The sequence below is a fragment of the Streptomyces sp. NRRL F-4489 genome (assembly GCF_001509485.1).
Taxonomy (GTDB): Bacteria; Actinomycetota; Actinomycetes; order Streptomycetales; family Streptomycetaceae; genus Streptomyces.
This window is the reverse complement of sequence record NZ_LLZI01000001.1, coordinates 227,925-284,750: the sequence shown is the minus strand read 5'-3', so window position 1 is coordinate 284,750 and position 56,826 is coordinate 227,925. Positions and strand designations below refer to the sequence as shown.

50 protein-coding genes and 1 pseudogene (2 of these 51 running past the window's edge) are annotated in these 56,826 nt (G+C 72.4%); 31 read left to right on the top strand and 20 right to left on the bottom strand.

Going from position 1 to position 56,826, the window contains the following annotated elements; all coding sequences use genetic code 11:
- Together ADL22_RS01225 and ADL22_RS01220 are read right to left on the bottom strand one after the other, a co-directional pair.
- Positions 1–1,073, bottom strand: partial view of a Dyp-type peroxidase gene (locus ADL22_RS01225; protein WP_066972792.1) — the 5' portion only. Its footprint begins 280 nt before the window's first position; only the first 1,073 of its 1,353 coding nucleotides appear in the window; it begins with the start codon at positions 1,071–1,073; its stop codon lies off the left edge, out of view.
- Positions 1,074–1,227: 154 nt separating this feature from the next.
- Positions 1,228–1,818 carry a hypothetical protein gene (locus ADL22_RS01220; RefSeq protein ID WP_234430493.1) on the bottom strand — a complete coding sequence of 197 codons (591 nt, stop codon included), beginning with the start codon at positions 1,816–1,818 and terminating at the stop codon, positions 1,228–1,230.
- 493 nt (positions 1,819–2,311) lie between these two features.
- On the opposite strand from ADL22_RS01220, the gene ADL22_RS01215 reads away from it, so the two are divergent.
- Positions 2,312–2,989: a GAP family protein gene (locus ADL22_RS01215; protein ID WP_066972789.1), complete on the top strand. Its 678-nt coding sequence runs from the start codon at positions 2,312–2,314 to the stop codon at positions 2,987–2,989.
- A gap of 245 nt (positions 2,990–3,234) precedes the next feature.
- Here the strand turns inward: ADL22_RS01215 and ADL22_RS01210 are convergent, their stop codons facing one another.
- On the bottom strand, positions 3,235–3,852 hold the full coding sequence (locus ADL22_RS01210; protein ID WP_066972787.1) for a TetR/AcrR family transcriptional regulator: 618 nt from the start codon (positions 3,850–3,852) through the stop codon (positions 3,235–3,237).
- A gap of 72 nt (positions 3,853–3,924) precedes the next feature.
- On the opposite strand from ADL22_RS01210, the gene ADL22_RS01205 reads away from it, so the two are divergent.
- Complete coding sequence (locus ADL22_RS01205; protein ID WP_066972785.1) at positions 3,925–4,404, top strand: DUF1453 domain-containing protein; 480 nt, start codon at positions 3,925–3,927, stop codon at positions 4,402–4,404.
- Between the two features lie 267 nt (positions 4,405–4,671).
- Positions 4,672–5,094, top strand: a complete 423-nt coding sequence (locus ADL22_RS01200) for a hypothetical protein (protein ID WP_066972783.1) — start codon at positions 4,672–4,674, stop codon at positions 5,092–5,094.
- Between the two features lie 126 nt (positions 5,095–5,220).
- Here the strand turns inward: ADL22_RS01200 and ADL22_RS01195 are convergent, their stop codons facing one another.
- Positions 5,221–7,593 carry a collagenase gene (locus ADL22_RS01195; RefSeq protein WP_066972781.1) on the bottom strand — a complete coding sequence of 791 codons (2,373 nt, stop codon included), beginning with the start codon at positions 7,591–7,593 and terminating at the stop codon, positions 5,221–5,223.
- A gap of 375 nt (positions 7,594–7,968) precedes the next feature.
- On the opposite strand from ADL22_RS01195, the gene ADL22_RS01190 reads away from it, so the two are divergent.
- The 8 genes from ADL22_RS01190 (at position 7,969) to ADL22_RS01155 (ending at position 16,683) form a co-directional block, all read left to right on the top strand.
- The gene (locus ADL22_RS01190; RefSeq protein ID WP_066972780.1) at positions 7,969–9,339 is read left to right on the top strand and encodes an aminopeptidase P family protein; all 1,371 of its coding nucleotides are present in this window, start codon (positions 7,969–7,971) and stop codon (positions 9,337–9,339) included.
- A gap of 116 nt (positions 9,340–9,455) precedes the next feature.
- Complete coding sequence (locus ADL22_RS01185) at positions 9,456–10,616, top strand: NAD(P)/FAD-dependent oxidoreductase (RefSeq protein WP_066972779.1); 1,161 nt, start codon at positions 9,456–9,458, stop codon at positions 10,614–10,616.
- A gap of 41 nt (positions 10,617–10,657) precedes the next feature.
- Positions 10,658–10,981, top strand: a complete 324-nt coding sequence (locus ADL22_RS01180; RefSeq protein ID WP_066972778.1) for a (2Fe-2S)-binding protein — start codon at positions 10,658–10,660, stop codon at positions 10,979–10,981.
- Positions 10,959–12,518, top strand: a complete 1,560-nt coding sequence (locus ADL22_RS01175) for an NAD(P)/FAD-dependent oxidoreductase (protein ID WP_066972776.1) — start codon at positions 10,959–10,961, stop codon at positions 12,516–12,518. Before ADL22_RS01180 ends, ADL22_RS01175 begins: the two co-directional genes overlap by 23 nt.
- Before the next feature lie 41 nt (positions 12,519–12,559).
- Positions 12,560–13,489, top strand: coding sequence for a dihydrodipicolinate synthase family protein (locus ADL22_RS01170; RefSeq protein WP_066972775.1), 930 nt, complete (start codon positions 12,560–12,562; stop codon positions 13,487–13,489).
- Between the two features lie 13 nt (positions 13,490–13,502).
- On the top strand, positions 13,503–14,507 hold the full coding sequence (locus ADL22_RS01165) for a proline racemase family protein (protein WP_066972774.1): 1,005 nt from the start codon (positions 13,503–13,505) through the stop codon (positions 14,505–14,507).
- Positions 14,504–15,886, top strand: coding sequence for an aldehyde dehydrogenase family protein (locus tag ADL22_RS01160; RefSeq protein ID WP_066972773.1), 1,383 nt, complete (start codon positions 14,504–14,506; stop codon positions 15,884–15,886). Before ADL22_RS01165 ends, ADL22_RS01160 begins: the two co-directional genes overlap by 4 nt.
- An 80-nt stretch (positions 15,887–15,966) precedes the next feature.
- Positions 15,967–16,683, top strand: a complete 717-nt coding sequence (locus ADL22_RS01155) for a GntR family transcriptional regulator (protein WP_066972772.1) — start codon at positions 15,967–15,969, stop codon at positions 16,681–16,683.
- Positions 16,684–16,792: 109 nt separating this feature from the next.
- Here the strand turns inward: ADL22_RS01155 and ADL22_RS01150 are convergent, their stop codons facing one another.
- Positions 16,793–17,713 (bottom strand): NADP-dependent oxidoreductase, encoded by a 921-nt coding sequence (locus ADL22_RS01150; protein WP_066972770.1) that lies wholly within the window; start codon positions 17,711–17,713, stop codon positions 16,793–16,795.
- Positions 17,714–17,794: 81 nt separating this feature from the next.
- Here ADL22_RS01150 and ADL22_RS01145 point away from each other — a divergent pair, with 81 nt between their 5' ends.
- The gene (locus tag ADL22_RS01145; RefSeq protein ID WP_066972769.1) at positions 17,795–18,364 is read left to right on the top strand and encodes a TetR/AcrR family transcriptional regulator; all 570 of its coding nucleotides are present in this window, start codon (positions 17,795–17,797) and stop codon (positions 18,362–18,364) included.
- A gap of 53 nt (positions 18,365–18,417) precedes the next feature.
- Here the strand turns inward: ADL22_RS01145 and ADL22_RS01140 are convergent, their stop codons facing one another.
- Positions 18,418–19,281, bottom strand: a complete 864-nt coding sequence (locus ADL22_RS01140; protein WP_066972768.1) for a TauD/TfdA family dioxygenase — start codon at positions 19,279–19,281, stop codon at positions 18,418–18,420.
- Positions 19,278–20,819 (bottom strand): IucA/IucC family protein, encoded by a 1,542-nt coding sequence (locus ADL22_RS01135; protein ID WP_066972767.1) that lies wholly within the window; start codon positions 20,817–20,819, stop codon positions 19,278–19,280. Before ADL22_RS01135 ends, ADL22_RS01140 begins: the two co-directional genes overlap by 4 nt.
- 42 nt (positions 20,820–20,861) lie before the next feature.
- Between ADL22_RS01135 and ADL22_RS01130 the strand changes: the two genes are divergently transcribed.
- Positions 20,862–22,400 carry an IucA/IucC family protein gene (locus ADL22_RS01130; protein WP_066972766.1) on the top strand — a complete coding sequence of 513 codons (1,539 nt, stop codon included), beginning with the start codon at positions 20,862–20,864 and terminating at the stop codon, positions 22,398–22,400.
- Between the two features lie 103 nt (positions 22,401–22,503).
- Positions 22,504–23,580: a hypothetical protein gene (locus ADL22_RS01125; protein ID WP_066972763.1), complete on the top strand. Its 1,077-nt coding sequence runs from the start codon at positions 22,504–22,506 to the stop codon at positions 23,578–23,580.
- Positions 23,581–23,843: 263 nt separating this feature from the next.
- Here the strand turns inward: ADL22_RS01125 and ADL22_RS01120 are convergent, their stop codons facing one another.
- The gene (locus ADL22_RS01120; RefSeq protein WP_066972761.1) at positions 23,844–25,001 is read right to left on the bottom strand and encodes a cytochrome P450; all 1,158 of its coding nucleotides are present in this window, start codon (positions 24,999–25,001) and stop codon (positions 23,844–23,846) included.
- Positions 25,002–25,428: 427 nt separating this feature from the next.
- On the opposite strand from ADL22_RS01120, the gene ADL22_RS01115 reads away from it, so the two are divergent.
- A complete protein-coding gene (locus ADL22_RS01115; protein WP_066972758.1) occupies positions 25,429–26,286 on the top strand; it encodes a tetratricopeptide repeat protein in 858 nt (285 codons plus the stop codon).
- Positions 26,287–26,438: 152 nt separating this feature from the next.
- Here ADL22_RS01115 and ADL22_RS01110 read toward each other — a convergent pair whose 3' ends face one another.
- Together ADL22_RS01110 and ADL22_RS01105 are read right to left on the bottom strand one after the other, a co-directional pair.
- On the bottom strand, positions 26,439–27,077 hold the full coding sequence (locus ADL22_RS01110; protein ID WP_066972745.1) for a hypothetical protein: 639 nt from the start codon (positions 27,075–27,077) through the stop codon (positions 26,439–26,441).
- Positions 27,074–28,345: a hypothetical protein gene (locus ADL22_RS01105; protein ID WP_066972737.1), complete on the bottom strand. Its 1,272-nt coding sequence runs from the start codon at positions 28,343–28,345 to the stop codon at positions 27,074–27,076. The genes ADL22_RS01110 and ADL22_RS01105 overlap by 4 nt, the downstream gene beginning before the upstream one ends.
- Positions 28,346–28,679: 334 nt before the next feature.
- Here ADL22_RS01105 and ADL22_RS01100 point away from each other — a divergent pair, with 334 nt between their 5' ends.
- From ADL22_RS01100 to ADL22_RS01085, 4 genes are all read left to right on the top strand, one after another.
- Positions 28,680–28,892: a hypothetical protein gene (locus ADL22_RS01100; protein WP_066972729.1), complete on the top strand. Its 213-nt coding sequence runs from the start codon at positions 28,680–28,682 to the stop codon at positions 28,890–28,892.
- Positions 28,889–29,062: a VOC family protein gene (locus tag ADL22_RS01095; RefSeq protein WP_234430492.1), complete on the top strand. Its 174-nt coding sequence runs from the start codon at positions 28,889–28,891 to the stop codon at positions 29,060–29,062. The genes ADL22_RS01100 and ADL22_RS01095 overlap by 4 nt, the downstream gene beginning before the upstream one ends.
- Positions 29,063–30,192: 1,130 nt before the next feature.
- Positions 30,193–30,459, top strand: coding sequence for a hypothetical protein (locus ADL22_RS35135; protein WP_159048566.1), 267 nt, complete (start codon positions 30,193–30,195; stop codon positions 30,457–30,459).
- Positions 30,460–30,559: 100 nt separating this feature from the next.
- On the top strand, positions 30,560–30,739 hold the full coding sequence (locus ADL22_RS01085; protein ID WP_066972722.1) for a hypothetical protein: 180 nt from the start codon (positions 30,560–30,562) through the stop codon (positions 30,737–30,739).
- 204 nt (positions 30,740–30,943) lie between these two features.
- On the opposite strand, the gene ADL22_RS01080 is transcribed toward ADL22_RS01085, so the two are convergent.
- The 3 genes from ADL22_RS01080 to ADL22_RS01075 all read right to left on the bottom strand — a co-directional run bounded on the left by ADL22_RS01080 (position 30,944) and on the right by ADL22_RS01075 (position 33,470).
- The gene (locus ADL22_RS01080) at positions 30,944–31,480 is read right to left on the bottom strand and encodes a hypothetical protein (RefSeq protein WP_159048565.1); all 537 of its coding nucleotides are present in this window, start codon (positions 31,478–31,480) and stop codon (positions 30,944–30,946) included.
- A complete protein-coding gene (locus ADL22_RS35130; protein WP_159048564.1) occupies positions 31,477–31,986 on the bottom strand; it encodes a hypothetical protein in 510 nt (169 codons plus the stop codon). The genes ADL22_RS01080 and ADL22_RS35130 overlap by 4 nt, the downstream gene beginning before the upstream one ends.
- A 200-nt stretch (positions 31,987–32,186) precedes the next feature.
- The gene (locus ADL22_RS01075; RefSeq protein WP_324615491.1) at positions 32,187–33,470 is read right to left on the bottom strand and encodes an MFS transporter; all 1,284 of its coding nucleotides are present in this window, start codon (positions 33,468–33,470) and stop codon (positions 32,187–32,189) included.
- A gap of 304 nt (positions 33,471–33,774) precedes the next feature.
- Here ADL22_RS01075 and ADL22_RS01070 point away from each other — a divergent pair, with 304 nt between their 5' ends.
- A complete protein-coding gene (locus tag ADL22_RS01070; protein ID WP_066972717.1) occupies positions 33,775–34,692 on the top strand; it encodes a LysR family transcriptional regulator in 918 nt (305 codons plus the stop codon).
- Positions 34,693–34,856: 164 nt separating this feature from the next.
- Here the strand turns inward: ADL22_RS01070 and ADL22_RS01065 are convergent, their stop codons facing one another.
- Positions 34,857–35,786, bottom strand: a complete 930-nt coding sequence (locus tag ADL22_RS01065) for a LysR family transcriptional regulator (protein ID WP_066972715.1) — start codon at positions 35,784–35,786, stop codon at positions 34,857–34,859.
- A 71-nt stretch (positions 35,787–35,857) separates the two neighbouring features.
- Between ADL22_RS01065 and ADL22_RS01060 the strand changes: the two genes are divergently transcribed.
- The 3 genes from ADL22_RS01060 (at position 35,858) to ADL22_RS01050 (ending at position 38,219) form a co-directional block, all read left to right on the top strand.
- The gene (locus tag ADL22_RS01060; RefSeq protein WP_066972712.1) at positions 35,858–36,520 is read left to right on the top strand and encodes a maleylpyruvate isomerase family mycothiol-dependent enzyme; all 663 of its coding nucleotides are present in this window, start codon (positions 35,858–35,860) and stop codon (positions 36,518–36,520) included.
- Positions 36,517–37,005 (top strand): DUF1772 domain-containing protein, encoded by a 489-nt coding sequence (locus tag ADL22_RS01055; protein WP_066972710.1) that lies wholly within the window; start codon positions 36,517–36,519, stop codon positions 37,003–37,005. Before ADL22_RS01060 ends, ADL22_RS01055 begins: the two co-directional genes overlap by 4 nt.
- 203 nt (positions 37,006–37,208) lie before the next feature.
- The gene (locus ADL22_RS01050) at positions 37,209–38,219 is read left to right on the top strand and encodes an aldo/keto reductase (protein WP_066972707.1); all 1,011 of its coding nucleotides are present in this window, start codon (positions 37,209–37,211) and stop codon (positions 38,217–38,219) included.
- Between the two features lie 84 nt (positions 38,220–38,303).
- Here ADL22_RS01050 and ADL22_RS01045 read toward each other — a convergent pair whose 3' ends face one another.
- Positions 38,304–38,999, bottom strand: a complete 696-nt coding sequence (locus tag ADL22_RS01045) for a TetR/AcrR family transcriptional regulator (RefSeq protein ID WP_066972705.1) — start codon at positions 38,997–38,999, stop codon at positions 38,304–38,306.
- 184 nt (positions 39,000–39,183) lie between these two features.
- Here ADL22_RS01045 and ADL22_RS01040 point away from each other — a divergent pair, with 184 nt between their 5' ends.
- Positions 39,184–39,990, top strand: a complete 807-nt coding sequence (locus ADL22_RS01040) for a phytanoyl-CoA dioxygenase family protein (RefSeq protein ID WP_066972702.1) — start codon at positions 39,184–39,186, stop codon at positions 39,988–39,990.
- 29 nt (positions 39,991–40,019) lie between these two features.
- The gene (locus ADL22_RS01035; protein WP_066972698.1) at positions 40,020–40,421 is read left to right on the top strand and encodes a RidA family protein; all 402 of its coding nucleotides are present in this window, start codon (positions 40,020–40,022) and stop codon (positions 40,419–40,421) included.
- 111 nt (positions 40,422–40,532) lie between these two features.
- Here the strand turns inward: ADL22_RS01035 and ADL22_RS01030 are convergent, their stop codons facing one another.
- The 4 genes and pseudogenes from ADL22_RS01030 to ADL22_RS01015 all read right to left on the bottom strand — a co-directional run bounded on the left by ADL22_RS01030 (position 40,533) and on the right by ADL22_RS01015 (position 44,039).
- The gene (locus ADL22_RS01030; protein WP_066972696.1) at positions 40,533–41,867 is read right to left on the bottom strand and encodes an NAD(P)/FAD-dependent oxidoreductase; all 1,335 of its coding nucleotides are present in this window, start codon (positions 41,865–41,867) and stop codon (positions 40,533–40,535) included.
- Between the two features lie 147 nt (positions 41,868–42,014).
- Positions 42,015–42,437: pseudogene (locus ADL22_RS01025) on the bottom strand (RNHCP domain-containing protein); the annotation flags it as partial.
- Between the two features lie 26 nt (positions 42,438–42,463).
- Positions 42,464–42,820, bottom strand: a complete 357-nt coding sequence (locus ADL22_RS01020; protein WP_066972695.1) for an RNHCP domain-containing protein — start codon at positions 42,818–42,820, stop codon at positions 42,464–42,466.
- Positions 42,821–43,157: 337 nt separating this feature from the next.
- A complete protein-coding gene (locus ADL22_RS01015; protein ID WP_066972691.1) occupies positions 43,158–44,039 on the bottom strand; it encodes an MBL fold metallo-hydrolase in 882 nt (293 codons plus the stop codon).
- Positions 44,040–44,630: 591 nt separating this feature from the next.
- Between ADL22_RS01015 and ADL22_RS01010 the strand changes: the two genes are divergently transcribed.
- Entirely contained in the window at positions 44,631–47,924 is a 3,294-nt protein-coding gene (locus ADL22_RS01010; protein WP_324615490.1) for an AfsR/SARP family transcriptional regulator, read from the top strand.
- A gap of 27 nt (positions 47,925–47,951) precedes the next feature.
- Here ADL22_RS01010 and ADL22_RS34415 read toward each other — a convergent pair whose 3' ends face one another.
- A complete protein-coding gene (locus tag ADL22_RS34415) occupies positions 47,952–48,170 on the bottom strand; it encodes a hypothetical protein (protein ID WP_066972687.1) in 219 nt (72 codons plus the stop codon).
- A gap of 210 nt (positions 48,171–48,380) precedes the next feature.
- Between ADL22_RS34415 and ADL22_RS01000 the strand changes: the two genes are divergently transcribed.
- The 5 genes in view from ADL22_RS01000 to ADL22_RS00980 are tightly spaced (at most 58 nt apart) and all read left to right on the top strand, a layout consistent with a single transcriptional unit that may run on beyond the window.
- A complete protein-coding gene (locus tag ADL22_RS01000) occupies positions 48,381–50,114 on the top strand; it encodes a non-ribosomal peptide synthetase (protein WP_066972684.1) in 1,734 nt (577 codons plus the stop codon).
- Positions 50,111–51,352, top strand: a complete 1,242-nt coding sequence (locus ADL22_RS00995; RefSeq protein ID WP_066972682.1) for a cytochrome P450 — start codon at positions 50,111–50,113, stop codon at positions 51,350–51,352. The genes ADL22_RS01000 and ADL22_RS00995 overlap by 4 nt, the downstream gene beginning before the upstream one ends.
- Before the next feature lie 58 nt (positions 51,353–51,410).
- Entirely contained in the window at positions 51,411–52,169 is a 759-nt protein-coding gene (locus ADL22_RS00990; RefSeq protein WP_066972681.1) for a thioesterase II family protein, read from the top strand.
- Positions 52,166–53,407, top strand: coding sequence for an MFS transporter (locus tag ADL22_RS00985; protein WP_066972678.1), 1,242 nt, complete (start codon positions 52,166–52,168; stop codon positions 53,405–53,407). Before ADL22_RS00990 ends, ADL22_RS00985 begins: the two co-directional genes overlap by 4 nt.
- 16 nt (positions 53,408–53,423) lie before the next feature.
- On the top strand, positions 53,424–56,826 hold the 5' portion of the coding sequence (locus ADL22_RS00980; RefSeq protein ID WP_066972675.1) for a condensation domain-containing protein. 1,958 nt of this gene lie beyond the right edge of the window; 3,403 of the gene's 5,361 nt are visible here — the first part of the coding sequence; its start codon is at positions 53,424–53,426; its stop codon lies off the right edge, out of view.

Below are 56,826 nucleotides of genomic sequence, written 5' to 3'. Positions count from 1 at the left end.
GCGCCGTCGTCCTCCAGTACGCCCTCGGGCAGCGGCGGGCCGTAGGTGGTGCCGCGGCGGATGAGCCGGTGCATCCGCGCGTCGCCGATGATGGTGGCGTCGCGGGGGTTGGTGCGGCGGATGTGGGCGCCGGCGGGGCACCGCAGGCCGCGGTCGTCGTTCTCCCGGTACATGAAGTTGTTGACGCGCCGCGGATCCGCCGCCAGCTCCGGGTCGTCGTGCTCCGGCGCCAGGGCCAGCGGCGCCCCGCTCGGCCAGCGCCCGACCATTTTCGCCGCCAGGCGTGCTTCCTCCTCGGCGTCGGAGCTGTTGGCGCGCAGGTAGCGGCGCCAGGCCGCCACGTTGGTGTGGATCTTGCGCACGGCGACGTAGGTGCCGTTGCGTCCCAGCACATCCGGACTGGGCATGGGCGGCAGATTGCCGGTCTCGTCGGGGTAACCGAGGATGAACTCGCCTGCCTTGAGAGGGACTTCCTGCGGGTTGGAGCCGGGCAGTCCCACCCCCTCGATGTTCGGGTGGCTGATGCCGTCCCGGAAGCCGAAGGTGGTGCGGCCGGTCGGAAGCTGCTGGACGTCCTGCTGCCAGATCACCCGGACACCGGGCGTGTCCTGGTAGGCGACCCGGGCTCGCTCCAACTCCTGGTGCAGTTGCTCCGCGTTCGAGGAGAGGGCGCTCAGCGCGATATGGACATCGCCCGTCCCGAACGGTGCCTCCCAGTGGGCCGGGGCGTTCTCGCCCACATCGCCGATCAGCGCCGCCCGCGCGGCCATGCCCTCACGGAACGCCCGCGGGAAGCTGTCCAGTGACTCCTGAGGAACCCCCAGGGCTTTCAGCCCCTGGTGGGTGAACGCCACCGACACCCAGGCATCCCTGCTCCGGTCCGCGCTCGGCAGACCGCCCGAGGTCACCGGGAGCAGCCGCCGCAGCAGGGCCCGTCCGGCGTGGCGGTCGTCCACGCGCAGGAAGAGGAACTTTCCCTCGTACGGGACGGGCCGCGGGCGCAGCGCCCCGCTCTGGATGTCCTCGATCTCGACGCGCACACCGGCCGCGCTGCCGTTGCCTGCCGTACTCATGATCGTTCGGTGCCCTCCACATCGGTCCCTGTCCATCGGTTCTGCCGAGGCAGCGTTCATCGGTCCTGTCGGGGCAGCCCCGCGGCGAGGTGCGCGTCCGCCGACGCGATGCACCGACGTGGGGTCGGCTCTGTGGGGCGGCTCGGGTCGGTTTCTAGGCCGAGGCTTCTTCCAGCAGTTTCTGGAAGGCCGGGGTGGACACCAACTCCGCGTTGGCCGGATTCTCCAGCGCCGCCCGGAACTCAGGGGTGTCCAGCACCTCTTCGAACGCTTCCTCCACGCGATGGTCCTTGTAGATCTGCTGGACGGTCAGCTCGGGATAGGCGCTGACGAAGACCCCCGCGGGCGCCTGGTGGGCGATGAACCAGTCCTTCACCCCCGGATCGGTGATGCCGGGAAATCCCTCGCTGTGCGAGAAGACTTTGTCGAAGCGGGACCCGACCACCGTCTTGGCGAAATCGTCGATATAGGCGTCCCAGGAGCCGTCGAAGACGCTGGCGAACATGAACCGGGTGTCGTTATCGAAGATCACATGCCGCGCGTCGTGCAGGGTTCCGATCTGGCGTACCGCCGCGTGGACTTTCTCGTCATCCGCCGCGTCGGCGAGCGTGGCGAGATCCTCACGCAACGCATCCGCCTCGCCCGGCTTGATCTTGGTGAAAACGGTGAACTCGCTGCAGACTCCGTCCGACCTGCCCGGGCGCTCGGGGTGAGCTGATGGAGTTGCTTGTGCCGATGAAGTCATCGTGGGATTCCCCTGCCACGGATAGGTGTGAGGGGCACCAAGCGCCCGAACGCAGGGCGCCTTCGCCCTCACGAGTCAATCCTCACCACGGGAGCGCGGCGCCGCATCTTGTCCCCTGCGCTACCTGATCACCCGACTGGATGCACGCACGGGATTCACGAGAAACTTCGTCCGTCACCGCCCGCCCACCCGCCTACTCCGCAATTGCCTCATTAGGCGCGATTACGTTCCGTGTGGGGGAGGGACACCCCCCGATACTCCGATACTCCCGAGGACAGACCGGGCCAGGCGCAGGAAGATGGCCGGGGCGGTGCGTGCTGAGGCGGCCCGGTCCCCTTCTCGGCCGGCCATTTCCGTATCGCCGGGAAACAGCCGTGCCACCGATCGCACTCGCACAAGAACCGTCGCGCCGTCCGGGCGGCGGCGGAGCACCCGCCTCCACCGGACCTCTGCTCAACCGGATCGCACCACCCCGAACCCAACGGAGGCAATCATGGGCGCAGTCCTCGGTGACGTACTGGGTCTTGCGGCCGGCGTCGCGGTCAGCCCGCTTCCGATCCTCGCCGTCATCCTCATCCTCGCCACGCCCCGGGGACGTCTCAACGGAATCCTTTTCACCGTCGGCTGGATTCTCGGACTCTCGGCACTGGGCGCGGTGATACTGGCGATCGCCTCCCCCGCAGGAGCCTCCGTCCACAAGCGCCCGGCCATCTGGGTGGGGGCTCTCAAGCTCGCCCTCGGTGTGCTCCTCCTCCTTCTCGGTACCCGACGGTGGCGGCGGCGCCCAAAGGATCCCTCGCAGGCGAAACTGCCGAAGTGGATGGGTGCGATTGACCGTCTGACGCCGGTGAAGATCTTGGGACTCGGAACGGCCCTGGCCGCGCTCAATGCGAAGAACGCCCCGCTGACCATCGCCGCCGGCGCCGCCATCGGCTCAGCCGGACTGCCGGTCGGGCAGCAGATCGGATCACTGGCGATTTTCGTCGTGATCGCCACCCTCGGTCTGCTGGCCCCGCTGGGAGTTTTCCTCTTCGGGGGAGAACGGGCCAGGACCACGCTCGGCGTCTGGAAGGATTGGGCAGCTCAGCACAATGCCGCCGTGATGGCCGTCCTGTCCTTCGTCCTCGGTCTGAAACTGCTCGGAGACGGTATATCCGTCCTCACCTCCTGAAGGAATTCCGTGCGGGGGAGGGCGGTCAGTGTCGGCGGCGTGAGGCGGTGAGTTGTGAAGTGTGGGAGGTCTGCGTTGGAGCCGGTGGCCGGCCCGCGCGCGCCGCGTCGAAGTGGGTGCTGCGCATACGCGCGGCATTCACGCGAAGGGCGGCCGACCCAGTTGGCGCAGGGAGTGACGAGACCACGTCGCGGTGTGGTGTCCGGGTAGGGAGTCGGAGGCGCGAAGCGGTTTGGGTGAGGATGTCAGTCGCCGGACCTGAGTGCGTCCAGGTGCCGGCGTAGCACTTGCCGGATCGCCTCTGGCGGGAAGCGGTCGGGAAGTAGCGCTGACTGGAGTGTGAGCCCGTCGAGGAGGGCGGTCAGGCGCTTGCTCTCCAGGTCGGTGTCCAAGTCGTCCGGCAACGCGCCGGAGCGCTGTGCCTCGTGCAGCACGCGCCGTACCAGCGCGTTCATGCCCTGGTGCATCTCATCCGCGCAGGGCCGCAGTTCGGGGCGGGTGTGCGCTGCGGCGGCGAAGGCGAGCCAGATCGCGGCCTCCTCCCGGCGGGTGGCGTCGAGGGGGAGGAATTCGGTCAGAAGCTGCTCGGTGGTGGCGCGGCGGTCGGTGCCGTTGCCTGGGGAGAGCAGCCGCTCGATATGCGCGCGGACACGCTCGTCGATGCGATGGCTCAGCTCTCGCATCGTGAAGAGCATCAACTCGTCGTGGTCGGCGAAGTAGTGGCGGACCGAGCCGATGGCGAGTCCGGCTTCGTCGGCAACGTTGCGCAGCGACGCGTGCGCCAGTCCGTGTCGGCCGACGACGGACAGGACTGCCTGGGCAACGGCCCTGCGGCGGGCCACTGGATCGACGATCTTCGGCATGTTGCCGTTATAGCACGGTCGGGCTAACATCGTTTTGGCATGGCCGTGCTATAAAGATTGGGTGGTAAGTGAGTGAACCCCTGGCTGCTCGCGGTGATCATCGCGATACTTGTGATCGCCGTCGTGATCAAGCGGCTGATCGGTGAACCGGTCAATGTGCGGGACCTGTTCGCAGCGCCGGTGATCCTCACCGGTATCGGCGTCCTGTCCCTCGTCAAGGCGAAGGACAGCACCGGAACCGACCTCGCCTGGGTCATCGCGGGCACCGTCCTCGGCATCGCTCTCGGTACGCTCCGCGGCGCCACCATCCAACTCTCCGACAGACACGGCGTCTTGTGGCAGCGCTACACCGGCCGCACCTTCCTCGCCATGCTCGGCACCTTGGCGGTCATGGCGGGCTTCAGCGTCCTCGCGGTGAAGATGGGTATGCGCGAGAACGCGCGCCCCATCCAGCTCTCCATCGGCGTCAGCTTCCTCGGCGAGTCCCTTCTGGTCGGCCGCCGCGGCAAAGCCTCCGGCATCCCCTTCGCGCCGGACCGCGGAAACCGCTGACTCGGCGTCATGCGTCCAGACGCGCTTCGTGGGCAGCCCGCCGGCCCATCCCTCATCAATCGCTCCGGCCTGCTGACCGTCCGCCGCGCACATCAGACCGGCCCACCCTGATCGCAGGGCGAGGATGGCGCGTTTGTCGTGGATTTGTAACGGGCGGGGGCGCGGGGCAACGAGCAGGGAGGACCGCCCGTCTGGATGATCAGCAAGGCGCGCAGGGCGCTTTGGTGAACGGGTGGGTCTCGGGGAGATCCACGGGAGGGGAAGTCCATGACCAGGACGAAGAAGACCTCGATGACCGCGCGCGGGGGCCGGGCGGCTGTGGTCGGTGCGCTGGGGCTGGCCGCCGTGACGCTGGCCGCCGGGCCGGCGTTCGCCAAGGGCGCTGTGGACATCGCGGCGCCGCGCACGGCGCACGTCGGCGAAGCCATTGCGGTCAGCGCGCACGGCGGCGATGACAGCGCCGGTTTCCTCCACCAGCTGTGCCTGGAAGAGAACGGCTTCGGGGAAGGCTGGCACCAGGAGAGCTGCAGCGTCGCCGTCAAGGGCGATGCGCGGGTGTCCGTACAGGGTACGGCCGCGCGCCGCGGCAATCTGCAGTTCCGTGCGGTGCTGTACGGCCTGACCAGCGCGCATGACCAGCACCCGGTGCGTTTGCACGCCTCTGAGGTGGTGACGGTGGCCGTCCGCTGAGTCGGCGGCGCGGCCGTGGACGGGGAACGACCCCGCCCGCGGCCGCGCGGTTCACCGGGACACGGCGTCCCGCCGTCACCCGCGCCTCACGGCGCATACGTCAGCCGGTTCCGCTGATCAGCTGGTTCAGCTGCGCAGGGGGCCCTCGCAGGTGAAGTGGGACGTTCCCGCGCGGTGGTTGGTCCAGATGTCGACTTCGCCGAAGGAGCAGTTCATATCGGCGAGGTTGTTGTCGCCGTGAGTGGCTCGGTCCAGCAGGAAGTAGTCGACGGTCTCGGACATGTCCTTGAAGACCTGGTCGGCGTTGCCGGCGTCGGTGAGGTTGGCGGTGATGCGGCCCTTGCAGGTGAACCGCGGGCGGTCCGGCGAGCCGGAGGCGGAGCACTCGTCGGGGGTGGTGGAGGTGCTCTTGGCGAAGGACGCGCGGATCTGGTCGGGGGTGCTGTCGGCCAGGTCGGCGAGCGGGACATGCTTGGTGTCGGGGACGAAGAGGTCGTCGACGTGGGCGATGTTGGTGTCGAGGAAGGCGTCGTACTCCCGCTGGAGGGCCTGATCGCTGCCGAGGCGGGTGCGCCAGGCATCGAAGGCGGCCGGGTCGTCGGCCCGCAGGTCGCGGTACATCTCCTTGAGCAGGGTGGGGTGTTCGGCCCACAGGAACTCGAAGAACGTGCCCGCGTAGTTGTAGAAGCGGAAGCCGTCCCCGTCGTACGTGGCGTGCAGGAGCTGGTTGACGGTCATGCGCGGGCCGCCGTTCGCGGTGTCGGCGATGATGCCTTTCACCAGTGACTTGCGGACCTTGATGCCGTCGTCGCGGGTGCCGCCGTCGAAGAACTCGGCGGTGCCCTCGTCCATCGCCGTGGTCCGGTCGCCCTGGTACCACGGGCCTTCACCGAAGGTCCCGGGGACCGCCCAGCGGCCGTTGAGGTAGTGCGTGTACTCGTGCCGGAAGAGCTCCTCGAGGGTGAGGGTGGAGTCCTGCGGCACGCGGCGCTGGTAGGTGTAGAAGGTCGCGCCCTGCTCGATGTACATGCCGCCGTTGCTGGTGCTCAGGCCGGTCAGCAGGGGCTGGAAGTTCTCGTAGTCGGCGCGGGAGGCGTACAGGACGATGTGCAGGGTCGAGTTGGTGTCGCCCGCCAGCGGCTCCTCGGTGCCGATCACCCGGTGGAACTGCGTCTTGACCTGCTTGCTCGCGTAGTAGAGCTGGTCGACGGTGCCGCGGTCGAGGGCGGTGCGGACGGTGATGCCGTCGGTGCCGTCCTTGCCGTACGTGTAGGTCCGGGGGAAGAGGTGCTTCTCGATGTCCGCACGGCAGACCTGGTACGGCGCGCAGGCGTCGTATTCGTTCAGCCAGGTGGCGATCTTGACCCACGGGGCGCTGTAGGCGCCGAAGTTGCGGGCGGTGGTGTTCAGGAGCGGGCCGAGGCCGGCGACGATTTCGTCGTGCAGCCGGTCGATCTGCCCGGTGCGGCCGTATTCGCCGACCGCGTCGCGTACCACCCAGGCGTTGGCCGTGTCCTTGAGGTGGGTGTAGTCGGCGAATGCCTTGAAGACGGCGCGGTAGGACGGGTCGGCCACGACCGCGTCGCGGAAGGCGGTGTCCTGGTTGCCCGGGTAGACGCCGAGGTACTGCACGGAGAGGGCGGCGAGGGCGGCGCCGCCCCAGGAGGGATCCTTGGCGGTGTCCGGGTGGTCCGGGCCCATGGTGGCCAGGACCCGCTTGATCAACGGGAGTTGGTACTGCCGCAGGCCCTGGGCGCTGGCCGCGTTGAGGGCCTCGCGGAGCGTCTCGGCGTTGCTGCGGGTCACGTCGAAGCTGCGGGCGGCCGAGCCGAAGGCGTCGACGGCCCGGCGCATGGCGTCCAGGGTCGCCGGGTCGGTGATATCGACCTCGTGGTGGGAGAAGCCCAGGTAGGCGACCGCGTGGAGATAGGTGAACATCTCCAGCAGGTGGGTGCCGTTGCGGCCGTCGTGGGCGGCGGCGAGTTGGCCGATGCGGTGCGCGACGGCCTGGATGTGGGCCTTCGACATGACCGGAGCCAGGCGCTGGTCCCAGTTCCAGAGCAGGGTGCCCAGACAGCCGTCGGCGGTGACCTCGGGGGCGGCGAGGAACTCGGTGAGCTGCTGGGGGGAGAGGCCGGTGATGCCGTCGAGGGTGCACGGGACGGCGGCCTTGCCGAGGGTGGCGTGCGGTGTGGGGTGCGCACCGGCCTTGGCCTTGGGCGTGTGGGGGCCGGGGACGCGGCTGCTGCCGAGCCCGCCCGGGCCCGGTATGCGCAGGGCCGGCGACGTGGGTGCCTTGGCCAGGCGGTCGACCCTGTCGTGCGGGGTGGGCGTGGCGGCTGCCGGGCCGGCGAAGGCGGCGGGGCGCGGGGTCGCTGCGGCCTCACGCGAGGTGGGGGTGGGGCTTGCCGGGTATTCGGTGCCGGCTGCGGTCACGCAGAGCGTGACCGCTGTCGCGGCCGTGAGCAGGGATCTGCGAAGGGTTCTCGAAGGGAACACGAAGCTCTCCTGTGTGGGGGCGGTGAAGCGTGCGCGGCGGGTCCGCGGTGTCCGGGGCCCTGGCTGCCGTACACGTGCCGACTGACGGGCAGGTGCACGCCATGTGATGCGTAACGTAATAATGTGAAATTGCACTGGCAAGCCCTTTGTCAGGGTACGTTTCAGCGAAATCCCTTGCGCTGCCCGTTGGTTCAGGTCAGGGGCCCGCCGCCGGACAGGTGCGAACGCTCTCGATCGGCTGCCGCCCCTCCGCCTCGCGGGCCGGGCACGCAAGCCGTTCCGTGAGCCGCACCGCGAGGGCGCCCCACCGCCCACCGCATGGGCGCCGCGACCCGCACCGCAACCGAGCAGAAGAACCCATGGAGGAGAGAACCCATGACGGAAGCTGTTCCCGCCGCCCCGCGCACCGTCAGCCACGATCTGCCCATGTCCCCGGAGTTGGAGCGGTTCCTGGGGAGCGGCTGGGCGGCGACGCCGCTGCCGGACGCCCTCCGGCTGCCGGCCGCCGATGTCACCCCCGCCCGCCGGCAGCGCCTGTCCGCCCGCTTCCCCGGCGAACGGCTGATCGTCCCCGCCGGTGAACTCACCGTCCGCTCCAACGACTGCGACCACCGCTTCCGGCCGCACAGCGCCTACGCCTGGCTGACCGGCCTCACCGGCGAGGACCAGGCGGGGCACGTCCTGGTCCTGGAACCGGACGGGCCGCACCGGCACGAAGCGGTGCTGTACGTCCGCCCCCGCTCGCCGCGCACCGACACAGGCTTCTGCCGGGACCGGCGGTACGGCGAGTTCTGGGTCGGCCGCCGCCCCGACCTCGCCGAGGCCGAGCGCATGACCGGTATCCGCTGCGTCCACCTCGGCGGCCTGGAGGCCCTGCCCCCGGGCCGCAACGCCGCCGTCGACGCTGAACTCGCGTCCGTTCTCAGCGAGTTGCGGCTGATCAAGGACGCCTGGGAGGTCGAGCAGTTGCAGCTGGCCGTCGATCACACGACCGCCGGGTTCGAGGATGTCGTCCGCGCGCTTCCGCGCGCTCTCGCCCATCCGCGCGGTGAGCGCTGGGTCGAGGGCGTCTTCGGGCTGCGGGCCCGTGCCGAGGGCAATGGTACGGGCTACGAGACCATCGCGGCCGCCGGCGCCCACGCCTGCGTCCTGCACTGGATACGCAACGACGGCCCGCTGCCCGCCGGCCAGTTGCTCCTGCTGGACGCCGGTGTGGAGACCGACACCCTTTACACCGCCGACATCACCCGCACCCTCCCGCTGTCCGGACGTTTCTCCCCGGTGCAGCGGCAGGTGTACGAGCTGGTGCTGGCGGCCCAGGATGCGGGCATCGCCGCGCTGAGGCCGGGTGCGCGGTTCCGCGACTTCCACCGCGCGGCGATGCGGGTGATCGCGGAGGGGCTCACCGCATGGGGTGTCCTGAAGAGCCCGGAAGGGGACCTCCACCGCCGCTACACCCTCTGCAGCAGCGGGCACATGCTCGGGCTCGACGTGCACGACTGCGCCCAGGCGCGGGCCGACGCCTATCTGGACGGGGTGCTGGCGGAAGGCCAGGTGCTGACGGTCGAGCCGGGGCTCTACCTCCAGCCGGACGACACGACGCTCCCGCCGGACCTGCGGGGCATCGGCGTACGGATCGAGGACGACCTGGTGATCACGGCGGACGGGGCGCGGCTGCTGTCGGGCGCCCTGCCGCGGACGCCGGAGGCGGTGGAGGCGTGGATGGGTGCGTTGATGGAGGGGTGAGTTGATGGAGGGGTGAGCCTGCCCGTCCGCCTGGGCGTTCGCGGGCCGCCGGCAAGGGAGTTGACGTCCGGTCGGGAGGTCTTGGCAACGCGGGTGCAATGTGAAATATTACTGACGTGCCCACGAGAAACTCTCCGGATCTCCTCGTCATCGGCGCGGGCGTGGTCGGCGCCGCCTGCGCTTACTACGCGGCCCGGCGCGGCCTGCGGGTCACCGTGCTCGACCGCGGCTCCGTAGCCGGCGGTACCACCGGCGCCGGCGAAGGCAACCTCCTGGTCTCCGACAAGGAACCCGGCCCCGAGCTCCAACTGGCCCGCTATTCCACGCAGTTGTGGCGCGAACTGGCCGAGGTGCTGCCGTCGCGGATCGAGTACGAGGCCAAGGGCGGCCTCGTCGTCGCCTCCGATGACACGAGCCTGGCCGCGCTGCGGGAATTCGCCGCACGGCAGTCGGAGGCCGGGGTCGCTTGCGAAGCGGTGCCGGGCGGGCGGCTGGGTGACCTGGAGCCGCGGCTCGCCCCCGGCCTGGCCGGCGGGGTCCACTACCCGCAGGACGCCCAGGTGCAGCCCGCCCTGGCCGCCGCCCACCTGCTGCGTGCGGCCGGCGACCGGGTGACCCTGCGGCTCGGCCAGGAGGTCACCGGGATCCTCACCGGCGCCCACGGCGAGGTGCGGGGCGTGCGGACGCCCTCCGGTGACCTCCATGCCCCCTACGTCGTCAACGCGGCGGGGACCTGGGGCGGTGAGCTGGCCCGACTGGCCGGCGTGGAGCTGCCGGTGCTGCCCCGGCGCGGCTTCGTGCTGGTCACCGAGCCGCTGCCGCGCCTGGTGCGGCACAAGGTGTACGCCGCGGACTACGTCGCCGACGTCGCCAGCGACTCGGCGGCCCTGCAGACCTCCGCCGTCGTCGAGGGCACCCCGGCGGGCCCGGTGCTGATCGGCGCGAGCCGGGAGCGGGTCGGATTCGACCGCTCGCCGTCCGTGGAGGTGCTGCGCCGCCTCGCCGGGCAGGCGGTACGGCTCTTCCCGGCCCTCGCCGCGGTGCGGGCCGTGCGGACGTATACGGGCTTCCGCCCGTATCTGCCCGACCACCTGCCCGCGATCGGGCCCGACCCGCGACGGCCGGGGCTGCTGCACGCCTGCGGCCATGAAGGGGCGGGCATCGGCCTCGCCCCGGCCACCGGACGGATCATCGCCCAGGCCCTGACGGGCGGCGAACTCCCGCTGGACATCACGCCGTTCAGACCCGACCGGTTCGGCGGGGGAGAGGCGGGATGACCGCCTGGGCCCCGCACCGACCCCCGCGAAAGGAGCCGTGCATGGCGCGCGACCGCAACCCCGCCGACCTCGTCGGCGCGGTGCCCGACGCCGCGTTCGAGATCACCTTCGACGGCCGCACGATCACCGCGCTGCCGGGCCAGACACTGGCCGCCGCGCTGTGGGCCGCGGGCATCCTCGCCTGGCGCACCACCCGCGCCGGCGGCCGGCCGCGCGGCGCGTTCTGCGGTATCGGGCACTGCTTCGACTGCCTCGCCACCGTCAACGGGAAACCCAACCGCCGGGCCTGCCTGGTCCCCGCGCGGCCCGGCGACGCCGTCACGACCCAGGAGGGACACGGCCATGCCGAACTCGGCGACCGATGACGCGGAGTACGACCTCGCCGTGATCGGGGCCGGCGTCGCGGGCCTCACCGGCGCCGTCACCGCCGCCGAACTCGGCCTGTCGGTAGCCCTGTTGGACTCCTCCGCGCAGCCGGGCGGGCAGTTCTACCGGCACCCCGCCCCGGCCCTCGGCGCCACTCGCCCCCAGGCCCTGCACCACGACTGGTCCACCTTCACCGCCCTGCGCCGCCGACTGGCCGACAGCGGGGTGACTCTCCTGGCCGGTCACCACGTCTGGACCGTCGTCCGCGCGCCGACAAGCGGCCTGTGGGACGTGCACGCCGTCACCGGAGCGGACGGCGACGGGGAGTGCCCGGTCCGGGTGCGGGCCCGCGCGGTGCTGCTCGCGACCGGCGCGTACGAACGCCACCTTCCGTTCCCCGGCTGGACGCTGCCGGGCGTGGTGGGCGCCGGGGGAGCGCAGGCGATGCTGAAGTCCGGCCTGGTGCTGCCCGGGGCCGGGACCTCCTCCGCACGAGCCGGGGTCGCGGCCCCTCCCGCCGGGGCGAAGCCGGCAGCCGGGCCAAGGGTGGTGGTGGCGGGCAGCGGTCCGCTGCTGCTGGCCGTCGCCGCCTCGCTCGCGAAGGCGGGCGCCCGCGTCCCGGCGGTGGTCGAGGCATCCAGCTACCTCGGCTACGCCCGCCACCCCCGCACTCTCGCCGCCAACGCGCACAAGGCGGCGGAGGCGGCGAGGCACGGCGCGGCGCTGCTGCGGCACGGGGTCCGGCTGCGTACCCGCAGCGCGGTGACCCAGGTGCACGGCTCCGACCGGGTGGCGGCCGTCACGGTCTCCCGGCTCGACCGCGACTGGCGGCCCGTACGGGGGTCCGGCCGCCGCATCGCCTGCGACGCCCTGGCGGTCGGCTTCGGCCTCGTCCCGCAGCTGGAACTCGCCACCGGCCTGGGCTGCGCCACCCGGCGCGCCCAGGACGGCAGCCACGTCCTCGTCCTCGACGCACAGCAGCAGACCTCGGTACCGGGCATCTGGGCGGCGGGCGAGACCGGCGGCATCGGCGGCGCCCAACTCGCCCACGCGGAAGGGGAGATGGCGGGTATCGCGATCGCGGCCCGGCTGGCCGGGCACCGTGCGCCCGCCGGAAGCGGCCGGGTCCGCGCCCTGCGCCGGCGGCGTGACCGGATGCGCGCCTTCGCCTCGGTGATGGCCGCGGTGCACGCACCCGGCGCCGGGTGGAGCCGGTGGCTCGACGACACCACGGACGTGTGCCGCTGCGAGGAGGTCAGCGCGGGCCGGATCCGCGAGGCGGTCGCTGATCTCGGCGCCCGGGACGCCCGTACCGTCAAACTCCTCACCCGCGCCGGTATGGGCTGGTGCCAGGGCCGGATCTGCGGCGCGGCCGTGGCCTGCCTGGCCGCCGAGGGCCGGGAGGAGAGGCCGCCGGTGCCTGCCGAGCGCCGGCCGCTGGCGGTGCCGGTCCGGCTGGATGTGCTCGCCGCCCGCACCGGAACGACGGCGCCGGACCCCGGCGATCCGCAGGAGAACGCCGCCGAAAACCACTGAACGGACCGACCCCACCGACCCCACCCCAGAAGGGCTCCTCCATGACCACCGCCTCCCCCTCCCCCTCCGCCACCGCCTGGAGCGCCGAACGCCCCTGGCGCGGCATCATGGTCGCCACCGCCCTCCCCCTGCGCGCGGACCACTCCGTCGACCACGACGCCTACGCCGCACACGTCCGCTGGCTCCTCGACAACGGCTGCGACGGCGTCGTACCCAACGGCTCCCTGGGCGAGTACCAGACCCTGACCGGCCAGGAACGCGCCCAGGTGGTGCGCACCGCGGTCGCGGCCGCCGGCGACGGTGCCCGTGTGATGCCCGGAGTGTCCGCCTACGGCAGCGCCGAGGCACGCCGCTGGGCCGAGCAGGCCGCCGAAGAGGGCTGCGGCAGCGTCCTGCTGCTGCCACCCAACGCCTACCGCGCGGACGAGCCCGCCCTCCGCGCCCACTACGCCGAGGTCGCCCGGGCCGGCCTCCCCATCGTGGCCTACAACAACCCCATCGACACCAAGACCGACCTCACCCCCGCGCTCCTGGCCCGCCTCCACAACGAAGGCAGCATCGTCGCGGTCAAGGAATTCACCGGCGAGGTGCGCCGGGCGTACGAACTGGCCGAACTCGCCCCCGGACTGGACCTGCTGATCGGCGCCGACGACGTCCTCCTGGAACTGGCCCTGGCCGGCGCCGTGGGCTGGATCGCCGGATACCCCAACGCCTTCCCCGCCGCCTGCGCCCAGCTCTACCGCGCCGCCACGGCCCAGGACCTCGACACCGCCCTACCGCTGTACCGGTCCCTGCACCCCCTGCTGCGCTGGGACTCCAGAACAGAGTTCGTCCAGGCCATCAAACTCTCCATGGACATCGCCGGGCGCCCCGGCGGCCCCACCCGGCCACCGCGGCTGCCCCTGCCCGCCCCCACCGAGGCCGAGGTGCGCGCGGCCACCGAGAAGGCGCTCGCCGCCGGCCACCGCTGACCAGGAGGAGACCATGCGCACCCGCCACGTCTTCCACGCCGTCGACTCCCACACCGAAGGCATGCCCACCCGCGTGATCACCGGCGGCATCGGCGTGATCCCCGGCACCACCATGGCCGAACGCCGGCTGCACTTCATCGAGCACCTGGACCACCTGCGCACCCTGCTCATGTACGAACCGCGGGGCCACGCCTCCATGAGCGGCGCCATCCTCCAGCCCCCCACCCACCCCGACGCCGACTACGGCGTCCTGTTCATCGAGGTCTCCGGCGCCCTGCCGATGTGCGGCCACGGCACCATCGGGGTGGCCACCGTCCTCGTCGAAACCGGCATGGTCCAGGCCACCGAACCCGTCACCACCGTCCGCCTCGACACCCCCGCCGGCCTGATCAGCGCCGATGTCCACGTCGAGGACGGACGGGCCACGGCCGTCACCCTCACCAACGTGCCCGCCTTCTGCGCCGGCCTCGACCTCACGGCGACGGTGCCCGGCCACGGCACGGTGACCTACGACCTCGCCTTCGGCGGCAACTTCTACGCCTTCGTCGGCCTCGACGCCCTCGGCCTGCCCTTCGATCGCGCCCGCAAGGACGATCTGCTCGCCGCCGGACTCGCCCTCATGGACGCGATCAACGCCTCGCCCGACCGGCCCGTCCATCCGACCCGGCCGGAGATCGCGGGCCTCAAACACGTCTACCTCGCCGCCCCGGACGCGGACGCCCACCACTCCCGGCACGCCATGGCCATCCACCCCGGCTGGTTCGACCGCTCACCGTGCGGCACCGGCACCAGCGCGCGGATGGCCCAACTGCACGCCCGCGGCGCCCTGCCCCTGCACCGCGACTTCGTCAACGAGTCATTCATCGGCACCCGCTTCACCGGGCGACTCGTCCAGGAAACGGAGATCGGGGGCGTACCCGCCGTCGTCCCCCGCATCACCGGACGGGCCTGGATCACCGGCACCGCTCAGTACTTCCTGGACCCCCACGACCCCTTCCCCCAAGGATTCCTGCTGTGAGCACCGCACCGACCCCGATCGTCTCCCGCAACCCCGCCGACCCCACCGACGTGGTCGTCAAGACCGCCGCGCCCGGCGCGTTCGCCGCCGCCGACGCCGTCGAACGCGCCCGCGCCGCCCAGCCCGCCTGGCTGCTCGCCGGCGCCGCCGCCCGCGCGGCCGCCCTCACCGCGATCGCCACCGCCGTCGAGGCGGCCGCGGACGAACTGACCGCGCTCACCGTACGCGAGGTGGGCAAACCGGTCACCGAAGCCCGCGCCGAGATCGCCCGCACCGCCGCGATCTGGCGCTACTACGCCCAAACCCCCCACGACCCCGCCGGTACCGTCCACGAGACGGCCGCCGGCCCGGGACTGCTGCTGACCCGCCGCCGCCCGCACGGCGTCGCCGGCCTGATCACCCCCTGGAACTTCCCGTTCGCCATCCCCACCTGGAAAGCGGCCCCCGCCCTCGCGGCCGGCAACGCGGTCGTCCACAAACCCGCACCCGACGCCACCGCCTGCGCACTGCGCCTGGCCGAGATCGCCCAACAAGCCCTGCCGCCCGGGGTGTACACGGTCCTGCCCGGCGGCGCCACCGAGGGGAACGCCCTCGTCTCCTGTGCCGACGCCGTCTCCTTCACCGGCTCCACCACCATCGGCCGGGCCGTCGCGGCGGCCGCCACCGCCCGGGGCATCCCCGTACAGGCGGAGATGGGCGGGCTCAACGCGGCGATCGTCCTGCCGGACGCCGACATGGACACCGCGGCCGCGCACATCGCCGCCGCGATCGCCGGATACGCCGGCCAGAAGTGCACCGCCACCAGCCGCGTGATCGCCGTGGGCACCGCCCTCGCACCCCTGCGCGAGGCCCTGGCCACCCACCTGCGGACCCTGCCGGTGGGCGACCCCACCGACCCGGCCACCGTCTGCGGCCCCCTGATCAACGAGCAGGCCCGCGACCGCGTCACCGAAGCCCGCCGCGGCCTGCCCGACCTCGTGACCACCTCCGCGCCCACCCGGAGCAACGGCTGGTACACGGCGCCGGCCCTGCTGGAGAACGTCCCCGCCGACCACCACCTGCTGCGCGAAGAGACCTTCGGCCCCCTCGCCGCACTGCTCCCCGCCGACACCCTGGACCAGGCGGTGCGGATGACCAACTCCGTTCCCTACGGCCTGGTCACCTCGGTGCACACGGCATCCCTCGACGCGGCCCTGCACGGACTCGACCGGCTCGACACCGGCATGATCCGGATCAACGCCCCCACCACCGGCGTCGACTTCCACCTGCCGTTCGGCGGCACCAAGGCATCCAGCCACGGACCGCGCGAACAAGGCCGCACCGCCCTGGACTTCTACACCTCGGTCCGCACCTACACCCTCACGCCCGCACACCCATAGCCACCTGTGAAAACAACGTGACATTGTACGCTGGTGACCCGCTCCGCCACGAGGACAGGCACGAAGGGAAACACCACGTCATGGGCCACCTCACGCAGCGCAACCTCAACACCACCAGGGAACGCCTGCGCGACCAAGTCGCCCACCACCTGCGAGCAGCCCTGATCTCAGGCGAACTCCGCCCCGGCCAGGTCTACTCCGCCCCCGGCCTCGCGGAGGACTTCGGCATCTCCGCGACACCCGTACGCGAAGCCATGCTCGACCTGGCCCGCGAAGGACTCGTCGAACCCGTCCGCAACAAGGGATTCCGCGTCACCGAAGTCAACGAGCGCGACCTCGACCAGTACACCGAGATCCGCACCCTCATCGAAGTCCCCATGATCGGCCGCATCACCCGCAGCGCGTCCCGCCAGGATCTGGAGGCGCTGCGCCCGGTCGCCGAGGAGATCGTGCGCGCCGCCCGGGACCACGACCTCATCGGCTACCTCGACGCCGACCGCCAGTTCCACCTCTCCCTCCTCGCCCTCGCCGGCAACGACCGACTCGTCGAGACCGTCGGCGACCTGCGCAAACGCTCCCGCCTCTACGGCCTGACCGCCCTGGACGAACGCGACCAGCTGCTCCCCTCCGCCGAGGAACACCTCGAACTCCTCAACCTCATGCTGGCCGGCGACGCCGAAGCCGCCGAACACTGCATGACCCGCCACCTGGGCCATGTGCGCTCCCTCTGGGCCCACAGCACACAAGACCACATCCCCGCCCAGCCCAGCCGCCCCCTCCGCCCGGCCACCCGCTGACGCCCGGACCCCACAAGGCTCGGGCGCGAGCAGCCTGGCTCACCGGGGCCGGTCCCGGCCCGGGTGCGGGCCCGGCCGCCCAAGGGCCCGCCCCCACCGCGTCACCGGTTCACAGCGCGACCACGATTTTGCCGTGAACGTGCCTTTCGGCCTGCGTCCTCACGGCTTCGCGGATCCGCTCGACCGGGAAGGCCGCCGCGATCGGCACCGTGATCTCGCCGGCATGGATCGCGTCGGCGATCCGTTCCAGGGCGCCCGGACCCGCGTCGAGGGCGCCCGCCTTGCGCACACCGGGCGGCGGGGCGGGACCGTCGGCCACGACGGAGATCCGCTCGGGTGCCACGCCCAGCTCGAGCGCGGTCTCGGCCGCCTCCCTTCCGAACAGGTCGGTTGCGGCGGTGATCCCCTCGGGCGCCAGGGCCCGCACCCGGTCCGCCAGACCAGGGCCGTACGCCACGGGTTCGGCGCCGAGCCCGCGCAGGAATCCAAACGTGCGCTCGGAGGCGGTGCCGAGCACCCGGGCACCCGCGAGCTTCGCCAACTGCACGGCGAAGACGCCCACACCACCCGCCGCCCCACCTATCAGGACGGTGTCCCCGGTGCGGAGCCCGATCGCGGCGAGCGCGGCGGAGGCCGTCAGGCCGGACACCGGGAGCGTGCACGCCACCTCGTCGGCGATGCCCTCCGGGGTGGGCCACAGGTGAGCCGCGGGTGTCCTGACCAGCACGAAATCGGCGACGGACCGGCCGATCGCCGCCCCGTACACCCGGTCGCCGGCCGCGAATCCCGTGGCGTCGGCGCCCACCTCGTCCACCACTCCGGCGAAGTCGCTGCCGAACCCGGCCGGCAAGGTGATGCCGAACCGCGCCGCCATGTCGGGCTGGGTGGTGATCTGCCAATCCATCGGATTCAGCCCGGCGGCCGTGACCCGGACGCGCACCTCGTCCGGTGCGGCGTGCGGTTCGGGTATCTCCTGCAGTTCGAGTACTTCGGGACCGCCGAATCGCCGGTACCGGACAGCTCTGCTCATCGTGACCTCTCCTGGCCAGTGATGGGACTTCGTCTCATGACCGTACACCAGTGATGGGACGAAGTCCCGTACACTGCTCCCATGGCTCGCTGGCAACCCGACGCACCAGGACGACTCGCCGCCGCCGCCCTCGACCTCTTCGAGGAGCACGGCTACGAGAACACGACCGTGATCGAGATCGCGGAGCGCGCGGGGCTCACCAAGAGCACGTTCTTCCGGTACTTCCCGGACAAGCGCGAAGTGCTTTTCGGCAGGGGCACGGTGACGGATCTGCTCGTCGAAGGGATCGCCTCGGCGCCGCCGGCGGCCGGGCCGCTCGACGCGGTGGCGCACGCTCTCGACGCACTCGGCCGGACGTTCTTCACCGCCGACCGCCGCGAGTTCAGCGCCCGGCGCCAGGCCGTGCTGAACGCCCATACGGAACTGCGTGAACGCGAAGCCCTGAAAAGGATCGACCTCACCGCCGCGATGATCGAGGCCCTCAACCGCCGCGGCGTCCCGAGCCTGACCGCGCGCCTGGCCGCGAAACTGGGCACGCTGGTCTGGGAGATCGCCTACGAACAGTGGATCGACACCGGCAACAGCGAGGACTTCGGCCCGCTGGCACGCCAAGCGCTCGCCGAAGTACGCGCGGCCGGAGCCGGGTGCTAGACGGCCCCTTCAGTGGAGCACCGGGGCTTCGCTCAGCCGGAGGCGGACGGGCTTCAGTCCACCCACACACGGACCAGGCACCTGCGGGCGTCCGCGTCGGGCGGGTCGGTGAAGGCGGTGCGGCCGTGCAGCACGACGGTGTTGTCCAGCCAGAGAAGGTCTCCTGGGCGCAGGGGAACGCGAAGGACCGCGCCATCGTCGGAGAGGATCCGGTCGACGGCGTCGAGGGCTGCCTGCTCGTCGGGGGTCAGGGGCGCGCCGGCTTCGTCCTGGGCGCGTTCGATCCCGCGCCGGTTGTAATGCACGCGCAGATCGGCTCCGTGCCGCTGGAAGACGGGGCGGAGCCGGTCGAAGCCGGGCCCTCGGCCGAAGTGGAAGTCCTGGTAGAGGCGGGGCAGGGCCCAGGGGGTGTCGGCGAGCAGCCTGTTGTGCACGGTATGGCCGCTGACCAGCAGCGTTTCCCCGCCTTGTGCTGCTTGTCGCACACAGAGCAGACCCAGCAGCTTCGGAGGGTGGGGTGCCGGGGTCCGGTCGGTGTGCGGGGGGAGAGCGAGGTCGGTCCGGCCCAGTCCCGCGTTGTCGGCCACGGTGACGAAGCCTCCGGAGTCCGCTGGTCTGGGAGTGCCCAGGAAGGCGGCGAGCCGCCGGCACATCGCGGCGCACTCCTGGTCGGTGCGGCCGGCCACCGGATAGCCGCGGAGCACGGTGAATCCCAGGCCGTTGCCCAGGCGATGGGTGATACGCAGGGCCAGATCCGCCAGTGCGGGGTCGGGAGGAGCCTCGTTGGGTCCCGGGTCTCCTCGCCGGCCGTCCAGTGCGCGCGAGCAGGCGGGCGGCAGCGGAAGCAGCCAGTCCGCCTCCTTGAGGGCGTGTCCGCTCCACGCGGTGGGCGCTTCGACCGGGGAGGGCTGGGTCATCCGCTCGCCTTTCCGCAGTGATTGCCTCGGATGCGCTGGTGGGGGTGGTGTGCCAGCGGGTTGGGCAACCGCGCCCACTGGTCACCGCCGGTCAGGCGCATCAGCGTCAGCGCCTTCGTCGGCAGCGGCTCCGTCCGCAGCGCCCGCAGGTCCTCGGTCGGGGCGAGGTCACGGGTGGCGGTCTCCAGGACCGCACCCAGCGTCGCGGCGTCCCCCGCCAGCGGGCCCAACACGCCCGTGACAAGGCAGCCGAGGACTTTGCGGCGCAGGGCGGACGGATCGTCGTTCAGCAGCCGGCCGCTCAGCGGCGGTGCCGGGAAGCCGTTCCGGACCAGCCGGGCCGGGCTGATCCGGATGTCGGCGAGGTCGCGGTAGACGAGGCGGCGGGCCCGGCCCTCCGCGTCCACGACCGCGAGGAGGTTCTGCCCGTGCGCCTCCAACGCGATCCCCAGACCGAGCAAGTCCAGGCAGGCACCGAGGGCCAGCCGCGCGAAGCCGGTGATCCGCTCCAGCCGCGGCTGGGGGGCGTGCCGTGCGAAGTGGGCAGGTAATTCGGACGCGGGGACGACCTGTTCCCCCTCCCCGGCGTACGCGTACGGCGACTCCCGCAACACCGCCGCCAGATCCGCCGTGCCTGCCCCCGCCGCCGCCAGCGTCCGGGCGATGTGCAGCCGCCCGCCCAGGCGGTCCGCGACGCGCGCGGCGATGTCGGAAGTGGCCAGGGCGTATCCCACCGAGTAGGCGGAGATGTCCCGCACGGTGGATGTCAGCTGAGCGCTCAGCGCCGTCTTGACGTGGACGTTCCCGCCGAGGTCGAGCGTGCGCAGGGCCAGCAGCGGATGGGCCCGCGGACCGGGCAGCACCGTACGGCCGGCCAGGACGTGCGCCACCTGCCAGGGATGCGCCGGGATCAGCACCGCGCCGCCGTCCCGGAGGTCGGACGGCCACCGGCCGCGCACCGTGGCGCCCGTAACGGGTGCCAGCCGCAGGCCCACCACCGGGCGGTGCTCCGGGGCGTACGCCAGCTGTTCGGCGGCCGAGAAGCCGGGGCGGGACCGGCAGCCGGGGTGGTACGGATGGCCGTCCGGTGACCGCTGCTCCCACTCCCACGGCCGGGCGGGCGGCTCCGTGGGGCGCGGCGCGGTGCGGGACAGCGCCAACGAGGCCGTGCTGCCGTCGAGTTCGGCGGCGAACCGCTCCGCGCCCGGCACCGCCAGGGCGGCCATCAGCCGCGCCGGATGCTCGTACCGGACGCCGTCCAGCTCCAGCGAGGGGACCGATGTCCCCGTCGCCCAGGGGTCGGACGGCGGGCCGTGCAGGCGCCGCCCGTCGGCCAGTCGCAGTGTGACGCCTGCGGGCCCGGCGGTACGGGTGGCGACCCAGGGCAGCGGCTCGTGGACCAGCCCGCGCCACAGCCGGGCCAGCACCGCGGTCCGCGCGCCGGGCAGTGCCGCGAGGTAGGACGAGAGCAATTCCCTCCGCTCACGGTCCAGTTCGGATGCGATCTCCCGTTCGGCGACGGTTCGGCACACGCGCATGTCCTACCGCACCCGGACGCGGTTCACACATACTGGCGGGCGATGAACACCTTCACCCGGGCGGCCGAGGCACTGGCCGTGACGCCGTTGCTCAACTGCCTCCTTCGAGAAGCCGCCGCGTCGGCCGGGGAACCCGCCGCCGGCCGCGCCGTCCACCGCCTGCGCGTCAGCGGCCGGCTGCTGCGCGTGCGCACCGGCCACCGGCCCGCCGAGCCGGAACTGTGGTCCGGTGGTGCCTGGCAGCCCTTGGGGCACTCCGGGCTCGTCGACCTCGCCGCCCAGGAGATGCGTGCCACCACCGGGCGCTCCAACGCGGCGCTGGTCGCCGAGATGACCGCCAGCCGCACGGCCGTGGAGGCCCTCCTGGCCGCCCGGGCCCGCACCACCCCGCCCGACGACCCGTGGCTGCGCTCCGAACAGGCCCTGGTCATGGGCCACCCCTTCCACCCGGCCCCCAAGGCCCGCAGCGGCGGCGGCCCACCCGCGGCCTGGCTGCGCTACGCCCCCGAGGCGTACGCCCGCTTCCCGCTCGTCCTGTTGGGCGTGCGGGAGGACGCAGTGCTCGACGACGGCGACACCACGGCCCTCGACACCTTGGGCGAGGCCCGACCCGGCTACCGCCTGCTGCCCGCCCACCCCTGGCAGCTCGACCTCGTCCACCGCCTGCCCGCCGTACGCGGTGCGTTCGCCGAGGGGCGCCTGGTGCGGCTGGGCACCACCCCCTGGCAGGCCCGGGCCACGTCGTCGGTGCGTACGGTCCACATTCCCGGCGGGCCCGGACGCGCCGGGGCGGCCGGTGACGTGTTCCTGAAGTTCAGCCTGGAGGTGCAGATAACCAACGACGTCCGGCGGTTGCGAGGGCACGAACTGCGCCAGGTGCGCCGTACCGACCCGGTGGTCACCGCCGCCTTCCGGGCGCTGGGCGGACCCGCGGCCTGGCTGTCCGAACGCGGGTACCGCACGGTCCGCGGCCTTGACGAGGTGTTCCCCGTCCTCGTCCGCGACGGCCTGCACGGCCACTTGGTCCCCGGCGCCACCGCCCTCCTGGCCGCCGCCCTGCCCGAGGGCTTCGACGGCAACCCCCTCGACCGGATCACCGACCCCCTGACCTGGTGGACGGCCTATCTGGGCCGCGTCGTCCCGCCTGTGCTGGAGGCGTACGCCCGGCACGGCGTCGCGGTCGAATGCCACCTCCAGAACACCCTGGTCGCGGTGGACGCCGACGGCACCCCCGTGCAGGCCGTCTTCCGCGACGCCGAGGGCGCCAAGGTGATCCCCTGGACATCGCGCGAGGCCGCCTGGCAGCGATTGCTCTACTGCCTCGTCGTCAACAACCTCACCGAGATCGCCGGAGCCCTCGTCCACCGCTTCCCGGGAGCCGCCCCGGCGCTGTGGTCCGCCGCGCGACGCGAGCTGGAACAACAAGTCAAGGAGCACGGCCTCCCCGAGGCCGAGGCAGAGGCGCTCCTCACCGCCCCGGCGGTCCCGGGCAAGGCCAACCTGCTGTCCCGCTGGATCGACGCGGACGGCACGGACCCCCGCTACCTCCCCGCCGCCAACCCGCTGGCCGTACGTCCGTGAACCCCGCGCCGACCCACCGGTTGGTGGGCGCCGCAACCAGGTGAGCGCTCACGCGGGTCGAGGCGGCAGGGGACTGTCAGTGGGTGGTGACAGGATCACCGGCATGGGTTCCGTACGCACTACTCCGCCGCGGCCTGTCGAGGTGACCGCGGTCTTCCCCGAGCTGGCTCCGCTGGCGCGGCCTGCCATCCGGCTGCACCCACGGCCGGGGGCGCCTTCGGTCAGGGACAGCTCGGTCGGCGGCCCGCTGCTGTGGCCGGCGGGGGAGCCGTGGCCGCACTGCGACGACGCGCACCTGCACGTGGACTCCGGATTCCGCCGGTCACCGACCGAAGTGCGGCTCCAGAGACGCTTGCAGGCCCGGTGGCGCCCTGACGGCCGGCCTCCCGCGCTCACGCCCGAGGAGGAAGCGCTCAAGGAGCGCAACGCCGCGTGGCTCGCCGAACGGCTCGACGCCGGCCCGCCACGGCCCGCCGACTGCCCGGTCCCGATGCTGCCCGTGGCCCAGCTGTTCCTGCGTGACATACCCCTGCTGCGGCCGCCCGGGCAGGCCGATCTGCTCCAGATCCTCTGGTGCCCGTACGAGCACGAACCGGATTACAAGCCGGCGACCGCACTGTTCTGGCGGGCGGCCGCGGAGGTCGGCGACATCCTCGCCGCACCGCCGGAACCGTACGAGGCGGACTACCCCGGTTACGTGCCGGAGCCGTGCGTGCTGGCGCCGGAAGCGATCACCGAGTACCCCAACAGCCTGGACCTGAGCCCGGAGCTGCAGCGGACGCTGGAGGACTGGAACAGATGGCAGGCAGCCGGCGCCGGCGTGGACAGCTCCTACGCCGAGTGCCCGCGCGACTTCTACTCAATTCACCTGGGCAACGCACCCGGCTGGAAGGTCGGCGGCTGGCCCCCTTGGGGCCGCACCGACCCGACCCCCCGGTACTGCGCCGTGTGCCAGGCACCGATGGCCCCGCTGCTGACGATCGCTTCCTGGGAATGGGACGGCGGTGAAGGCCACACCTGGGCGCCGCGGGAAGACCAGGCCGCTGCCCTCGCCGGCTCCTACTACGCGGGCCAGGATCCCTCCCAGCCGACGAGGGTAGAAGTAGGCAGCGCGGACAACATGCAGATCTACGTCTGCCCGACCTCCCCCGAACATCCACACACCGACCTGATCCAATGAACTGCCGGGCGTGGCCTGGCCTGTCACATATCCGCCCGTGGCCGGTGACCACTGCTGACCCCCGGCACAGACCCGGCCGGCAACGGGTGCGACTGCCGCGTGACCATCGCGAGCCGTGCGGACTCGTCGTCGACCGCGAGGTCCGTACGCGGGGAGGCCCGGACGCCGGAGGCGTCCGGGCCGGTAGGCACTGGTCGTCAGTACCAGTACCACCGTCGCGCCGGCTTGTTGGTGAAGATGCGTCGCATCGCGGCCATGGTTGGTCACCCCCTTCCTCTGTCGTGTGCGGTCGGTCGGCAGTGGACACGGTGGAGGATGAACGGCCGGGGGACGTTGCCCTCGGACATGGCGGCGCGGGTGTCCCCGCCGGTGACGGTCAGGCGGGCGTTGTGGGTGAGGGCGGTCAGCGACTCGGTGAGCAGTGTGTGCGCCACCGCTGCGCCGGCGCAGCTGAAGGGCCCCATGCCGAAGGGGATATAGGGGCCGTGGTCGCCTTTCTCGGCCCAGCGTTCGGGCCGGAAGGCGTGGGGGGCGGGCCAGTGGCGCTCGTCGTGGTGCAGCAGGTAGGGGCTGACGGACAGGAGTTCACCGGGCTGGAAGGCGATGCCGCCGAATGCGACGGGGCGGGGGATGGTGCGCCCGAGCATCCAGGCCACCGGGCGGTGCCGCAGCGCCTCGCGCACGACATGGTCGGGGGACCAGGGCCAGGGTGAAGGCGCGGGGTGGGACAGGCAGGCCAGCAGCACGCACCACGCGAGCGAGGAGCTGATGGGGGCCATGATCGCCCGGAACAGCATCAGGTGCAGTTCGGCCGCGGTCCGGTCGGCCACCTGGTGAGGCGGGCACACGGCGAGTACGGCGTCCAGCACGTCCCGCGGCTCGCCGATGCGGTGTTCCCGGCGGCGCCGCGCTTCCTCGGTCACGGCGGCGACCAGCCTGGAGCGCACCACCTCCGCCCGGGCCCGCTGCCACACATGCGGCGCGCGCAACGCCACGCCCCCGACTGCGGCTTGATGCATCAGCCTGCGTGTGGCGACCGGGGCGCCGGGGTGCAGCAACAGGTCTGCCAGACCGCCGTAGACCAGGCGGGTGCCGGCGGCCGGCCAGCGGCTGACGGCCGGCAGCTCGGCCGTCGACTTGGCCAAAGCGGCGCGGTAGTGCGGCATGCCCGCCCGTACGAGGTTGCGTACGGCGTGGCCCACCTCGACCTGCGCGCCGCGGGTGGGCAGCAGCTCGCCGAAGAAGCCGGACTTCCCCGTGTTGTATTCCGGGTCGCGGAGCAGTGTCTGCGCCAGATCCGTATCGCTGACGCACCACGCACCCCAGGGAAGGCGAATCAGCCCCGTCGTACTGCGACGCCGCAGCTTCTCGATGTAACCGAGTTGGTCCCGCCGCAACCGGCGCCTGTCCCCGATTCCCATCCCCGATCACCCCTGGCGAGCCTCCTGGCACCGGACGCCGAGTCCCGCGGAACGGAACTCCCGTCGATGACCTACCGAACGGAGTGCCCGACCGGAAAAGCAGAAAACGAACCTGTGGGACTTTTCACCCGAAGGGGGGAGGGATGGCGCAAGCCCCTCCGCGTCCGCCTCTGGACGCCTGAAGCCTGCGGCGCCGTCCTCGATCGGGACGTCAACGCGGCGGTCGACCTCGCCAAGGCGGCCGGACCGGCCGCGTCAGCCCGTGGAGCACACACAAGACCGGTAGGAGCACACACAAGACCGGTACGTGTACCGGCGCAGCGCGTTGAACCAGGAACCCACCGCGACGATCAGCCGACCGTGGTGGGCATCCCCGCCCTTTGGGGCGGGGAGCGGAGGTCGATCCGGCCCGCGTGCCACCGTCGCCGTGAACCGTCTGGACCTGCTGGAAGCCGTCCGCACCGCGATCGGACAGGGCTGGTATGACACGGGCTGGCAGATCGTCGACGCGATGTGGCCGCTGTTTCTGCGGTTGAGACACTACGGCCTGTGGATCGAGGCCCACGAACTGGGACTCGCCGCCGCGGAACGCGCCGGTGACCGGGCCGCGGAGCGCCAGATACTCAACTCCGGCGCCATCGGCTTCACCAGCGCGCACCGCATCGACGACGCCATCGACTGGTACCACCGGTCCCTGATCGCCGCGCGCGAGGCCGGAGATGTGCGGGACGAAGGTCAGGCGCTGCACGGTCTGGGCACCTGCCATCGCGAGGCGGGCCGCACCGGGCAGGCCATCTCGTACCTCTCCCAGGCCATCACGGCGTGGGAGGGGTGCGGCTATCACCGCGGTGCCGCGCTGTCCCGGATCATTGTCGGTGAGATCGCCCTGGAGAGCGGCGCCATCGACCGCGCCCTCGGCTGCTTCTCCCAGGCGCACACCGTGCTGACCGAGGTACGGGACCCGTACGACGCGGCGCGGGCGCTGGCCTTCCTCGGATACGCGCACACACTGACCGCACCCCCGCCGGAGCGGACCGCGGACGCCGGGGCCGATACCTACGAGCGAGGCACCGGCGAACTCCGGGAAGCGCTGGCCGTTTTCGAGTCGTCGGGGGCGACTCACTGGCGGGCCAGGACCTTGGAACTGCTTGGCCGGAGTGCCCAGCACCATGGCGACAGGGATGCCGCCCGGGAGTTCTACGAGCGTGCCCGGGCGGCTCACCTGCCGCACAGCCCTGATGAGGCGGAGCGGCTGGCGGGGCGGTTGGGCGAGCTGGGCGGGTGAAGCTGCGAGGGGGGACGCTTCCCAGGGGCGCTCGAACAGAACCCGTAGGGGGTGCGAGCACCCCCTACGGGTCCACAACGCGACGGGCAGCGGTGGTGTTCCGCTGCTCGCGCCTGACCGACTCGATCAGGGCCTCGGTACGTACCGAGCTCTCACGCCGGGGACGCGGCGCGCGTCAGCACGGCCAACGACGCCAGCTTGCCCCATGAATGCCCCGCTGCGGCCCAGCCGTACAGGCACGAGGGGAGCAACGCCCGGTCCGCGGCCGTGGGGGAACCTCCGCACCAGGACGGCGCGGGCACCAGGCACGGCCGCACCTGCTCTCGGCCGCCCGGGCGTTCCGCCACCGCCCAGCGCCCGTCGTCCAGGGGCAGCGTGGCGAGCCGGCAGCCGACCCGTTCGGCGAGTACGTCCGCCACCCAGCGCAGGGCGTGGTCACGTGGGCGGGGGACGCTGCCGTGCAGCAGGTCGGCGCACGCGAGCCAGCGTTCCTCGGCACAGAGGTCGATATCGACCGCGAAGTGGTCATGCAGGAAGGAAAGCCGGCCTGCGCCGACGCGCTCCTCGGCGGACTTGGCCGTCCTGCCGCCCCGCGCATCGACGGCGTACACGCCTTCCCTCACGACCTCCACCACATACGCGTCCCCGGGCGTACCGAGGACCATCCGCAGCGTCGGTGCCCCGCTGCCGGGCAGGGCCCACCGGCCGCCCGCGGCCGTGGCCGGTTCGACACTCACCAGCCGGCAGCCGCGCCGCAGCCACCGGGGCGCATCGCATGTGACCGCCGTCATGCCGGGACCTCCGACTCTCCCGTGTGCCAGGTGTCCCCGCCATCCCTCGCCACCCAGGTCCGCAGCGCCGACGGAAGCGGTAGGCGCCGGGTGGGCGCTGGGAACGCGGGCTGGCCGAGGCCCAGGACGCGGTACATCAGTCGCCGCAAATTCCGGCTGAACCGGCCGGGTTCGGAGGTGATACGCGCGGCAATGGCGGCGTAGTCCTGCCGTCGGTATTCGGCCGCCGCGTAGTCGAGTTGCTCCAGCAGCCCATGGGCCGGCGACAGCGTCGGTGCGGTGAGGGCGAGCGCGGCGGCCGGCGAGGCGGGGTTGATCTCCCGCTCCGGTGACGCCGCCAGCAGGATCGGCGCGTGGGTGAGCGTGCCGTAGAGGGTGACCGAGCCGTGGTCCCCGATGATGCCGTCGGCTGCGATCAGGACCGTACGCCAGTCCGCCTCGGGCGGCACCACCGCGACGCCCCGCGTCCGGCATTGCGCGAGCCAGGCGCGTACCTGCCAGGCCCCGTGGCCGGACCACACATTGGGGTGGACGAGGATGGCCACCCGTACCGAATCGTCGTTCAGCTCGCTCAGGAGCCGGGGCAACAGCATCTCGAACGAGCCGAAGGACGAATGCGGACCCCAGGTGGAGACCACGCCGATCAGCCGCTCCCGGGCGCCGATGCCGAGCGCCCTGCGATAGGCATCGCGCTGCGGCAGGCTGATCGCCATCCGGTCATGCGCCGGGTCACCGGCCACGACCGCCACCGGAAGAGCCGCAGGGCAGTGACGTGCCAGTTCGCGCGCATCGTCCTCGTGGGGCAGTACGACCGCGGCCGGCAGCGGCCTGCCCTCCGGGACGATGTCCCGCCGGGACAGCCCCGCCACCCACTGCTCGCCCGAACGCCCCACCCGCTTGAGGTAGTTGGCGCCATGAGGCAGTGTGATCAGCGGCCCCCGGATCTCCTCCACGCCGCGCGGACCGGCGGCCAGTACGAGATCGAACTCCATCCGCACCGCTTCCTGCCAGGTGAGCTGCGCACCGCCCAGCCGGCCGAGCAACTGCGCCACCCCGTCGCCGAACTCATGCGGCGGCGCGGTGAACATCACCTGGACCCGGAAGTCCGACTCCAGGAGCGAGAACACCTCCTGCAGCCGCTTCCCGTAGGGCACGGTGTGCACGATGACCAGGACGCGTTTGCGGCCGACCAGCGTCAGCCACTCGCGCTTGTCCTCCGATTTCCGGCTCTCCCGTCCCAGTCCGTAGGACGTGGTGATTGCCGACATGACATCCCCCAATGTCTGCTGTCCGGCGCCGCCGTCTTGACGGCCGCCTCCCGTTGCCCCCTGCCGTTCCGCGGGGGTATGGAGGAGGTGCCCGGGTGGGTGTGCGAAAGGCTTGCCGGGCGGTTGCAGAAAGCTTGCGGTGCACGCGACGCTGACAGTCCTGGAGCGTTTGCGCCGGTCAGGGCGTGGCGTGGCGTGTCGTTGTCGAAGGTGGTCAGTCAGCGGGGCGGTCCGAACGGGTCCGGGGGGGCGGGGCACGCCCCGATTCCGTGACACTGACGCGGGCGTGTGGTGCTGCCTTGCTGGAGGTGGGGCAGCGGTCTGCCGGCTGAACATGGAGCTGGAGCACCTGCACACGGCCTGCGACCTGATGCGCCGCCACGACGGCCGCGACCCGGCGGACATCCTCCTCCTGAAGCTGCCGAACGTGCTCACCTTGGAGCCGAACAAGCAGTACCTGCACGAAGATGCAGGCCGGGATCCACGGCAGCGAGGCGCCGCCCAGCGAGCACGGCGAGATGTTCGAGCCCGCATCCCGAGGTGGTGAGTGACGACGTGGGCGCGGTGCACCGGCGGGTGGTCGACGCCGGCGGCGAGGTCCTCGAAGCGCCGCATGGGACCCGGTTCGGGTCGGGCGTCGCGGCGTACGTCTGCACGGCGCGGGATCCGGAGGGCAGCCTGTGGACCTTCGGCACCTACCGCGGCCCCTCGGCGTAGGGCGCCGGGACGAGGCGGGAGGGCCCCGGCCGCCCTGGGCGCCCCGGCCGGTGAGGCCGGGATCCTCCGCGGTGGGCCGGCCTCCTGGCGACCTGCCGACCATGTACTCCATCCACCGTGGCGGCCGGCATCTCCGCCTTGGCCGACTCCGGGAACCGGGCCACCGCCGGTCGGCGGCGCGCTGTCCTGCCGCACGTACGGCCGGACGGCAACTGCCCCCAGGCAGGGCACCCGGCAGCGCCGATCGGCGTGCGGCCGCGGGCGTAGTGGCTCTCTCCAGTGAAGAGGGGGAATGCAGGGGGAGTTGACGGCACGTTTATGGTGGAGGGGAACGCATCAACGCCCCCCGCGCTGTGAGCCGGGTGGGCCGGACGGGGGAAGAAAGGTGCGTGCCCGATGACGGTCGGGCTCCTCTCCGCTGTCGCTGCGGTGCTCTACGGGGGCACGGTCTCGATCCTCGCGCTGACCGCGACCTTTGCCCGGCGCCCCACACTGCGGCGTGAAGCGCGCAGCACGCTCGTCGTCTTGGTGCCGGGCGGCCGCGGAGTTGCCGTAGGTGGACCGCGTGAGGGGGATGCAAACGGGTGAGCCCGCGCTGGTCGGGGGCCGGGCGGGCGTGGCCCCCGTAGGCGGTACGAAATGCCCGCGGGTGGACAGGCACCCGCTGTCCTCCGGGTCCGCAGGCACAGCGGCGTTGAGAAGCGGGGATCAAAGGAATGGCCATAAGTCCCTTTCGTGGGCTTTTCGGTGTCTGTCAGGGTTCTCCGTAAGGCAGTCCCGGTAGCGGTGCTCGCTCGCGATGCCGGTGCGGGGCGCCTCTTGGGTTCCACGCCAAGGGAGGTCTTTGTGATCGGCCCTCAGCGCACCGTCAGCGCTGCCATCGGAACAGTCACCGCCAGGGCGCTCATGTTCGGCATCGCCCCGGCGCCGCTCCCGCCAGCGACCTCGCCGTCCAGCCCACGGCGGAGGGCGGTGTCCGAACCCTCACCGTCCTCAAGGACGCCGGTGCTCCCCGAGGGCAGCGCTATGGCATCGGCCTGCCCGACGGCGCCCGCCTCGTCGAAGTCAACAACGGAGCCGTGGCAGCCCTCGCCGGGGCCGGCAGGGCCAGGACTGGAGACTGAGAGGGGATGAAGACGATGGGCCAGACACACCCACCAGAGGCTGGCGAGCTGAGTGCGGTCGTCCCCGCTGCCCTCGTCGTGGCCTCGGGTCTCTTCGCGACGATTGCCTCCGTCGATATGTGGATCACGCTGGTTGTCGAGGCAGGTGCGGGCATCGCCGCCGCACTCGTGCAGCGCGTCATTCTCGACTGGAGACGCACGCGTTGGTACATGAGGCACCCCGAAGCCTGGCACCAGCCGAATGGCCCTCAACCATCCACGGAAGGACCGTAGAGCCCGCTTACGCACAACCTGCCGGGCTGTGCGCGGCGCTGGGAGAGACGGGCCTCGTTCCCGGCGCCGTTCGGGCTTCTCGGCTCGTGAGTCCCCCGGCGTGGAGGGTTGGCCCGTTGCCGTCCTCGCGCGCGGCCACGCCGTCAGCCCGGGCGTCATCCGCACGGCCGTCGCCGACCTCATGCCCGACCACACCGTCATCGGGCAAGCGGACGTCTCGGCCCCGGAGTCGCCGGTCACCCTCGACATGCGCGGCAAGCCGCCGACTTCCTTGGTGTGACGGCCTGGAGCGAGGCCCGCCGCGAGTACGCCAACCGCGTCACCGCGCTCGGAGCACCGGCCTGCCCCACGGTCTCTTCGAGCCATCGGTCAAGGCGGAGCCGCACCGGCACCACCTATCACACGCCTCTGAAAAAGAGGCACTCCTTCTCCATGTCGGTTTTCGCGAACCGGTGATCCTCTTGGGGCGAGCATGCGGCTGGGGCTACGGGTACGTCTCGAATTTTCCGGTGACCCACATGAACAGCACCAGGGCGACCACGAACGCCGTCACGACCTGAGCGGCCAGCGTGGGATGATTGCCTTTCTTCCCGAACAGCCTCTCCTCTTCCGCTATTTTCCGCATTTCTTTCTTGCGGCCAGCGAATCCCGCACAGAAAGCGATCATGACCGTGGAGTGCATGGCCAATACCGTTTCCAGACTGTGCTGCCTCAGGTGTGCGGCAGCTGGGAGATAGATCAATCCGAGTAGCGGCCCGCAGGCCGCGCGGACCTTGTATTGGTGCGTCGGCATGACGGGAATGAGCACGGCCAGGTACATCGCTGTCGTGACGGCGGTGATGACCCACCAGGTGGCTGTCGAGATCGCGGGTGGGGTCAACATATGCTCCTTCGGGCCTGGCTGGGGTGTTGGCTTCCGCCGGCGGCCGCTCCACGGATGGGCATTCGTGAACGACTGCTCGGTGCACTGTTGCGGCTTCCTTGTCGCGCGGCGCGGCCCGCAGGATATCGCCTTGTTCATGCGCATTCCGGCAGCCCCAAGGCTGACGCAGAGCACGGCATTGACGAATTGTTCGCTGTTCGGCCCGTAGAAAATGCCGGTGAGGATTGCGCTGGCGCTGCCTGTAATGAAGGAAACGCCGCCGAAGAATGCCGCGCCGGGCTCGATTCCTGTGAGTGCAAGAGCTGAAGCCGCGTAGCCGGTGACCGTGCTGATTTCGCCCAGGAAGGCGGCGGCTTTGCAGGCGTCTTGGTGGCCGGCCTTGCAATTGCGTCGATCCCGTGTTCTTCGGGCAGTTCAGCCTTGTCGTTCTTGGGGTCGTCCTGGGGCCGGTAGTGATTCTTGGCGTTGTCCTCGGCCTTCTTCCGTGCGGCTTCCACCGCGGCCTGCTGTTCCTTTTGCCGCTTGTGGATGGCGGTGGCCTGTGCTTGGTTGGCGGCCTGGCGCGCGGCGGCGGCATCCTTGGCGACCTTGGCGGAGGTGGCCGCATCGGCGGTGGCCGTGGCTGCGATGCCCGCACCATCCATGAGCCGCAGTGCCTGGACCCGGTACTCATCGCGCTGTCCGCAGTCTTGACCCTGCCCGCACGGGCCAGAGCGACGGCGGTCTCGCGGTCGTCTTCCCAAGAGGCGGCTTCCCGCCTGGTCTTCAGCCAGTCGAGCATGTCGGCGTCGTCACCGGACAGGGCCCGTCCTGGCGGCGTTCCGGGTCCAGCGACCGGAGGAGTTCAGCAGGCTGAGGGCGGCTTTGCGGGCGATCGCCGCCCCTGCCGCACCGTGATGGCCCAGACCAGGCACAGCAGCAGGGCCAGGGCGGCGCCGGCGGTGCAGACGCCGTTCCAGCCGGCGTAGGCGTGGGCCGTGCCGGCCAGTGCGGAACCGGCCGCGCCGCCAAGGAAGTAGCACGTCATGTACGCCGAGGTGATGCGCCCGCGGGCCTCCGGGCGCAGGGCGTAGATCAGTGACTGGTTGGTGATGTGCACGCCTTGGTGGGCCAGGTCGAGCAGCACGATGCCGAGGATCAGCGCGGCCAGGACGTGGGCGCCCACGGCCAGGGCCCACCAGGAAGCGAGGAGGAGCAGCGCGCCGGCCGCCGTGGTCAGGGTGGTGCGGCCGCGGTCGGCCAGGCGCCCGGCCGCCTGTGCGGCGACCGCGCCCGCGGCGCCCGCCAGGCCCAGGAGGCCGATCTGGGCGTCCGTCCAGCCGTGTTCGGGGTCGGACAGCAGAAAGGCCAGGGCGGTCCACAGCACGCTGAAGCAGGCGAAGGCCAGCATGCCGATCGCCGAACGGGCGCGCAGCGCCGGTTCCTCCGCCAGCAGGCGGGCGGTGGAACGCAGCAGTTGGCCGTACCGCAGACCGGCGCCGCCCCGGTACCGGGGGAGTACGCGGTGCAGGGTCGCGGTCAGCGCGAGCATCGCCGCGGCGGCGACCCAGTACACCGTGCGCCACCCGGCGGCCGAGGCCAGCGCGCCGGAGGCGGTGCGGGCCAGCAGCATGCCCAGCACCAGCCCCGTCATCACCGTCCCCACGGTCCGGCCGCGGTGTTCCGGGGCGGCCAGGTCCGCGGCGAACGGCACCAGGATCTGGGCGGTCACCGACAGCAGACCGGTCAGCGCGGTGCCGGCCAGCAGGAGTGCGGTGTTGGGCGCCAGCGCGGTCAGTGCGAGCGAGAACGCCGTGGCCAGGCTCAGCCCGCACACCAGCCGGCGCCGTTCCCACAGGTCTCCGAGCGGCAGCAGGAAGACCAGCCCCAGGACGTATCCGACCTGGGCTGACGTCACCACCAGGGACGCGGCGGCCGGTGACAGGCGCAGATCGTCGGCGATGGTGTCCAGCAGCGGCTGGGCGTAGTAGTTGGCGGCGACGCACATCCCCACGGCCACGGACATCACCAGGAGGGTGCCTCGTCGCGGGGCACCGTGTTCGGTACCGACCTCGGCGGTGCGCGCGGCGCCGGTTCCGGCGGGGGACGGGCTGGCGGCGGGTGGGGGCGGGGTTGCGGAGGATGCCACGGGGTGGGTTCTTCCTTCCAGGGTGTGCGGATGGTTGGGGGTGCGGGTGCGGCGCGAGGCGTACGAACACGGTGCGAGACGTACGACTGCGATGCGAAAGGTGCGCATGGTGTGCGAGGCGTACGAATGCTGTGCCGTGCGCTCGGACCGCGGCGGGTGTGGGGAGATCGCGGATGAGGGACGGGTGGTGACGGTGACGAAGACTCCGGCCCGTTCATGCTGTCCATCCGGCCGGGATGAGTCCAACAGATAGTCGTCATGCGGGCCATCGAGGATCGAGATGGCCCGATGCCAAGATGTCTGGATGGAACTCCGTCAGCTCACCTACGCCGTCGCGGTCGCGGAGACCGGCAGCTTCACCCGGGCCGCGCACCGCTGCTTCGTCGTGCAGTCCGCGCTGAGTCATCAAATAGCCCGGTTGGAGGAGGAGTTGGGGGCCCGACTGTTCGAGCGGAGCAGCCGCGGGGTGCGGGTCACGGCGGCAGGTGAGGTCTTCCTCGGGCCGGCGCGCGAGGCCCTGGCCGCGGTCGAGCGGGCCCGCGGCGAAGTGGCCGCGTACGGGGGAGAGATCCGGGGCACGCTGCAGATCGGTACGATCACGCCGCTCACCGCCGTGGACCTGCCCGATCTGCTGGCCACCTACCAGGACCGGCACCCGGCCGTACGCGTCACCCTCCGCACCCGAGTCGTCAGCGATCTGCTGCAGCAGGTCCGGGACCGCACCTGCGACCTGGTGTTCGTCGACGCCGCCGCGCGGCAGCCGCCACGGGGTCTGGCCGCGCGGTGCCTGGCGCACGAGGAACTGGTCGCGATCGTCCCGCCCGGCCACCGGCTGGCGGGGGCGGCGCAGGTCGCCCCGGACCGGCTGGCCGAGGAGAACATGGTCGATATGCCACCGGGCTCAGGCATACGCCGGCACAACGACGCCGCGTTCGCCGCCGCCGGCGTCACCCGCAACGTCGCCTTCGAGGCCGACGCCATGGCGCTGCTGGAACCCCTCGTCGCCCGCGGCCTCGGCACCGCGCTGGTGCCGGCCGCCACCGCGGCCCGTATGTGCACCGTCCGCGGCGTGCCCGTGACCGGAGTACCGCCCAGGGCGATCCAGGCACTGTGGCACGCCTCCGCCGCCTCGCCCGCGGCCCGCGCCTTCGTTCAACTCCTGTGCGAGCGGACGCCGGAGGACCTGCCTGGCGGCGACAAGGGCGTCGCTCCAAGACCCTAGCCGCGGTCCGCGCCGCAGCTGACGCCGACGAACGACATCGGCTGAACGGTGTCGGCGGACTCGACCGCCATCCGCGGCCACCGACCCGGCGCCGGAGCGCGAAATCCGGGCGCGGCGCTGACCAAGGACGGCGGCGGTCCAGGAATCAGGCGGCTTGCGGACGACTAAGCGGTGGTCCAGGAATCAGGCGGCTTGGGGACGACCGCGCGCAGGCGGTCGAGGAGAGCCCGGGCCGCAGGACTCGACGGACCGCCGGCCTGCCAGGCGAGCGCGACGCGGGCCCGCATCTCGGGCCGGACGATGTGCAGGGTGCGCAGTTGTCCGCCGAGGGGGGAGCCGTCCTCACCGGCAGGTAGCACGGCGATTCCCAGGCCCCGCGCGGCAAGGCGCGAGAGTACGTGCGGGGCCGCCGCCTCGAAGGCGACGCGGGGCCGGAATCCTGCCCGCGCGCAGCCGTGTTCCAGCGCCGCGCGCACTCCGGTGCCGCGCGGCAGGCAGATCAGCGGCCGATCGCGCAGATCGGCAAGGGGGACGCTCGTACCGCGGACGTGGTCGAGAACCGGATCACCGTGCGCGGCAGTGGCGACCAGCGGGACGTCGATCACGGTCTGGAAAGCCACTCCGGGCGGGGGCACCTCCTCGGCCGTTCCGAGGACGGCGATGTCGAGTTCGCCGGCCAGGAGCGCGGCCCGCATCCGCTCCGTGGTGTCTTCGGTGAGGGCCACCTCCACCGAGGGGTGGGCGTCGTGGAAGTCCGCGAGCAACGCGGCGATGTCGAAGGGGTGGCCGGTGGCGCCGGAGACCATTCCGAGCGTGACCCGGCCGCGCAGCAGCCCCGTGTACGCGTCGACCGTCTGCCGCACGGACTCCGCCGCCGCCAGCGCGGCGCGGGCGTACGGCAGGACCGCCCGGCCCACCTCGGTCGGCGTCACCGACCGGCCGGAGCGGTCGAGCAGGGCCTGCCCCAGCTCCTTCTCCAGCTGGCGGATCTGGGCGCTGAGGCCGGGCTGGGCCAGGTGCAGCCGTTCGGCGGCCCTGGTGAAACCGCCCTCCTCGACGATGCAGACGAAGTAGCGCAGCTGACGAAGCTCCATAAGCGATGATTCTAGAGAGCAGCAGAACTATCTACTGGCCGTATCGATCCCTCGGTCGCAGACTTGATCACATGGACAACGCGACAGCCCGCAAGGGGAAGAAGGCCGGGATCAGGGCGGCGATCGCGGCGGAGCGCCGGGAACTGGCCGACCTTTTCGACACGTTGCGCACCGACCAGTGGAACGAGCGGAGCCTCTGCGCGGGTTGGCGCGTTCGCGAGGTCGCGGCGCATATGACGATGGGCTTCCGCCTCTCCTTGCCCGCGACACTCGGCGAGCTGGCCAAGGCACGCGGCAGCCTTCACCGGATGACCGACAGGGTCGCGCGCCGGGACGCGGCGGCCCATTCCACCACCGCACTCGCGGCCTTCCTGCGGGACAACGCGCACCATCCCTGGACGCCACCGGTCGGCGGACTCGCGGCGGCGCTCGGCCACGACGTCGTGCACGGACTGGACATCACCGTCGCCCTCGGCCTCGACCGGCGCGTACCCGAGGACCGGCTGCGCATCCTGCTCGACGGCATCCGGCCCAGCGGCCTTAAGTTCTTCGGTGCCGACCTCGACGGAGTGCGGCTGTGCGCCGAGGACCTCGACTGGTCCTACGGCTCCGGAGCGCCCGTGTCCGGCACCGCCCAAGACCTCCTGCTGCTGGCCTACGGCCGCAGGCTTCCCGCCGGCAAACTCCAAGGAGCACCCGGCGACCGCTTCACCCAACCCGCCGGGCAAGCATGAACCAGCCGCGCACCCGCCTCCTGCTGGCCCTGTCCCTGCTCTCCACCGGCCTGCTCGCCGGAGCCTTCGGCTACGGCGCCGCGAACCTCGTCCCCACCTTCAACTCCGTGCCGGTCGAGATGAGACTCGACTTCCACACCGAGCTGATGAAGATGAACAGGATCACCATGCAGGGGGCGATGGCCGTCTCGGCTCTCAGCGCCGTCGCTCTGGCCGCCCTGACGCGCGAACGGGCCCGAGTCCTCACCGCCGCGGCAGCGTTCCTCACCATCACCTCCTTCCTGATCACCCGGTTCGGGAACGTCCCGATCAACGGCCGCATCAAGCAGTGGGCCGCCACCGCGCCACCGGCCGGCTATGCGAAGATCCTCAGCCGCTGGGAACTGTTCAACGACGCCCGTACCTGCACGGCCATGGCCGCCTTCGCCCTCCTCATCCTTCTTGCCCTGGGCCAGGCAGGCCGGCGAGCGACCGAACACCACTGAACTCTTCTCCGAACCAGGAGATGGCGGGGGTAGGGGCGCCGTCGCGAGCGCCGCGATACCGCCGCCCGGACCAACCACTGGGTTCTCTGGTACGTCTGGCCGAAACGGTCGGAACCTGACCGGGCGCACCTGCCACACGCCTGGCGAATTCCGGACCGAGACGTATTGCGTTGGAGCGCACTCCAACCCCTAGGTTCGGACGCATGCGGTACATCAAACTCGGGACGACCGGACTGGAAGTCTCCGCCATCACCCTCGGCTGCATGAGCTTCGGCGAGCCGGACCGGGGCGGCGAGCCCTGGTCGCTGGGCGCGGACGCCAGCCGGGACATCATCAAGCAGGCCCTCGAGAGCGGCGTCAATTTCCTCGACACGGCCAATGGGTACAGCGCCGGAAGCAGCGAGGAGATCGTCGGCCAGGCGGTCAAGGACTTCACCCGGCGCGAGGAGGTCGTTCTCTCCACCAAGGTCTGGATGCGGATGCGCCCCGAACCGAACGGCGCCGGGCTGTCCCGCAAGGCGATCTTCGCCGAGCTCGACGCCTCCCTGAAGCGACTGGGGACCGACTACATCGACCTGTACCAGATCCACCGCTGGGACTACGACACCCCGATCGAGGAAACCCTCGAGGCGCTGCACGACGCGGTCAAGTCCGGGAAGGTCCGTTACATCGGGGCCTCTTCCATGCACGCCTGGCAGTTCGCCAAGGCCCTGTACCTGGCTGACCTGAACGGCTGGACCCGGTTCGTGTCGATGCAGGACCACTACAACCTCATCCACCGAGAAGCAGAGCGGGAGATGCTCCCGCTCTGCGCCGACCAGGGCATCGGCGTGATCCCGTGGAGCCCGCTGGCGCGGGGCAGGCTGACGCGGGCCCAGGACACCGCCACGGCGCGTGCCGAGACCGACCCGGGCGGCAAGATCCTCTACCGCGACGAGGACCAGGCAGTGGCCGAGCGCGTCCACGAGATCGCGGGCAAACGGGGTCTGTCCCCGGCCCAGGTCGCCCTGGCCTGGGTCATGCGCAACCCGGTGGTGACCTCGCCCATCGTCGGGGTCACCAAGCCGGCCCAGCTGGCCGACGCGGTCGCCGCGGTGGACGTCGAACTCGACGAAGACGAGGCCGCCTACTTGGAGGAGCCCTACCAGCCGCACGAGACCGCCTACCTGGCGGAGTCCTTCTACAAGCAGCCGCCTGTGGCGGGCTCCCGGTAGGCCGGGCTACCGCCGAGCCTTCGACAGTCCTTGGCCCCGGCCTTCACGGCCCTGTGGCCGGCGACCGCCCCCTGGCCGGTCACGTCACCTTCCGGAGGGCTCCGCCTGGGACCCCCGCCGCGCGCTCCCGGGCGGTGAGATCAGCGTGACGGCGGCGTCGAGGAGAGCCTGCACGCGAGTGGGTGTGAACCTTTCGGGCTCGATGGGAAACATCACCATCCAGCCGTCGCCGATGGCGCCCAGCTGGTCGGCGAGCAGGTCGGCGGGGATGTCGTCGCGGACGGTTCCCTGCGCCTGCCCCGTGGCGAGGAGTGAGGCGAGCACCTCGCGGAGGCGGGCGTAGCGCCGTTCGATGAGGGCGGCGAAGCCTGGTTCGTACCGTGCGTGGAGCAGGAGTTGGGACATCACGGGCCAGAACTCGGCATCGTCGGTGGTCCGGGACAGCCACCGTTCCAGGATCGCCCTGATGTCTGGCTTGTCTGTCCGGCGCCGGCCGCTCGCGATCATCGCGTCGAAGCTGTCGAACCGGGTCTCGGCCAACGCGGTGACCAGTTCCTCCTTGTTGGCGAAGTAGTACGTCACCGCCCCGGTCGTGCACCCCGCGCGCTGGGCCACTTTGCGCAGTGAGGTGTGGGCGTAGCCCTCCTGCGCGATCACGGAGGCCGCCGCCTTCAGCAGTTCGGCCCGCTTCGCCTCGTGGTCGCCGGTCGGCCGGCCGCGGCGCACCGCCGGTCCGCTTCCGCTGTCGCCGCTCACTCGTCGGGTCGGGTTTTCGGACATTCGCCGATTCTCCCACAGGATTAACGTAACGAGTGTTGTGTGAATGGTGGCGGGCTCGTACGGTGCTTCCACCACCTGACGCACGGGAGGCAAACCGATGCACGAGTCAGCAGGGTCAAGGGGTTCGGCGGGTTCCGGACGTTCGGAAGGTTCGGCAGGTTCCGCAGGTTCGGCAGGGGAAGCGTTGCGGGGCGACGGTGCGGTCCTCCTGGAGGGCTGCCTGGACCAGGCGCAGCTCGCGCGGTGCCGGGAGGCGTACGACTGGGCCGTCGACCACCCCGGCCCCAACGCGACGCGGATGTTCAACGGCACCGAGCAGCAGTCGCACGTCGACAACGCCAACCCGCTCGCCAAGCCCCGGCTGGACGCGATGGTCTCGTCGCTGCCGTTCGGCCAGCTGCTCAGCGAGGTGTGGGGCTCCGAGCACGTGTGGTACTTCGCCGAGGAGATCTTCCTCAAGGCCGGCGGACGAGGCGGCCGCACCGCCTGGCACCAGGACACCGCCTACCTGCCCTGGGCCGGCGAGCACTGGGCCAATGCCTGGATCAGCTTCCAGGCGCTCCCGAAAGCGAACTCGCTGGAAATCATCCGCGGTTCCCACCAAGGCATCCAGTACGACGGGACCACCTTCGCCGACCCCGACGACCCGACCGAACCCCTCCACGGCGGCGGCGCACTGCCGCGCCTGCCGCACATCGACGCCGAACTCGCCCGCGACCCGGACGCCTACGACGTGCTCTCCTGGGCCACCGAGCCCGGCGATGTCGTCCTGCTCCATCCCCGCTCACTGCACGGCGGCGCGCAGGTCGACGCCGGCTGCCCGGACCGCCACACGCTGGTCCTGCGCTTCTTCGGCGACGACGCCACGTTCCGCCCCCTCCCTGAGACCAACCAGCACTTCGCCCGCAACGGCACCCTCTTCGCCGAGGAGATGGCGAAGCTGAAGCCGGGGGACCCGTTCCGCTCACCCGTCTTCCGCCAACTGCTCTGACCGTCCGCCCGGGAGGGGAACTCCGCGCGATGAAACGCCATTTGGCCAATCCGGGTGCCACCCAGGCGCTGTACGACAGGCTGCACTTCTCGCAGGCGACCCGCGCCGGTGATCTGATCTGGGTCTCGGGCCAGACGGGGATCGACGCCACCACCCTGACGCCCGCCGCGGGGATGGAAGCCCAGGCCCGGCTCGCGTTCGACGGGGTGCGGAACGTCCTCGAAGCCGCCGGAGCGTGCCTGCGCGACATCGTGGAACTGACCACGTTCCACACCGATCTCCGGGGCGATATGCCGGCCTTCGCCCGGGTCAAGGACGAGTACCTCACCGATCGGTATCCGTCGTGGACCGCGGTCGGGGTGTCCCAGCTGGCTCTTCCGGGACTGCTGGTCGAGATCCGCGCGGTCGCGGTGGCCGGGAGCGGTACGTAGAACAGCACCGAGAGGCTTCTCCCGCCTTCTCCGCTGTCCCAGGCACGTCGGCGGCTCCGGCTCGGTTCGCCGGCGTGCGCGCCCCGGCCCGTCCCGGACCGCGCCCGGTCGTCAGCCCCTGCGGCGCTGGAAGCGGTCCGAGACGCGGTCGATCGTCCAGGCGGCGTGCAGCGCCGGCGCGCTGAAGACGGGCGGGGCGAACCGCGGCCGGGTACGCCATACGGCGGCGAGGTCTTCGTGCGTCCGGTCGCCGGCGAGCCGGTCCGCGAGCAGGGTGCCGAGGTAAGGGGACTGGGCGAGGCCGTGGCCGTTGCAGCCGATGGCGTAGAAGACGTTCTTCGCCGCCTCTCCGGCGATCGGCAGCAGCGATGACGTCATCGCGATCCAGCCGCCCCAGGCACGCCGCGGTGCGACGTCGCCGAGCGAGGGGAACCGCTCGTGGAAGCCGCGGACGAGGTCCGCCACGACCGCGTCGTCCGGTTCGCGGGCGCCCAGTGCGCCGGGCGCCGTCCGCAGCCGGCGGGTTCCGAACATGATCGTGCCGCGTGGTGTGGGCCGGTAGTTCTCCAGGATCGTGTGCGGGGTGATGATGCCGACGCGCCTGGTCCAGCCGGTCGCGGCCAGGCGCTCGGGCGCGAGGGGTTCGGTTTCGACCAAGCTGGTCCAGACCGGCGTCGCCAGCCACCTCGGGGCGATCGCCAGGTCGCGGGAGTAGGCGTTGGTGGCCAGCACCACGCGTTCGGCGCGGACGCGGCCTCCGGTGGTGCTGACGACGGCTCCCGGCGCTTGGGGCTCGATCGCGCGCACGGCGGTCCGCTCGTGCGTCCGCACGCCCGAGGCGAGAAGCGCGTCGCGCAGCCCGAGCGCGAACTTGCCGGGGTTCAGCAACCCGCCGGCCCGCTCGAAGACGCCGCCGAGGAACGTCGCCGGCAGGCCGAAGTCGCGGCCCTCGACGAATTCCACATCCGCCCCCGCGCCCCGGAGGATCTCGGCGTTCCGCTTGGTGCGCCGGAGCTGTCCCGGGGAGACGGCGGCGATGACGTTGCCCGTCGCCTCGTAGTCGCAGTCGAGGGCGAGCCGTCCGATCAGCTCCTCGGTGAAATGGGCCGCCCGGTCCGCGTAGCGGATGAGCGCCGGCAGCCGGCGCGCGTACAGCGTGCGCAGGAGCTGAGGGTCGCCGGCCAGCGCGTTCGAGAGGTACCCGGCGTTGCGCGAACTGCCGCCCCAACCGCAGAACCCGGACTCCAGCAGGACCACATCGGCGCCGCGCTCGGCCAGCCGCAGCGCCGCCGCCATACCGGCGTAGCCGCCCCCGACGACGGCGATATCGCAGCTGAGCTCCCCCTCCAGCATCGGCGCGAACTGGCTGGGCCGGTCGGCCCAGCCGCTGAACGCCGAGTACGTCACACCGGCGAAGCCGGCCCCGCTCGCTGCAACGTCGTCCATGGTGATCCCGGCCTTCCATCCCTGAGTACGGAGAACAGCGGCAACGTATCGACTCGCCGGAATTTACGCAACAGGCGTTATGGGAAATGTCGTCCCGTTGGTCTCGCCGCTGGCGCCGCCGCTGCCGTGCAGGGCATGGAGGGCATGCAGGCTGCGCAACACCCCCTCGGCAAGCGTGCGGTCCCTGAGCGGTGCGAGGGCCAGTCGCACCAGCGCCAGCGGGTTGTCGTCCCCCGCGATGCGGTTGGCGCTGAGCTGACCGCACGCCAGGCATTCGTGAACGAGCTGCCATTCGCCGTCCGGCCGGACCGCCAGGCCCAGCGCCGCCATGCGGCCGCCGCAGTCCGCGGCGCGGTCACCGGGGACCCTGTGGTCGAGGTGGCGGCTGGCCAGGCAGTGCGGGCAGTGGTTGCGGTGGGCGGTGCCCGGCGCGTCCGAGGGCACTTCCAGGCGGCAGCCCGCGCAGCGGAAGGCGTGCGCCCGGTGGCCGCCCTGGCCGTGCAGGACGGTTTTGGCGCGCTGCGGGCGCCGGGGGTGGCCGGGGGCGCGCGGGGTGGTGCGTCGCGGCATGGTGCGTTCCCTCCTTCCGGGAGTGGTCAGAGGGCGCCGAACGCTTCGAGCGGGAACGGCGGCTCGGCCAGCGGCCGGACGGCCGTACGCATCAGGACCAGCTGGTTGTCGTCGGGGCGGACCGGGCTGGCGGTCAGCTCGTCGCAGCCGAGGCAGCGGTGGATGAGCCGCCAGTCGCCGCTGCCCGCCACCGCGATCGCGATCGGCGCCATCCGGCCGCGGCAGGCGCTCGGGCCGCCCGCCACGCGGTCCAGGACGTGCCGGGCGTGCAGGCACGAGGGGCAGTGGTCGCGCCCGGCGCCGTCGGGGGCGGTCAGGCCGCACCAGGCGCAGGCGAAGGTGTCCGGCGCGGGGGTGGGGCCGGGGAGGTTGGGGTGGGACACCCGGGGTGCTCCTTGCTGAGAAGTGGGTCAGGACAGCAAGAGCAGGCCGAGCGGCCTCGACGGGGCGCCCAGGCGCACCGGCACGGCGTACGGGCCGTGGGGCGGCGGGCGGTGCGGAATACCGGAAACGCGTCCGGCGGCCGCGGCAACGGCGGCCGAGCGGACGGACTTTACGCGGTACGGCGAGGCGCGCTCGGCGCGGGCCGGGCCATCAACACCCCCGAGGAGAAGGAAGCAGAGGACTTCAGCCAACAGGGGCGGCGGGAGGGGCGTCAACGGATTTACCGGGGCGGGGCGGCCTGGCGCGCGGGAGGGGCGGCCCGAGGCGGCAATCGCCCTACGTCGCGCGGAACTTTCCCTTTTCCACCTCCGTGATGCGGCCTTGGCGCAGCAGGCGGTGCAGGTGCTGCTCCGCTGTTCTGCGCTCCACCGGTTGGACGTGGGAGCCTTCGACGTGGGGGCGGTAGACCAGCCGGTGGTCGGCGATCTGGTCGATGGTCCGCGGTTCGGTGAGGAAGGCCAGGAGTGCCGCGTCGCGTTTCTCCACCACGCCGGCGAAGGCGTCGAGCCGGCGCCGGAACTCCGGCGCCCCCTCGATCACGCCCTTCTGGTGCGCGGTGCCGTACCAGCGCGCGTCGATCTCGCGGCACCGGCGCATCGACGCCTCGAAGTCGGCGAGGTCGCTGTCGGCGCCGCCGTAGTACGGGCCGAACGACGTCAGGTCGATGTCCGCCACGAAGAGGAAGCCGTCCGGCTCGATCAGGAAACCGCAGTGGCCCGCCGTGTGGCCGGGGAGGTGCACGACGGTCACGGTGCGCCCGCCGAGGTCGAAGACGGTGCCGTCCTCGAACCCGTTCGCGTCCGGACGCTCCTGCACGTGGAAGTCGTCCCGCAGCATTCTGTCGAGCTCGGCCTCGGCCTCGGGCGGCAGACCGTACCCGGCGACCAGGGCGGCGCGGGACCGCAGCCCGGGGAGGTCGTCGCGGTGGACGTGGACCGGTATGTCGTAGCCGCCGATACCGGCGATGTGGTCCTCATGGGCATGGCTGACGAGGACCAGGTCGGCGGGTGGCGGGGAGGCGATGAGCGACAACGACGGATCGACGACCAGCGAGGCCGTCGCGCCGCGCACGAGCAGGGAGTTGCTGTACGGATAGGCGCCCAGCCGATCGCCGATCAGCACGCTGACCTCGCCGTAATCCACCGCTGTGTATGCCATGTGCCACCTGACCGCCGATCCATCCGAGGGCGAACGCAGCCGGCGCGGAGATCAGCCCCGGCGTGTGGAACGGATATCAGTCGGACATCGCTCCCGGCAACAGCAGGTATGACATTCCGGATATGGCGGGATGGTGGGGTGATGGGTTGGTGGGCCGGTGGGTCGGTCGGGGATGGGGGGATGGTGAGTGCGGCCCTGCCGCGCTATGTCACGCGGTCGGGAAGGAATGCTTTGCGTTTCGATATGCGAACCGACGTGAAGCCCTTGGCGTGGGGGCGATCGCCGAGGGGCTCTTGCGGAGGTCCGTCTTGTCCGGGCCAGGTGAAAAAGCTTGTCAATAACCACGCGTCCTGCCCGGAAAAGGTTTTGAGGTGTCAAAGGCACTGGTGCCCCCTTCACCCCGCCGCTAGCCTCCCGCCATGGATCAAGCCCGGACAGCTCTGAGCGCCGCCTTCTCCGTCCTCGCGGGTTCGGGTGTTTCCGGGGGGCCGGTGAGCGTTGCGGCCGCGTGCGGTCAGGCTTGCCGGCGGCGCGAGTTGGAGCGCGAGCGGTGGGGGAGGGGAGTGCGTTCACGCGCTTGGTGTCCGCAGTATGCTCGACGTGCTCGCCCCGTACGCGCGCAGCGAAAAGCCGCGTGGGATCCGGGCCCGGAAAGGGCGGAGAAGTTATTTCGCCGGTTATATCGGGTCGCCGCCGGGGAGGCGTTTTCCTCCACGGCCTCCTCGGGGGTGTCCACGGCCCGAGGGGATTCCCCAAGGCGTCGGCCGGTGGAGCTGTCCTTTCAAGGCGGAGAGCGGCGGCTTCGCGGGTGAAGCGCCGGTAGGTCTGCGACAGCGTGGCGCGGCCCCAGGGGTACGCGCGTGCCGGTCGGCAAGGTCGGAATCGAATGCGCAGGAACAGGCTCACAAGACACTAGGGTGTTGCATGGTGATGCGGAACGGTCCGGTGTATCGCATTCTGGGCCCGCTCGAAGTCGTCTTCGAAGGGGCGCCGGAGTGCCGGGTGCCGCGCGGGCGGACGCAGACGGTATTGATCGCGCTGCTGCTCGACGCGAACCGCGTGGTCAGCGCGGAGTACCTGATGGAAGCGGTGTGGGGGGAGAATCCGCCGCTCACCGCGCGTACCCAGATACAGACGTGCATATCGGGTCTGCGGGCATTACTTTCGCGGAGTGGACGCCCTTCGGTCATTGCGACGCGGGGGCCTGGATACGTTATTCAGGTGGCGGAAGGGGAGCTTGACAGCCAGGTATTCCTTTCGGGGGTTTCGGAGGCGGACGGGCTGATCAGGAAGGGCTGTGCCGGGGAGGCGCAGGAACTCCTCCGGTCGGTTCTTTCGCTGTGGCGGGGGCCGGCGCTGAGTGGCGTCGGAAGTGACCGGCTGATGCAGCGGGCCGAGCATGTGGAAGAGGCGCGCCTCGCCGCGTCGGAGACGTACGCCGGGCTGCGGCTCGACGCCGGCCGCCACGCCGAACTCGTCGGGGAGCTGCGGGCTCTGCTGGCCGAGCATCCGCTGCGGGAGCGCACCCGGGGGCAGTTGATGCTCGCGCTGCACCGTTCGGGGCGGACGGCCGAGGCGCTGGAGACGTACCGGGACGGCCGCCGGCTCGCGGTGGAGGAGCTGGGGCTGGAGCCCGGCGACGAGTTGCGGGAGGTGCAGCGGGCCATTCTCTCCGGGGAGGCGGGGGTGTCCGGGACCGGCACCGCGGCGGGTTCGCCGCCCGCCGCGGTCGAGCCCCCGGTGGGCGGTGAGGTGTCCGGGCAGGCGGCCGTGGTGGTGGCGGACGGTGCCGACACGCCGGTCGTTCCCTGCCAGTTGCCGCCGGATGTGGTCGGGTTCGTGGGGCGGGGGGAGCAGCTCAGGGTCGTCGAGGAGTTGCTGACGGGGGGTGAGGGCGGCGGCGACGTACGGGCCGTGGCGCTCACCGGGCCGCCCGGTATGGGCAAGAGCGCGCTCGCGGTGCATGCCGCGCACCGGATCGCCGGGGCTTTTCCCGATGGGCAGTTGTACTGCGACCTGGGGCGGGCGCCCGGGCGCCGGATGGGGGCGGGGGAGGTCCTCGGGCGCTTCCTGCGGGCGCTCGGCGTTCCGGGGGAGGGGCTGCCCGCGTCGTGCGAGGAACGTGCCGCGCTGTACCGGCGGTTCCTCGCCGGACGGCGGATCCTCGTGGTGCTCGACGACGTGGCGACCGAGGAGCAGCTCGCCCCGCTGCTGCCCGGCACCGGCGGCAGCGCGGTCCTCGTCACCGGCAGCCCGCGGGCGGCCGGTCTGCCCGGTGTGCGGACGCTGACCGTGGACGTCCTGGAGGACGACGAGGTCCTGCGGATGCTCGCCGGCGCCATCGGCGAACGGCGGGTGGCGAACGAGGCGCGGGCCGCCGAGACGCTGGGCCGCATCGTGGGCCGGCTGCCGCTGGCGCTGCGGATCGTCGCGGCCCGGCTCGCGGCCCGCCCGCACTGGTCGCTGGCGTGGATGGTCGAGCGGCTCTCCGACGAACACCGGCGGCTGGACGAACTGGCCTACGGCGATCTGGCGATCCGTACCGGTCTCGCGCTGTCCTACGAGGCCCTTGATCACAGCGCCCGCCGGCTGCTGCGCCTGCTGAGCCTGCTCGACGGGCCCTCGACCGGCGGCTGGGTCGCCGCGGCCCTGCTGGACGTGGATCTCTTCCAGGCCGTCGACCTGCTCGACCAGCTGGTGGAGGCGCAGCTCCTCGAAGTGGTGGGCAGCGATCCGACGGCCGGCCCGCGCTACCGGCTGCCGGGCCTGATCCGGCTGTTCGCCCGCGAGGAACTGGCCCGGCACCGCGACGCCGACGACACCGGCGCCGCCCTCGCCCGGGTGATCGGCGGCTGGCTGAGCCTCGTCGACGAGGCGCACCGGCGGATCTACGGGGGCGACTTCACCGTCCTGCACGGCCCGGCGCCGCGCCGCCGCCCGGACGGCCTCAACCCGGACCGGGCGCTGGCGGATCCGCTGGGCTGGCTGGAGTCCGAACGCGCCAACGTGTGCGCCGCGGTCGGCCTCGCGGCCCGTACCGGACAGGCCGAAGCCTGCTGGGATCTGGCCACCGGGCTGGTCTCGCTGTTCGAGGCGCGCTGCTACTACGAGGACTGGGAGGCCACCCATCTCCAGGCGCTGGAGAGCGTCCGGGTGGCCGGCGCCGAACGCGGCCGGGCGGCGCTGCTGTGCTCGCTCGGCTCGCTGCACCTGAGCCGCTCGCAGCTCAAGGCGGCCCGCCAGCGCCTCGTACCGGCGCTGGAGGCGTTCACGGCGCTCGGCGATGTGCACGGCTGCGCCCTGGCCCGGCGCAATCTCGCCCTGCTGGAGGCGCGCCAGCAGGATGTGGAGGCGGCGCTCGGCCACTTCTGGGTGGCGCTCGGCGAGTTCTGGGAGGCGGGCGACCACGTGGGCGCGGCCAGTGTGCTGGTGCACATGGCGCGGCTGGAGGGCGACCGCGGCAACTGGGGCACCGCCGGCGGCTATCTGAACGAGGCGCTGGACATCTGCCAGGGCGCGGGCAGCCGCCGGGTGGAGTTGCAGGTCCGCTATGTGCTGAGCGACCTGATGCAGCGCCAGGGGCGGTACGAGGAGGCCGAGGAGGTGCTCACCGATCTGCTGCGGCAGGTGCGGGAGCGGCGGGACGTGGCGGGGGAGTCGCGGGTGCTGCACCGGCTGGGCAGCGTCAGCGCGCGCCTGGGGCGCAACGATGACGCCCAGCGGCTGCTGCGCGCGGCCATCGCGACGCGGGAGCGCATCATGGACCGGGTGGGGGCGGCCGAAGTGCGCCTGGAACTGGCCCAGTTGGAGGTGGATCTGGAGGACCGTGTGGTGCAGGGGCCGGGTTCGCCTTCGGGGAAGCGGGGCGGGTCGCCGTACCGCTGAAGTCCCTCGTACGGCTGGGGCCGCCGGTCAGGGCACCGGCCACGGCGTGTCGTCCGCGGCGGCGGGCGTGCCGGCGCCGGTGCCGGTGCCGACCCCGGGCCACGGCGTGTCCAGCTGGGCCGCCCCGCTCACGCTCCCGGTGGGAGAAGGCCAGGGCGTGTCCGCGGCGGCCGGCCCGCACAGGGCCACCGGGAGGACGGCCGCCGCGACCAGGGAGGTCGCCGCGAGGGTGAGGATCTTCCGCACGTCTGCTCGCTTTCCGTGGCCGTTGGTTCGGCCGGGTACTCGTTCGCTCGGTGGGGCGATGCTAGGCAGCCGCGCTATCGCTTCGCTATCACCGCACTACCCCCGGCCTATGGGTGGCCGAAAGCGTGTCGGTAGGGGCCGTCCCCATGATGAGCCGCGGCGGTGACCGAAAACCGGTGGCCGCGCCCGACCAGTACCTGGAGGCCGACCTTGGACTCGCAGTACGGCACGGAACCCCCCTCGATCGCGGCGCACTTCGCGCGGCAGGTCCGCAGCTCACCCGAGCGGATCGCCGTGCGGGGCGAGGACGCCGAGCTGACCTACCGGGAGCTCGACCGCCGCTCGGACCACCTGGCCCGGCAGTTGCAGGACCGGGGGGTCGCACCCGGTGACGTGGTGGCGCTCGACGCGGACCGCCGCGCCGCGACCGTCGTCGCCCTCCTCGGCATCCTCAAGGCCGGGGCCGCCTACCTGGCCCTGGAACGACGCTATCCGGCCGAGCGCCGGCGGCTGATCCTGGCCGACAGCGGCGCCGCCGCCGTCCTGACCCGCGACGACCTCGACGCGATACCCGAGGGCCCGGCACCCGAACCCGTCGCCACCGGGCCCGACGACGTCGCCTACATCGCCTACACCTCCGGATCGACCGGCGTCCCCAAGGGCGTGCGGGTGCCGCACCGGGCGGTCCTCCGGCTGGTCGTGGGCGCCGACTTCCTCACCCTCGGGCCCGATGACGTGGTGCTCCACTACGCGCCGGTCGCCTTCGACGCCTCGACGCTGGAGATCTGGGGGCCGCTGCTCAACGGGGCCCGCCTCGACGTGGCGCCCGAGCGGGAGCTGGCCATCGGAGAGCTGACCAAGCACATCAGCCACGCCGGGATCACCGTGCTCTGGCTCACCGCCGGACTCTTCCAGCAGGTCGTGGAGTACGGCCTGGACGACCTCGGCGGCGTACGGGTGCTGCTGGCCGGCGGGGACGTGCTGTCGCCGCCGCACGTCAACCAGGCGCTCGCCGCGCTGCCCGGCCTCACCCTCGTCAACGGCTACGGGCCCACCGAGAACACCACCTTCACCTGCTGCCACACGGTCACCGCGCCGGTCGAGGGCCCCGTGCCCATCGGCCGCCCGATCCGCGGCACCGGCGTACGCGTCCTCGACGCCGGGCTGCGGCCCGTGCCGGACGGCGAGGTCGGCGAGCTGTACGCCACCGGCGACGGCCTCGCCCTGGACTACCTCGGCAACCCCGAGGAGACCGCCCGCGCCTTCCTGCCCGACCCGTTCGACGACCGGCCCGGCGCCCGGATGTACCGCACCGGCGACCTGGTGAGCCGCCGCGCCGACGGCGTCCTCGACTACCACGGGCGCGCCGACCGCCAGGTCAAGATCCGGGGCTTCCGGATCGAGCCCGGCGAGATCGAGGCCGCGCTCGCCGCCCGCGGCGACATCGACGGGGCCGCCGTCGTCGCCCAGCCCGGACCGGACGGCGGCAAGCACCTGGTGGCCTTCGTCACCGGGCGCGGCGGCGCCCGGCCCGCCACCCTGACCGTGCGCCGCGAACTGGGCGAGGTGCTGCCCTCGTACGCCGTCCCGTCGCACATCCGGGTCGTGGAGGCGCTGCCGCTGACCGCCAACGGCAAGGTCGACCGGGCCGCCCTGGCCGCCGACCGCTCACCGGCCCGGCCCGAGCTGAACGCCGCGTACCGCGCCCCGGCGCCCGGTATCGAGGCCGCCGTCGCCCAGCTGTGGAGCGACCACCTCGGCATCGACGGGATCGGCGCCGACGACGACTTCTTCGAGCTCGGCGGCCACTCGCTGGTCGGGGTGCGGATCACCACCGACCTGGAGCGCGAGTACGGCGTGCAGATCTCGCCGGTCACCTTCTACCTCGCCCCCACCCCGGCCGGGCTCGCCGCCGCCGTCGTCCAGGCCGGAGGCGCCCGGTGAGGATCACCGCCGCCCCCGCCCCCGCCGCCGCCGACCCGGCCGCCGCCGACCTGTTCGACCCGGAGTTCCACGCCAGCGGCGACCCGCACGCCGTCTGGGCGCAGCTGCGGGCACACGCCCCGCTCCACCTCCAAGTGCTGCCCGACGGGCGGAAGTTCTGGTCGGTGACCCGCTACGACGACGTGTGCCGGGTGCTCGGCGACCACCGGGAGTTCACCTCCGAACGCGGTTCGGTCCTCACCCAGCTCGGCCACGACGACGTCTCGTCCGGCAAGATGCTGGTCTCCACCGACCCGCCGCGCCACGGCCAGCTGCGCCGCCCGCTCAACCGCAGGCTCACCGCCAAGGCCCTCGCCGACTGGGAGGACCGGATCCGGCAGGCGGTCGCCGACTTCCTCGCCCCCGCGCTCGGCGGCGGCGTCTGGGACGTGGCCCGGCGCGCCTACCGGCTGCCCATGACCGTCGCCGGCGCCCTGCTGGGCGTACCGGAGAAGGACTGGGACGACCTGGTGCGCTGGACGGCGATGGCCGCCGCGCCCGACGACGCGGAGTTCAGCGTCGGCAGCGGCGCCGCCACCCTCGCCGTCGCCCACCACCAGACCTTCGACTACTTCGCCGCGCGGGTGCGCGAACGCCGGGGAGCGGAACCGGCCGCGGACCTCATCGGGCATCTGATGAGCATGACCGCGGGCGACGCCCCGCTCACCGACGAAGAGGTCATCTACAACTGCTACAGCATCCTGCTGGGCGCCAACGCCACCACCCCGCACACCGTCTCCGGCACCCTGCTCGCCCTGAGCGAGCACCCGGACCAGCTGCGCAAGGCGGCCGGCGACCCCGCCGCGGTCGTCCCCACCCTGGTGGAGGAGGGCCTGCGCTGGACCTCGCCCGCCAGCAGCTTCCTGCGCTACGCCGTCACGGACACCGAACTGGCCGGGGGCCGGGTCGCCGCCGGTGACGCGGTCGCGGTCTGGATCGGCTCGGCCAACCGCGACGAGCGGGTCTTCACCGACCCGTACCGCTTCGACGTGCTGCGCGAGGACAACCGGCACATCGCCTTCGGCTACGGACCGCACTACTGCCTGGGCGCCCCGCTCGCCCGGCTCACCTTCCGGATCCTGTTCGAGGAGTTCTTCCGCCTCTTCCGGTCGGTCGAGACCGCCGGGCCCGCCCGCCATCTGCGGTCGGTGTTCATCGCCGGGCTCACCCAGCTGCCCGTCGTGACCGCGCCGCGCTGACCCCGCCGCGCCGCGCCGCCCCACCCGTCCCTCCACCAGATTGCGAGACGGATCACCCATGTCCGCCGGCACCGCCCTGCCCGCCTCCCGCTGGCTGCTGAGAAAACCCGCCGCCGACGCCGCCGCCCGGGTCTTCTGCTTCCCCTACTCGGGCGTCGGCGCGTCCATGTTCAACGCCTGGCCCAGACGGTTCGGGCCCGGCGACGCGATCGAGGTGTGCCCGGTGCAGCTGCCCGGCCGCGAGGGCCGGCTGCGCGAACCGCACTACGGCACCTACGAAGCCCTCGCCGAGCAGCTCGCCGACGCGCTCGCCCCGCACCTGGACCGGCCGTTCGCCTTCTTCGGGCACTGCGCGGGCGCGCTGCCCGCCTTCGAGACGGCGCGGCTGCTCGCCGAGCGCGGACTGCCGCTGCCGGCACGGGTCTTCGTCTCCGCGCAGGTCGCCCCGCACCACTGCCCGCACGACCGCTTCCTCACCATGGACGACGCCCAACTCCGCGCGGAACTGGAGGAGTTGACGCTGCTGCGCGGCGGCCTGGCCCACCCCCAGCTGCTGGACCTCGCGCTCGCCGTCCTCAAGGAGGACCTCGGCGCCAACCGCGTCTACCGCCGGGACGCCCCCGCCCCCGTACCCTTCCCGATCGGCGTCCTGCACTGGGACGGCGACCCGGAGGTCACCCAGGACCAGCTCAAGGGCTGGCGGGACTACGCCGACGACGTCACCTTCCCGGTGCTGCCCGGCGGGCACTACGCCTTCCTGTCCGCGCCCGGCGCACTCCTCGACGCCCTGGGCGGCGCGCTGGCGGCCCGCCCGTGACCGAGCTGACGGGCCAGGCCCCCGTACGCGTCCTGCGGATCCCCGGCTTCCCGCGGCTGCTCCTCGGGCGGTCCCTGTCGTTCCTGGCCACCGCCCTCGTACCGACCGCCCTCACCCTCGCCGTCATCAAGGCCACCGGCAGCGCCACCGACCTCGGCCTGGTGCTCGCCGCCGAACTGGTGCCGCAGCTGGTCCTGCTGCCGCTCGGCGGGGTCGCCGCCGACCGGTTCCCCGCCCAGCGGGTCGCCTTCCTCGCCGACCTGGTCCGGGGCCTGGCCCAACTCGCCATCGGCGCCGAGCTGCTGCTCGGTTCGGTACGCGTCCTCGACCTCGCGGCGCTGTCCGCGGTCACCGGCGCCGCCATCGCCTTCGGCACGCCCACGATGTCGCCGCTGGTCGCCGCCACCGTGCCGCCGGAGGCCAGACTGCGGGCCAACAGCCACCTCGGGGTGGCCCGCGGGATCGCCCTGGTCGCCGGGCCCGGGGTCGCCGGTGTGCTGGTCGTCGCGGTCGGCGCGGGCTGGGCGTTCCTCGCCACCGCCGCGGTGTTCGGCTGCGCCGCCGTCACCCTGGGCGGACTGCCCGCCACCGCGCCCGGCCGCGATACGCGCGGCAGCTTCTTCCGGCAGCTCGCCGACGGCTGGCAGGAAGTGCGCGGCCGCCCGTGGTTCTGGTCCAACCTCATCGGGCACGGCGTGTCCAACCTCGCCGCCGGTGTCCTGATGACGCTGGGCCCGCTGATCGCCGTGGACCGGCTCGGCGGCGAGTTCGCCTGGGTGGTGGTCTACCAGGCGGGTATGGCCGGCATGCTGCTCGGCGCGGTCACCGCGCCCCGGCTGCGCGTGCCGCGGCCACTCGTCCTGACCTCGGTGTGCGGTGCCCTGTTCGCGCTGCCGCTGATCACCTTCGCCGTGCGCTGGCCGACCTGGACCGACGCGGTGGCGTACGGCATCGCCATGGCCGGTATCGGTGTGCTCAACACGGTGTGGCAGACCACCGTGCAACGCCACTTCCCGGCCGACGCGCTGGCCCGCGCAGACTCCTACGACGCGCTGCTGTCGTTCGCCGCCCGGCCGCTCGGCCTGGCCGTCGCGGCGCCGATCGCGGCCTGGACCGGCGAGGCGCCGCCGCTGCTGACCGCCGCGGTGCTGGTGCTCGTCGCCAACCTCGGCGTGCTCGCCCTGCCGGACGCCCGGGCGATCACCGGCCGCGCCCCTCAAGACGTCAACCCTCGCTGAAGAGGCAGGCACCCCCATGGCCCACCCCGCCAACCCCGCACACCTCGCCGTGATCGGCGTCGCGTTCGAGTTCCCCCAGGCCGCCGACTGGGCCGCGCTGACCGCGCTGCTGCGCGGCGGCGGCCACACCATGCGGCCGATGCCCGCGCACCGCGCCGAGCGCACCGGCCTCACGCCCACCCCCGAGGACCGGACCGGCGGCTGGATCGAGGACATCACCGGCTTCGACCACCGCTACTTCGGCCTGTCCCGCGCCGAGGCCCAGCTCATCGACCCCCGCCAGCGGCGCATGCTGCGGCTCGCGGTGCGCGCCATCGGCGCCGCCGGCTACGCGCCGGGTGAACTGGCGGGCACCGACACGGCCGTCCTGGTGGGCGGTTACGGCGCGCCGCACCCCAGCCTGTTCAACCTCCTGCCGCCCGAGGAGCGCCGGGCCGGCCCCGCCACCACCGGCAGCCTGCACGCCTACGCCGCCGGACGGATCTCCTACCACCTCGACCTGCGCGGCCCCGCCCAGGTCATCGACACCTCCTGCTCCTCCTTCCTGGTGGCGCTGCACGAGGCGCGCTGGAAGCTGGCCAGGGGCGAGAGCGACCTCGCGCTCGTCGGCGGCTACGAGCTGGTGCTCGGCCCGGTGCCGCGGCACGCCGACACCGCGGACGACGGGCTCGGCGTGCTCTCCGGGACCGGCCACTGCCGCCCCTTCGACACCGCCGCGGACGGCACCACGCACGGCGAGGGCGGCGGGTTCGTCCTGGTCAAGCGGCTCGCCGACGCGCTGCGCGACGGCGACACCGTGCACGCCGTGCTCCGCGGCAGCGCCGTCAACCAGGACGCCGGACGCAGCACCGGACTGACCGCGCCCAGCCCGGCCGCGCAAGGCGAGGTGGTCGCCGCGGCGTGGCGGGACGCCGAGGTGGCCCCCGCCGACATCGGCTACGTCGAGGCGCACGGCACCGGCACCCGGATCGGCGACCCGATCGAGATCCAGGGCCTGGCCGCCGCGTTCGGACCGGACTTCACCGGTGTCCGGCCGGTGTCCTCGGTCAAGGGCAACCTCGGGCACCTGGGCTGCATGGCGTCGTTCGCCGGACTCGTCCGCGTCCTCGCGCAGTTCCGGGCCGGGGAGATCTTCCCCACCGCCCACTTCACCGCCCCCTCCGACCTGCTCGCCCTGGACGGCACCCCGCTGCGGATCGCCGACCGCGCCGAGCCGTGGCCCGCGCCGCGCGGCCCCCGGATCGCGGGCCTCAGCAGCTTCGGGCTGAGCGGCACCAACGCGCACATGGTCATCGAGCAGGGCCCCGGCGCCCCGGACCGCGCCGGGGACGGGCCCGCGGCGGAGCGGCCCCTGTCGCGGCGGCCCGTGGTGCTGTCCGCGCCCACCGGGCAGGGTCTGCGCGATCAGCTGCGGGCCCTGCGCGATGTGGTGGCCGCCGACCTCGACGGCTTCGACCTGCCCGCCGCGAGCGAGACACTGACCGTGGGCCGCGAGCACTTCGCGCACCGGTACGCGGTGGCGGTGCGCGACGCTGCCGAGCTGCTGGACCGGCTCGACGCGGCGCTGCACGGCCGGGGCGAGCCCGCGCAGCTGCCGCCGGCCGGGCCGCTGGTGCTCGCGGTCGGCGACCTGGCCGACGCCGACCCGGCCGAGCTGCGCGAACAGGCCGACGCCCACCCCGCGTTCGCGGACGTGCTCACCGCCGCCGAGGCGCACCTGGCCCCCGGCGAGGGGAACGCCGCACAGCGCGCCCTGGTGGCGCTGGTCGGCGCGCGGGCCGTGCAGACCGCGGCCGGACTCGTCCCGGACCTGGTGCTCGCGCACGGCCTCGGCAAGGCCGCCGTACGGGTGGCCGGCGGGGCGTCCCTCGCGGCCGAGCTGGACGCGCTGGCCGAGCCGGGCCCGGCGGTGGCGCCGCCCGACACCGCGGCGCTCGACGCGGCGCTCGCGTCCCGGGGCGGCCACCCGCTCGTCCTCGACCTCGCGCCGGGCAGCGCGCTGTCGGCGCTGCTCGCCGGGCGCGCGGCGGCGGTGGCGGTGGCCGACTCGCCGGCGGCCGCCCTGTGCCTGGCCTACGAGCGGGGCCGCGACCTCGACTGGCGCGCCGCGCTCGGCCGGGCCCCGCGCCGCCGCGTCGAACTCCCGGTGCCGGCCCTGGCCGAGGAGCACTGCTGGCCGCGTACGGCGGAGACCGCGCCCGCCGCTGACCCTGAACCCGCACCCGTACCGGAACGCGACGTCGCGGAAGCGGAACTCGGTATCGAGGAGACCGTCCTCGCCCTCGCCCGCGACGTCCTGAAGGAGCCCGGGCTCGCCCCGGACGACGACTTCTTCGACGCGGGCGGCAACTCGCTCAACGGCACCCAGCTGGTGGCCCGCCTCAACGAGCGCTACGGCACCGGGATCGAGGTCCTGGACCTCTTCGACCTGCCGAGCCTGGCCGCCCTCGCCGCGCATGTGGCCGAACTGGCGCCGCAGGAACCGGAGTTGACGGTCGCCGTCTCGGAGGAACCCGCCGCGCCGGACAGCGGCCCGCTCTCCGGCGAGCAGACCGCCATCTGGGCCGCCGACCGGCTCGACCCCGACAGCGGCGCCTACAACGTGCCCGCCGCCTTCCTGCTCGACCGCCCGGCCGACCCCGGCGACCTCGCCGCCCGGCTCGCCGCGCTGGTGCGCCGGCACCCGATGCTCCGCGCCCACCTGCGCGACACCGACGACGGGCCGCGCCAGCACGTCGTACCGCCGGAGCGGGCGCAGATCCCGCTGGAACGGCTCGACTGGGACCTCACCGCGCACACCGCCGACGACGGGCAGGGGGCGCTGCTCGCCCGGCTGCGGGACGAGGTGGCCAGGCCGCTCGACCCGTACGCGCAGCTGCCGGCCCGCCACCAGCTGATCCGGGTGCGGTTCGCCGACGCGGAGCGGGACGTGCTGATGCTCACCCACCACCACCTGTTCGTGGACGGCTGGTCGTGGCGGATCCTCTTCGCGGACCTGGCCGGTACGTCCGGCGAGACGACCGGGACCCGGACCTTCCTTGATCACGTCGGCGAGCAGCGGGCGCTGCTGGACTCGCCCAAGGGGGAGGAGCTGGCCGCGTTCTGGTCCCGCTATCTCGCGGGCGCGCCGCAGACCGAGCTGCCCGGCCCGGCCGGGACCGGCGGCCGTGCCGAGCTGCCGCTCGACGACCAACTGGCCGAGCGCATACGGGAGTTGGCGACCGCCGAGCGGTGCACCCCGCACATGGTGCTGCTCGCCGCCTGGGTCGCGCTGCAATGGCGGATCACGGGGGAGCGCGATATCACCGTGGCCGTCCCGGCGGCCGGGCGGACCGCCGCCGATGAGCCGGTCGTCGGCAACTACGCCACCACGCTCGTCGTCCGCGTCCAGGTGCGCCCCGACGAGCCGTTCGCCGCGC

Bases quoted from the DNA above. Each gene is read 5' to 3' on its own strand.
- ADL22_RS01220 (WP_234430493.1), bottom strand. From the start codon at position 1,818: ATGACTTCATCGGCACAAGCAACTCCATCAGCTCACCCCGAGCGCCCG.
- ADL22_RS01215 (WP_066972789.1), top strand. From the start codon at position 2,312: ATGGGCGCAGTCCTCGGTGACGTACTGGGTCTTGCGGCCGGCGTCGCG.
- ADL22_RS01210 (WP_066972787.1), bottom strand. From the start codon at position 3,852: ATGCCGAAGATCGTCGATCCAGTGGCCCGCCGCAGGGCCGTTGCCCAG.
- ADL22_RS01200 (WP_066972783.1), top strand. From the start codon at position 4,672: ATGACCAGGACGAAGAAGACCTCGATGACCGCGCGCGGGGGCCGGGCG.
- ADL22_RS01190 (WP_066972780.1), top strand. From the start codon at position 7,969: ATGACGGAAGCTGTTCCCGCCGCCCCGCGCACCGTCAGCCACGATCTG.
- ADL22_RS01180 (WP_066972778.1), top strand. From the start codon at position 10,658: ATGGCGCGCGACCGCAACCCCGCCGACCTCGTCGGCGCGGTGCCCGAC.
- ADL22_RS01175 (WP_066972776.1), top strand. From the start codon at position 10,959: ATGCCGAACTCGGCGACCGATGACGCGGAGTACGACCTCGCCGTGATC.
- ADL22_RS01170 (WP_066972775.1), top strand. From the start codon at position 12,560: ATGACCACCGCCTCCCCCTCCCCCTCCGCCACCGCCTGGAGCGCCGAA.
- ADL22_RS01165 (WP_066972774.1), top strand. From the start codon at position 13,503: ATGCGCACCCGCCACGTCTTCCACGCCGTCGACTCCCACACCGAAGGC.
- ADL22_RS01155 (WP_066972772.1), top strand. From the start codon at position 15,967: ATGGGCCACCTCACGCAGCGCAACCTCAACACCACCAGGGAACGCCTG.
- ADL22_RS01150 (WP_066972770.1), bottom strand. From the start codon at position 17,713: ATGAGCAGAGCTGTCCGGTACCGGCGATTCGGCGGTCCCGAAGTACTC.
- ADL22_RS01145 (WP_066972769.1), top strand. From the start codon at position 17,795: ATGGCTCGCTGGCAACCCGACGCACCAGGACGACTCGCCGCCGCCGCC.
- ADL22_RS01140 (WP_066972768.1), bottom strand. From the start codon at position 19,281: ATGACCCAGCCCTCCCCGGTCGAAGCGCCCACCGCGTGGAGCGGACAC.
- ADL22_RS01135 (WP_066972767.1), bottom strand. From the start codon at position 20,819: ATGCGCGTGTGCCGAACCGTCGCCGAACGGGAGATCGCATCCGAACTG.
- ADL22_RS01130 (WP_066972766.1), top strand. From the start codon at position 20,862: ATGAACACCTTCACCCGGGCGGCCGAGGCACTGGCCGTGACGCCGTTG.
- ADL22_RS01125 (WP_066972763.1), top strand. From the start codon at position 22,504: ATGGGTTCCGTACGCACTACTCCGCCGCGGCCTGTCGAGGTGACCGCG.
- ADL22_RS01120 (WP_066972761.1), bottom strand. From the start codon at position 25,001: ATGGGAATCGGGGACAGGCGCCGGTTGCGGCGGGACCAACTCGGTTAC.
- ADL22_RS01110 (WP_066972745.1), bottom strand. From the start codon at position 27,077: ATGACGGCGGTCACATGCGATGCGCCCCGGTGGCTGCGGCGCGGCTGC.
- ADL22_RS01105 (WP_066972737.1), bottom strand. From the start codon at position 28,345: ATGTCGGCAATCACCACGTCCTACGGACTGGGACGGGAGAGCCGGAAA.
- ADL22_RS01100 (WP_066972729.1), top strand. From the start codon at position 28,680: ATGGAGCTGGAGCACCTGCACACGGCCTGCGACCTGATGCGCCGCCAC.
- ADL22_RS35135 (WP_159048566.1), top strand. From the start codon at position 30,193: ATGAAGACGATGGGCCAGACACACCCACCAGAGGCTGGCGAGCTGAGT.
- ADL22_RS01080 (WP_159048565.1), bottom strand. From the start codon at position 31,480: ATGAACAAGGCGATATCCTGCGGGCCGCGCCGCGCGACAAGGAAGCCG.
- ADL22_RS35130 (WP_159048564.1), bottom strand. From the start codon at position 31,986: ATGGATGGTGCGGGCATCGCAGCCACGGCCACCGCCGATGCGGCCACC.
- ADL22_RS01070 (WP_066972717.1), top strand. From the start codon at position 33,775: ATGGAACTCCGTCAGCTCACCTACGCCGTCGCGGTCGCGGAGACCGGC.
- ADL22_RS01065 (WP_066972715.1), bottom strand. From the start codon at position 35,786: ATGGAGCTTCGTCAGCTGCGCTACTTCGTCTGCATCGTCGAGGAGGGC.
- ADL22_RS01060 (WP_066972712.1), top strand. From the start codon at position 35,858: ATGGACAACGCGACAGCCCGCAAGGGGAAGAAGGCCGGGATCAGGGCG.
- ADL22_RS01055 (WP_066972710.1), top strand. From the start codon at position 36,517: ATGAACCAGCCGCGCACCCGCCTCCTGCTGGCCCTGTCCCTGCTCTCC.
- ADL22_RS01050 (WP_066972707.1), top strand. From the start codon at position 37,209: ATGCGGTACATCAAACTCGGGACGACCGGACTGGAAGTCTCCGCCATC.
- ADL22_RS01045 (WP_066972705.1), bottom strand. From the start codon at position 38,999: ATGTCCGAAAACCCGACCCGACGAGTGAGCGGCGACAGCGGAAGCGGA.
- ADL22_RS01035 (WP_066972698.1), top strand. From the start codon at position 40,020: ATGAAACGCCATTTGGCCAATCCGGGTGCCACCCAGGCGCTGTACGAC.
- ADL22_RS01030 (WP_066972696.1), bottom strand. From the start codon at position 41,867: ATGGACGACGTTGCAGCGAGCGGGGCCGGCTTCGCCGGTGTGACGTAC.
- ADL22_RS01015 (WP_066972691.1), bottom strand. From the start codon at position 44,039: ATGGCATACACAGCGGTGGATTACGGCGAGGTCAGCGTGCTGATCGGC.
- ADL22_RS01010 (WP_324615490.1), top strand. From the start codon at position 44,631: ATGCTCGACGTGCTCGCCCCGTACGCGCGCAGCGAAAAGCCGCGTGGG.
- ADL22_RS00990 (WP_066972681.1), top strand. From the start codon at position 51,411: ATGTCCGCCGGCACCGCCCTGCCCGCCTCCCGCTGGCTGCTGAGAAAA.